The 57,182-nt window shown below is 69.3% G+C and carries 47 protein-coding genes (2 of these 47 only partly in view); 14 read left to right on the top strand and 33 right to left on the bottom strand.

What is annotated here, in order from left to right; genetic code table 11:
- Positions 1-275, bottom strand: partial view of a hypothetical protein gene (locus tag MKK50_RS05085; RefSeq protein ID WP_499020852.1) — the 5' portion only. It extends 124 nt beyond the left edge of the window; 275 of the gene's 399 nt are visible here — the first part of the coding sequence; it begins with the start codon at positions 273-275; its stop codon lies off the left edge, out of view.
- A gap of 236 nt (positions 276-511) precedes the next feature.
- On the opposite strand from MKK50_RS05085, the gene MKK50_RS05080 reads away from it, so the two are divergent.
- Positions 512-1,687, top strand: a complete 1,176-nt coding sequence (locus tag MKK50_RS05080) for a vWA domain-containing protein (protein WP_499020851.1) — start codon at positions 512-514, stop codon at positions 1,685-1,687.
- Positions 1,688-1,897: 210 nt separating this feature from the next.
- Here MKK50_RS05080 and MKK50_RS05075 read toward each other — a convergent pair whose 3' ends face one another.
- From MKK50_RS05075 to MKK50_RS05065, 3 genes are all read right to left on the bottom strand, one after another.
- Positions 1,898-2,347 carry a hypothetical protein gene (locus MKK50_RS05075; protein ID WP_499020849.1) on the bottom strand — a complete coding sequence of 150 codons (450 nt, stop codon included), beginning with the start codon at positions 2,345-2,347 and terminating at the stop codon, positions 1,898-1,900.
- An 18-nt stretch (positions 2,348-2,365) separates the two neighbouring features.
- A complete protein-coding gene (locus MKK50_RS05070; protein WP_253369051.1) occupies positions 2,366-2,686 on the bottom strand; it encodes a 2Fe-2S iron-sulfur cluster-binding protein in 321 nt (106 codons plus the stop codon).
- 212 nt (positions 2,687-2,898) lie between these two features.
- Complete coding sequence (locus MKK50_RS05065; protein ID WP_499020847.1) at positions 2,899-3,258, bottom strand: Hpt domain-containing protein; 360 nt, start codon at positions 3,256-3,258, stop codon at positions 2,899-2,901.
- A 360-nt stretch (positions 3,259-3,618) separates the two neighbouring features.
- On the opposite strand from MKK50_RS05065, the gene MKK50_RS05060 reads away from it, so the two are divergent.
- Positions 3,619-11,850, top strand: coding sequence for an apolipoprotein A-IV repeat region-like domain-containing protein (locus MKK50_RS05060; RefSeq protein ID WP_499020846.1), 8,232 nt, complete (start codon positions 3,619-3,621; stop codon positions 11,848-11,850).
- Between the two features lie 151 nt (positions 11,851-12,001).
- Here the strand turns inward: MKK50_RS05060 and MKK50_RS05055 are convergent, their stop codons facing one another.
- From MKK50_RS05055 to MKK50_RS05045, 3 genes are all read right to left on the bottom strand, one after another.
- The gene (locus MKK50_RS05055) at positions 12,002-12,631 is read right to left on the bottom strand and encodes a helix-turn-helix domain-containing protein (RefSeq protein WP_253369046.1); all 630 of its coding nucleotides are present in this window, start codon (positions 12,629-12,631) and stop codon (positions 12,002-12,004) included.
- A 222-nt stretch (positions 12,632-12,853) separates the two neighbouring features.
- A complete protein-coding gene (gene thiD / locus MKK50_RS05050; RefSeq protein ID WP_499020844.1) occupies positions 12,854-13,660 on the bottom strand; it encodes a bifunctional hydroxymethylpyrimidine kinase/phosphomethylpyrimidine kinase in 807 nt (268 codons plus the stop codon).
- Positions 13,661-13,708: 48 nt separating this feature from the next.
- Positions 13,709-14,434: a thiamine phosphate synthase gene (locus MKK50_RS05045; protein ID WP_499020843.1), complete on the bottom strand. Its 726-nt coding sequence runs from the start codon at positions 14,432-14,434 to the stop codon at positions 13,709-13,711.
- A 110-nt stretch (positions 14,435-14,544) separates the two neighbouring features.
- On the opposite strand from MKK50_RS05045, the gene MKK50_RS05040 reads away from it, so the two are divergent.
- On the top strand, positions 14,545-15,651 hold the full coding sequence (locus MKK50_RS05040; RefSeq protein ID WP_253369042.1) for an NUDIX hydrolase: 1,107 nt from the start codon (positions 14,545-14,547) through the stop codon (positions 15,649-15,651).
- Between the two features lie 53 nt (positions 15,652-15,704).
- Here MKK50_RS05040 and MKK50_RS05035 read toward each other — a convergent pair whose 3' ends face one another.
- The 3 genes from MKK50_RS05035 to argC all read right to left on the bottom strand — a co-directional run bounded on the left by MKK50_RS05035 (position 15,705) and on the right by argC (position 18,769).
- On the bottom strand, positions 15,705-15,980 hold the full coding sequence (locus MKK50_RS05035) for a hypothetical protein (RefSeq protein ID WP_499020841.1): 276 nt from the start codon (positions 15,978-15,980) through the stop codon (positions 15,705-15,707).
- Positions 15,981-16,282: 302 nt separating this feature from the next.
- On the bottom strand, positions 16,283-16,813 hold the full coding sequence (locus MKK50_RS05030; protein ID WP_253369038.1) for a Ros/MucR family transcriptional regulator: 531 nt from the start codon (positions 16,811-16,813) through the stop codon (positions 16,283-16,285).
- Positions 16,814-17,824: 1,011 nt separating this feature from the next.
- Positions 17,825-18,769, bottom strand: coding sequence for an N-acetyl-gamma-glutamyl-phosphate reductase (argC, locus tag MKK50_RS05025; protein WP_499020839.1), 945 nt, complete (start codon positions 18,767-18,769; stop codon positions 17,825-17,827).
- 253 nt (positions 18,770-19,022) lie between these two features.
- Between argC and MKK50_RS05020 the strand changes: the two genes are divergently transcribed.
- Positions 19,023-19,562, top strand: a complete 540-nt coding sequence (locus tag MKK50_RS05020; protein WP_499020837.1) for a hypothetical protein — start codon at positions 19,023-19,025, stop codon at positions 19,560-19,562.
- A gap of 53 nt (positions 19,563-19,615) precedes the next feature.
- On the opposite strand, the gene modA is transcribed toward MKK50_RS05020, so the two are convergent.
- From modA to MKK50_RS05005, 3 genes are all read right to left on the bottom strand, one after another.
- Positions 19,616-20,425, bottom strand: a complete 810-nt coding sequence (gene modA, locus MKK50_RS05015) for a molybdate ABC transporter substrate-binding protein (protein ID WP_499020835.1) — start codon at positions 20,423-20,425, stop codon at positions 19,616-19,618.
- Between the two features lie 155 nt (positions 20,426-20,580).
- Complete coding sequence (locus MKK50_RS05010; protein WP_253369032.1) at positions 20,581-20,751, bottom strand: hypothetical protein; 171 nt, start codon at positions 20,749-20,751, stop codon at positions 20,581-20,583.
- 91 nt (positions 20,752-20,842) lie between these two features.
- Positions 20,843-21,043, bottom strand: a complete 201-nt coding sequence (locus MKK50_RS05005) for a hypothetical protein (RefSeq protein WP_253369031.1) — start codon at positions 21,041-21,043, stop codon at positions 20,843-20,845.
- Positions 21,044-21,366: 323 nt separating this feature from the next.
- On the opposite strand from MKK50_RS05005, the gene MKK50_RS05000 reads away from it, so the two are divergent.
- The 4 genes from MKK50_RS05000 to MKK50_RS04985 all read left to right on the top strand — a co-directional run bounded on the left by MKK50_RS05000 (position 21,367) and on the right by MKK50_RS04985 (position 25,638).
- Positions 21,367-22,284 carry a 50S ribosomal protein L11 methyltransferase gene (locus MKK50_RS05000; RefSeq protein ID WP_499020832.1) on the top strand — a complete coding sequence of 306 codons (918 nt, stop codon included), beginning with the start codon at positions 21,367-21,369 and terminating at the stop codon, positions 22,282-22,284.
- 236 nt (positions 22,285-22,520) lie between these two features.
- Positions 22,521-24,359: an aminopeptidase P family protein gene (locus MKK50_RS04995; RefSeq protein WP_499020830.1), complete on the top strand. Its 1,839-nt coding sequence runs from the start codon at positions 22,521-22,523 to the stop codon at positions 24,357-24,359.
- Entirely contained in the window at positions 24,356-24,835 is a 480-nt protein-coding gene (locus tag MKK50_RS04990; RefSeq protein ID WP_499020828.1) for a low molecular weight protein-tyrosine-phosphatase, read from the top strand. Before MKK50_RS04995 ends, MKK50_RS04990 begins: the two co-directional genes overlap by 4 nt.
- Positions 24,832-25,638 (top strand): fructosamine kinase family protein, encoded by an 807-nt coding sequence (locus MKK50_RS04985; protein WP_499020827.1) that lies wholly within the window; start codon positions 24,832-24,834, stop codon positions 25,636-25,638. The genes MKK50_RS04990 and MKK50_RS04985 overlap by 4 nt, the downstream gene beginning before the upstream one ends.
- 87 nt (positions 25,639-25,725) lie before the next feature.
- On the opposite strand, the gene MKK50_RS04980 is transcribed toward MKK50_RS04985, so the two are convergent.
- The 4 genes from MKK50_RS04980 to MKK50_RS04965 all read right to left on the bottom strand — a co-directional run bounded on the left by MKK50_RS04980 (position 25,726) and on the right by MKK50_RS04965 (position 29,776).
- Complete coding sequence (locus MKK50_RS04980) at positions 25,726-26,109, bottom strand: nuclear transport factor 2 family protein (RefSeq protein ID WP_499020826.1); 384 nt, start codon at positions 26,107-26,109, stop codon at positions 25,726-25,728.
- An 87-nt stretch (positions 26,110-26,196) separates the two neighbouring features.
- The gene (locus MKK50_RS04975) at positions 26,197-26,871 is read right to left on the bottom strand and encodes a queuosine precursor transporter (RefSeq protein WP_499020825.1); all 675 of its coding nucleotides are present in this window, start codon (positions 26,869-26,871) and stop codon (positions 26,197-26,199) included.
- A 200-nt stretch (positions 26,872-27,071) separates the two neighbouring features.
- A complete protein-coding gene (locus tag MKK50_RS04970; protein WP_499020888.1) occupies positions 27,072-29,186 on the bottom strand; it encodes an ABC transporter ATP-binding protein/permease in 2,115 nt (704 codons plus the stop codon).
- Between the two features lie 260 nt (positions 29,187-29,446).
- Positions 29,447-29,776, bottom strand: a complete 330-nt coding sequence (locus MKK50_RS04965; RefSeq protein ID WP_499020823.1) for a hypothetical protein — start codon at positions 29,774-29,776, stop codon at positions 29,447-29,449.
- Positions 29,777-29,982: 206 nt separating this feature from the next.
- On the opposite strand from MKK50_RS04965, the gene MKK50_RS04960 reads away from it, so the two are divergent.
- Positions 29,983-30,696 carry a hypothetical protein gene (locus MKK50_RS04960; RefSeq protein ID WP_499020820.1) on the top strand — a complete coding sequence of 238 codons (714 nt, stop codon included), beginning with the start codon at positions 29,983-29,985 and terminating at the stop codon, positions 30,694-30,696.
- Here the strand turns inward: MKK50_RS04960 and MKK50_RS04955 are convergent.
- On the bottom strand, positions 30,666-31,625 hold the full coding sequence (locus MKK50_RS04955) for a pyridoxamine 5'-phosphate oxidase family protein (protein WP_499020818.1): 960 nt from the start codon (positions 31,623-31,625) through the stop codon (positions 30,666-30,668). The genes MKK50_RS04960 and MKK50_RS04955 overlap by 31 nt on opposite strands.
- Complete coding sequence (locus MKK50_RS04950) at positions 31,622-32,248, bottom strand: glutathione S-transferase family protein (protein WP_499020815.1); 627 nt, start codon at positions 32,246-32,248, stop codon at positions 31,622-31,624. The genes MKK50_RS04955 and MKK50_RS04950 overlap by 4 nt, the downstream gene beginning before the upstream one ends.
- A gap of 144 nt (positions 32,249-32,392) precedes the next feature.
- Between MKK50_RS04950 and MKK50_RS04945 the strand changes: the two genes are divergently transcribed.
- Positions 32,393-33,298, top strand: coding sequence for a LysR family transcriptional regulator (locus MKK50_RS04945; protein WP_499020813.1), 906 nt, complete (start codon positions 32,393-32,395; stop codon positions 33,296-33,298).
- Between the two features lie 26 nt (positions 33,299-33,324).
- Here the strand turns inward: MKK50_RS04945 and MKK50_RS04940 are convergent, their stop codons facing one another.
- From MKK50_RS04940 to MKK50_RS04905, 8 genes are all read right to left on the bottom strand, one after another.
- Positions 33,325-34,929: a sulfite reductase subunit alpha gene (locus MKK50_RS04940; protein WP_499020811.1), complete on the bottom strand. Its 1,605-nt coding sequence runs from the start codon at positions 34,927-34,929 to the stop codon at positions 33,325-33,327.
- Positions 34,926-36,716 carry a NirA family protein gene (locus MKK50_RS04935; RefSeq protein ID WP_499020809.1) on the bottom strand — a complete coding sequence of 597 codons (1,791 nt, stop codon included), beginning with the start codon at positions 36,714-36,716 and terminating at the stop codon, positions 34,926-34,928. Before MKK50_RS04935 ends, MKK50_RS04940 begins: the two co-directional genes overlap by 4 nt.
- Before the next feature lie 8 nt (positions 36,717-36,724).
- Positions 36,725-37,939, bottom strand: coding sequence for an NAD(P)/FAD-dependent oxidoreductase (locus MKK50_RS04930; RefSeq protein ID WP_499020807.1), 1,215 nt, complete (start codon positions 37,937-37,939; stop codon positions 36,725-36,727).
- A gap of 199 nt (positions 37,940-38,138) precedes the next feature.
- Positions 38,139-38,933 (bottom strand): ABC transporter ATP-binding protein, encoded by a 795-nt coding sequence (locus tag MKK50_RS04925; RefSeq protein ID WP_499020805.1) that lies wholly within the window; start codon positions 38,931-38,933, stop codon positions 38,139-38,141.
- Positions 38,934-38,945: 12 nt separating this feature from the next.
- Positions 38,946-39,806 (bottom strand): nitrate ABC transporter permease, encoded by an 861-nt coding sequence (gene ntrB / locus MKK50_RS04920; protein ID WP_499020803.1) that lies wholly within the window; start codon positions 39,804-39,806, stop codon positions 38,946-38,948.
- Positions 39,806-41,101 (bottom strand): CmpA/NrtA family ABC transporter substrate-binding protein, encoded by a 1,296-nt coding sequence (locus MKK50_RS04915; protein WP_499020801.1) that lies wholly within the window; start codon positions 41,099-41,101, stop codon positions 39,806-39,808. Before MKK50_RS04915 ends, ntrB begins: the two co-directional genes overlap by 1 nt.
- A 333-nt stretch (positions 41,102-41,434) precedes the next feature.
- On the bottom strand, positions 41,435-42,466 hold the full coding sequence (locus MKK50_RS04910; protein WP_499020800.1) for a CmpA/NrtA family ABC transporter substrate-binding protein: 1,032 nt from the start codon (positions 42,464-42,466) through the stop codon (positions 41,435-41,437).
- Positions 42,463-43,050 carry an ANTAR domain-containing response regulator gene (locus MKK50_RS04905; RefSeq protein WP_253368993.1) on the bottom strand — a complete coding sequence of 196 codons (588 nt, stop codon included), beginning with the start codon at positions 43,048-43,050 and terminating at the stop codon, positions 42,463-42,465. The genes MKK50_RS04910 and MKK50_RS04905 overlap by 4 nt, the downstream gene beginning before the upstream one ends.
- A 238-nt stretch (positions 43,051-43,288) precedes the next feature.
- Here MKK50_RS04905 and MKK50_RS04900 point away from each other — a divergent pair, with 238 nt between their 5' ends.
- The 4 genes from MKK50_RS04900 to MKK50_RS04885 all read left to right on the top strand — a co-directional run bounded on the left by MKK50_RS04900 (position 43,289) and on the right by MKK50_RS04885 (position 51,041).
- Positions 43,289-43,909 carry a hypothetical protein gene (locus tag MKK50_RS04900; protein WP_499020798.1) on the top strand — a complete coding sequence of 207 codons (621 nt, stop codon included), beginning with the start codon at positions 43,289-43,291 and terminating at the stop codon, positions 43,907-43,909.
- 214 nt (positions 43,910-44,123) lie between these two features.
- Positions 44,124-45,986 (top strand): glycoside hydrolase family 15 protein, encoded by a 1,863-nt coding sequence (locus MKK50_RS04895; RefSeq protein ID WP_499020796.1) that lies wholly within the window; start codon positions 44,124-44,126, stop codon positions 45,984-45,986.
- Between the two features lie 50 nt (positions 45,987-46,036).
- Positions 46,037-48,112, top strand: coding sequence for a transketolase (tkt, locus tag MKK50_RS04890; protein WP_499020795.1), 2,076 nt, complete (start codon positions 46,037-46,039; stop codon positions 48,110-48,112).
- Positions 48,113-48,218: 106 nt separating this feature from the next.
- Positions 48,219-51,041 (top strand): bifunctional transaldolase/phosoglucose isomerase, encoded by a 2,823-nt coding sequence (locus MKK50_RS04885; protein ID WP_499020793.1) that lies wholly within the window; start codon positions 48,219-48,221, stop codon positions 51,039-51,041.
- 76 nt (positions 51,042-51,117) lie between these two features.
- Here the strand turns inward: MKK50_RS04885 and MKK50_RS04880 are convergent, their stop codons facing one another.
- The 6 genes from MKK50_RS04880 to MKK50_RS04855 form a co-directional block, all read right to left on the bottom strand.
- A complete protein-coding gene (locus tag MKK50_RS04880; protein ID WP_499020791.1) occupies positions 51,118-51,762 on the bottom strand; it encodes a DedA family protein in 645 nt (214 codons plus the stop codon).
- Between the two features lie 83 nt (positions 51,763-51,845).
- Positions 51,846-52,052 carry a hypothetical protein gene (locus MKK50_RS04875; RefSeq protein WP_499020789.1) on the bottom strand — a complete coding sequence of 69 codons (207 nt, stop codon included), beginning with the start codon at positions 52,050-52,052 and terminating at the stop codon, positions 51,846-51,848.
- Positions 52,053-52,183: 131 nt separating this feature from the next.
- Positions 52,184-53,644 carry a methyl-accepting chemotaxis protein gene (locus MKK50_RS04870; RefSeq protein WP_499020787.1) on the bottom strand — a complete coding sequence of 487 codons (1,461 nt, stop codon included), beginning with the start codon at positions 53,642-53,644 and terminating at the stop codon, positions 52,184-52,186.
- Between the two features lie 354 nt (positions 53,645-53,998).
- The gene (locus tag MKK50_RS04865) at positions 53,999-54,871 is read right to left on the bottom strand and encodes an MBL fold metallo-hydrolase (protein ID WP_499020786.1); all 873 of its coding nucleotides are present in this window, start codon (positions 54,869-54,871) and stop codon (positions 53,999-54,001) included.
- A 183-nt stretch (positions 54,872-55,054) separates the two neighbouring features.
- Entirely contained in the window at positions 55,055-56,089 is a 1,035-nt protein-coding gene (locus tag MKK50_RS04860) for an SDR family oxidoreductase (protein ID WP_499020785.1), read from the bottom strand.
- Between the two features lie 159 nt (positions 56,090-56,248).
- Positions 56,249-57,182: the 3' portion of an efflux RND transporter permease subunit gene (locus tag MKK50_RS04855; RefSeq protein ID WP_499020784.1), read on the bottom strand. 2,291 nt of this gene lie beyond the right edge of the window; 934 of the gene's 3,225 nt are visible here — the last part of the coding sequence; its start codon lies off the right edge, out of view; its stop codon occupies positions 56,249-56,251.

Below are 57,182 nucleotides of genomic sequence, written 5' to 3'. Positions count from 1 at the left end.
GGAACCGTGACGGTGTCGCCCGAGAAGCGCCAGTGTCGGGTGCCGCGATCCCAGTACAGCCACACGGTGCTATCATGGCCCTTCACGTCGAACACGGCGGCCTTCTTCGACATCGCCCGAAGGGTTCGCGGCTCGTAGAGGCCCTTGCGGCGATAGGCGGCGCGGGACTCGGCGTCCTGACGATCGACGAAGGTGTTCTGGACGATCTGCAGGGTCGCTCCGGGTTTGCGGAGGAATTTCTTGAAATCGCTCAGGGATCGCAAGACCACGGGCATGGGGTCCTTCCCATCGTCAAGTCACGAACGCGTCGTGCATTGTGCGATGCATCTTACGTCCGTTGAGATGACGGCTCTTCCTTCCGCACAAAGGCGATCCCGGGTGATATCCACCGGAAAGCGCCGCTGTCCACAGGAGCGGCGACCGGCCCGGTTGTTCCGGGGACCGCGGCACGCCCGGCCCCGGTGTCCGGCATCGGCTTGACCCGCAGGCCGGGCTCGGGCGTTTAGGCCTCATGCTGCTCCAATTCTTTACGGGCCTGCGCGAGGCCCGCGTACCGGTGTCCCTGCGCGAATACCTCACCCTGCTCCAGGCGATGGAGCGCGACCTCGCGGACAAGCGCGTGGAGGAGTTCTACTTCCTCGCCCGCACCGTGCTGGTGAAGGACGAGTCCAACCTCGACCGGTTCGACCGGGTGTTCGCCTCGGTCTTCAAAGGGCTGGAAACGCTGGGCGAGGCGGTCGAACCCGCTGCCATCCCCGAGGAATGGCTGCGCAAGCTCGCGGAGAAGTATCTCTCGGAGGATGAGAAGGCCGAGTTGAAGGCGCTGGGCTGGGACAAGCTGTTCGAGACGTTGAAACAGCGCCTCGCCGAACAGAAGGAGCGCCATCAGGGCGGGTCGAAATGGATCGGAACCGGAGGCACCTCACCCTTCGGCGCCTACGGCTACAATCCGGAGGGAATCCGTATCGGCCAGGACGGCAACCGCAACTTCCGTGCAGTCAAGGTCTGGGACCGGCGCGAGTTCAAGGATCTCGACGATTCACGCGAACTCGGCACCCGCTCCATGCGGGTGGCGCTCCGCCGCCTGCGCCGCTTCGCCCGCATGGGGGCAGCGGACGAGCTCGACCTCGACGGCACCATCCGCGAGAGCGCCCGCAAGGGCTTCATCGACGTGCGGCTGCGCCCGGAGCGGCGCAACGCCGTGAAGGTGTTGCTCTTCCTCGATGTCGGGGGATCGATGGACTGGCATGTCGAGTTGGCCGAGGAGCTGTTCTCGGCCGCGCGCTCCGAGTTCAAGCACTTCGCGCATTTCTACTTCCACAACTGCCCCTACGAGGCGGTGTGGACCGAGAACCACCGCCGCCACGACGAGCGGATCCCGCTCCTCGACGTGATCCGTACCTATCCCTCCGACTACCGCGTGGTGTTCGTGGGCGACGCTTCCATGAGCCCCTACGAGATCGCCCATTCCGGCGGTTCGGTGGAGCATTGGAATGAGGAGGCGGGCGAGGTCTGGCTCGGCCGTGTGCTCGCTCACTTCCCGAAGGCGGTCTGGCTCAATCCCATTCCGGCCGAGCACTGGGCCCACACCCACTCCATCGGCATGGTCCGCCGGATCTTTTCGCAGCGGATGTTCCCGCTGACGCTTGAAGGGCTGGACGGAGCGATGCGGGCGCTGCTGCGGTAGAGCGCTTTCCGATGAAGTGTTCGCCGGTCCGTCGAAGAAAGCGCGGCAAAACAAGACGATAGAGCATCGTCCCGAAAGGTGGCTACCGGCTTTCGGAAAAGACGATGCCAAAACAAGAACCTAGAGCATCGTCCTGGATCCGATATCGAGGACGATGCTCTAGAGGCGTGATCCGACCCAATGTGGTTGGGCATGGCTCGAGAGGGCGTTTCAGCCGTGCCGCCGGCCGCCGTGCGAGGCGGCCCGGACGGCGGTCAGGGCCGCGACGAGGACGGCCAGTGGCGGGAGCCCGTAGAGGCTGCCGATCAGGACATGCTCCGGTTCGAACCGTGCCTCGGTGTGGTCGGCGCCGCAGGGCGAGAGGCCGAGCAGGAGTGTATTCTGCACCAGGGTGGCGTTCATCAGCATGGCGAGCGCCGCAAGGCCGGCCAGGACGAGGCTCGATAGTCCGATCACGGCAAGGCCGCCCGTTCTACGGCTGGCCCGCCCGCGCTGCGCCGCTTGCCATGTGAGCGCGAACGAGCCCGCCACGAAGGGCTGACTGAGGAACGTGCCGGTCAGGAACGGATCGGTGTCGTTCTGCGTGCAGGTCCCGGTATAGCCCAGCCCCTGCAGGAGCGGCACGGGCAGGAACAGCAGGAGAGCGAGAACGGCTGCCAAGAGAGCGAGGGGCGTGCCTCAGCCCTGGCGGGCCGGGGTCGTCACGACGAGGCCGTCGAGTTCGGGCGTCACGCGGATCTGGCAGCACAGGCGCGAGGTCGCGCGCACGTCGGAGGCGAAGTCGAGCATGTCCTGCTCCATCGGCTCCGCCGGCCCGACCTTTTCGGCCCAGGCCTCGTCGACGTAGACGTGGCAGGTCGCGCAGGCGCAGGCCCCGCCGCACTCGGCATCGATGCCCGGAACGTTGTTGCGGATCGCCGTCTCCATGACGGTCGAGCCGACCTGACCGTCGATCGTGCGGGCCGTGCCGGCGTGATCGACGTAGGTGATCTTGGGCATACCTTGCTCCGGGACGTGTCGGCGTCCGCCTTCGATCCTTCAGGGGGCGGCGTGGCGCCTGCTTGCGGGTGGCGGAGTGAGAAAGCAAGCGGGAAGCCGGCGCTTTTCCGTCGCGCCGCCGCTGCAGATGCCCCCCGTCCGTTGGCCGGGTGGCGGAGCCGGCGCGGCGGCGGTCTTTCCGCCGCAGGCATCGAGGGCCGAAACGCAGCTCCTCACATCGCCCGGTCGAGGGCGGCGAGCGCTTCCAGCGTCTCGGCGACGGCGCACCGGAGCGCCTGGAGGTCGGCCCCGTCTCCCGCGCGCGTGGTCGCTTCGCGCAACCCGGTCTCGACGGCGCCGCTCGCCTCGGCCACCCGCATCGCCCCGACCCCGAGAGCCGCACCCTTGAGGGTGTGGGCGAGGTCGGCCCGCTCCTCGGCCGGACGGCTCGCCGCCGCCAGCGCCGGCAGGAGCCGGCGGCACTGATCCTCGAACAGGCTCAACACCTCGCGCGCGAGGTCGGCATCGCCGAAGGTCTGCGCATCGAGGTGGGCACGGTCGAGCAGGGGCGCACGCTGTATCTCGAGGTCCACGTTCGTCCTCATCGTCTGCTTTGACATATGTGCTCGGGATGAAACGGCCGCTCCACCCGCCCGGCTCCCGCGAAAGAGGCGCGGCGCGGCGACCTGCCTGTGGGCCGCGCTGGCTATCCACAGCCCAGGCCGGTTTGGGCCGTACCCGTTTAAAGCTGCAAGCGTCAGAACTTGGGGCGAATGCCGGATCGCGGGACCCGGCTTGGTAACCATTCCGTTAAGGTTTCTTGGGTGCGCCGGGCCGATTGGGTATCGGGGGCATCATCCAAGGGACTAAGATCCCGTGAGACGTCGGGTAAATCCGTCTCCATTGCGGAGGGCGCGAGCTCTGCACTGGATGGCGATGCGTACGAGGGTTGCATGGCCACCGAGAAGAAGCTGAAGGATCCGGCGGAGGCGGCACTCTCCGCGATCGAGCAGGCTTTGAATCTGGACATTCCGGCGCCGGGCGACACTGCCCGCGTCGAGCCGCGGCTGCCCGATGTCGGAGACGGCGATCCGCTGGCCGATCCGTTCTCCGAGGCCGGGGGGCGCCGCACCCCGACCCTCGACATCGATCCCGCCGCGTCCGATCTGCCGCTGCCCGAGCGCGGGCGCTCGCGCCGCGAGGGCGGGCTCCTGCCGCCCGACCGCTCGCTGGTGGCGAACGACGACCGCCAGAACATCGGCATCCTGCAGCAGACGCTCCGGGTGCGGCCCTCGCGCAAGCCGTACCTCGTCGCGGCCATCGCGTCGTTCTTCTGGCTCAACGGCCTCGTGGCGCTGGCCTGGAACCAGTCCGGCGGCGACCTGAAGACGTTCGTCACCGGGCTCACCGCGCTCCAGGCGGCGGTGGTAGCCACCGCCATCGCCGGGCCGATCGTGCTGTTCCTCATCACGGCGATGCTGGCCGTGCGCGCCCACGAGATGCGCCTCGTCGCCCGCGCCGTCGGCGAGGTGGCGATCCGGTTGGCCGAGCCCGAGAGCTTCTCGACCGACGCGGTGCTGACCATGTCGCAGACCGTGCGTCGCGAGGTCGCCGCCGTCGGCGATGGCGTGGAGCGGGCGCTGGCCCGCGCGGGCGAACTCGAAACGCTGGTGCGCGGCGAGATCTCGACCCTGGAGCGGGCCTATTCCGACAACGAGATCCGCATCCGCAGCCTGGTCGATGAGCTGATCGCCCAGCGCGAGTCCATCGTCGGCAGCGCCGACCGGGTGCGCGGAGCGATCGCCGGCTCGCACGAGAACCTGTCGAGCGAGCTGGAGGGCGCGGCCGAGCGCATCGTCGCCGCCATCAACGGCGCGGGCGAGCGCGTGACCGGGGCGCTCGACGCCCGCGGCACCGCGATCACCGAGGCGCTCAGCGAGGTCGGCGAACGGGTGGTCGGCAACGTCTCGACCCGCGGCGACGATCTGGTCCGCCAGCTCACCGCTACCAGCGAAGGCGTGCGCGGCGGCCTCGAAGAGATCGGCAACAGCCTCACCAGCGCGCTGCAGCAGCGTGCCGACGCGGTGACGCAGGCCTTCGAGCGCACCAGCGGGGCGCTCACCCGCACGCTCGCCGACAACGCGGGCGCCGTCGCCCAAAGCCTGTCCGAGACCGGCACCGGCCTGATCGAGGCGCTCGATCGCCAGGGCGGCGCCGTGCGCGAGACCTTCGAGCGTTCGACGAAGGGCCTGGAAGAGGCCTTCCTGTCGCGCGGGACCGAGCTGACCGAGCGCTTCGCCCAGACCGGCGGCGCCATCACCGCGCGCTTTGCCGAGACCGGCGAGGGCCTAAGCCGCACCTTCGCCGCCACCGGCGCGGCGATCTCCGAGGACATCGCCGTCCGCGGTGCCTCGCTGCGCACCGAGATCGAGGCGGCCGGCACCGGCGTCTCCGAACTGATCGAAGGACGCGGGCGCGACGCGCAGGCCGCCCTGGCGCTCGCCGCCGGCAGCGTGGCCGATGACTTTTCCACCCGCATCGACCGGGTCCGCGACGCGTTCCTGGCTTCCGCCACCCACGCGGCCGAGACCATGGACGGCCGCGGCCTTGAACTCGCCGCCCGTATCGAGACGGCGGCGTCGCGCGTCGATGATGTCATCGCCGTCCAGGGCGGGGCGCTCGCCTCGAACCTCGACACGGCGGGCGAGCGTGTCGCCGGCCTGATGACCGAGCGGGCGGCGCAGGCCGCCGCCACCGTCGAGCAGGCTCTGGCCGGGCTCGGCGCCAGCTTTGCCGCCAACGCGAACGGCAGCGCCGAGAGCTTGCGCGAGGCCGTGGCCCGCCTGGGCGAGGATCTCGACGCCCGGACCGTTGCGGCCCATGACGGCATTCGCCGCAGCACGGAGACCGCGACCGCGTCCGTCGGCGCCAGCGTCGAGGCGCTGGAGCGCCGCCTGCGCGAGGCCGCCGAGGCCATGAGCGGCCTGCTCGCCGAGCGCGTCGTGGAATCGACCGCGCGGATGCTGCACGTCGCCGAGGAGACCTCGGGGGCCGCCCAGGCGCAGAGTGCTGCCGTCACCACCCGCTTCGCCGAGGCCGCCGAGGCGCTGCGCCGCGCCGCCGACGAGGCCGCCGCCGCCGTCGAGAACCGTTCGAACGATGTGGTGGGCCGGTTCCAGGCCGCCGCCGAGCGTGTCGGGGGCGAACTCGGCAGCCGCAGCGAGGGCGCGTCGCAGGCGCTTCACGCCGCGATTCAGCGGATGGCCGACGAGCTGTCGGCCCGCAGCGCCGAGGCGACCGGTGCCCTGGCGCTCGCCGCCGCCCATGCCGGTGGCGAGATCGGCAACCGCACCGACCAGTCGATGCACGCGCTCCAGGATCTCCTGCGGCAGGTGGCCGACGAGATTTCCGTGCGCGGCGCGGAGGCCAGCGTCGCGCTGTCGCTGGCAGCGGCCCAGGCCGGTGGCGAGATCGGCAGTCGTGCCGACCAGTCGGCGCAGGGTCTGCGCGACCTGCTGCGGCAGGTGCAGGACGAGATCGACGGCCGCACCGCTGAGGTGACGGATGCGCTGGCGCGGACCGCCGAGCGGGTCGGCGGCGAAGTCGGCACCCGCACCGAGGAATCGCTGCGTGCCTTGCGTGAGACGCTGGGCCGGATCGGCGACGAACTGTCCGCCCGCGGCGCCGAGACCACCGCGGCCCTGGCCCGCGCGGCGGAGCAGGCCGGCGGCGCGGTCAACAGCCGCACCGAGGCGTCGCTGCGCAGTCTGCGCGATGCCCTGGCCCAGATCGGCGAGGAGCTGTCGGCTCGCAGCGCCGAGGCCACCGCGGCCCTGGCGCGCGCCGCCGAACAGGCCGGCGGCGAGGTCGGTGGCCGCACCGAGGGCGCTCTGGAGGCCCTGCGCGAGACGCTGCGCCGTCTCGGCGACGAGGTCGCCGCCCGCGGCGAGGCCACGGCACAGGCGCTGTCGCGAACCGCGGAGGGGGTCGGCTCCGAGCTGGAGACCCGTCTGGGGACCCTGGAGGACAGTTTCGGCCGCCATGGCCGGGGCGCCGCCGCGCTCATCGCCAGCCAATCCGACGAGGCTCAGGCCCGCCTCGAAGGCACCAGCCGCGAGGTCGTGCTCGCCATTGCCGGCCACGTTTCGCAAGTCGGCGACACGCTGCACCGGAGCCACGCCGCCTTCGTCGAGACCGCTGACAACCGCACCCGCGCGGTGGAGGAGGCGCTGGGCAACCGGCTCGCCGCTCTGCAAGAGACCATCGCCCGCGGCGACATCCTCGCCGACCGGATCGCCGACAACGCGCAGGCGCTCGGCGACACCCTGGATTCGCGCCTCAGCGAGATCGACCGGATCATCGCTGTGCAGGGCAATGCGCTCGCCGACTCCCTGGCCGAGCGTGCCCGCCTTGCCGGCGAGACCGTCGAGGCGCGCATCGGCGAGATGGAATCCCTCTCCGCCCGCCGCGCCGCCGAGATCGGCGAGAGCTTCGCCACGCTCGTCGGCCATGTCGACACCCGTCTGGGCGCCCGCGCCAACGCCCTCAACGAGGTGCTGGTGACCCGTGCTTCCGAGATCGCCCGCACGCTGGATGAGGGCAACCGCATCCTCACCGACGCCCTCGACCGGCGTATCGAAGGCTCCGCGCAGGACATCGCCAACCGTGGCCGCTCCGTGGGCGACGTTCTCGCCACCCGCGCTGCCGAGATCGCCGAGCGGCTCGAGCGCACGACCCAGGACCTCGCCCGCCGCCTCGACGAGGGTGCCGAGCGCCTCGATACCGGCGTGGTCGCGCGCCTCGACGCCCTCAGCGGCACGCTGGAGGAGCGCACCCGCCACCTCGACGAATCCTTCGGCATCCAGGCCCTCGAAGCGGTTCGCCTGATCGAGAGCCGCACTCGCACCATCGACGGCGAATTGACCGGCCGCATCCGTGACCTCGTCGCCCTGCTCGAGCGCCGCAGCGGTCTCGCCGTCGAGGCTTTGGGCGGCCATGTCGAGGCCATCGCCCGCCTGTTCGACGAGCGGGCCGAAAGCCTCAACCACCTGTTCGACGAGCGCGGCGGCGCGCTCGCCGCCGACCTCGACCAGCGCGGACGCGTGGCCGTCGAGGGCCTTGAAGGCCGCCTCGCCGACATCACCCAGGCCCTGGAACAGGGAGGCGCATCGCTTGGCGCCCTGCTCGACCGCCGCGGCACCGCCTTGCTCGCGACCCTGCGCGACCTCATGGGGCAGGTCGATGGCCTGCTCGGCGAGGGCACCGGCCGCCTCGGCCACGTCTTCGAGACCCAGGCCGGCGAGATCCGCACCTTGCTCGACAGCCGCGCGGACGATCTGCGCGGCCTGATGGAGGGCAGCGCCGGCCGCGTACGCGGCGAGCTCGAAGCCGGCCTCGGCAGCTTCGAGACCGTGCTGGAAGAGCGCCTGCGCACGGTGCGTGATCTGCTCGACGCCCGCAGTGCCGAAATCCGCGACACCTTCGACCACCGCACCGACGACCTGCGCGGCCTGATGGAGGGGGGTGCCGGCCAGGTGCGCGGCGCGTTCGACACGAGCCTCGGTGCCCTGGAGACGGTGCTGGAGGAGCGCCTGCGCACGGTGCGTGACCTGCTCGACAGCCGCAGCAGCGAGATCCGCGACACCCTCGACAGCCGCACCGGCGAGCTGCGCGGCCTCGTGGACGGCAGCGCCGGCCATGTCCGCGGCGAGTTCGAGACCGGGCTCGGCGCCCTGCGCGCCGCCCTGGAGGAGCCGGCCCGCACGGTGCAGGACCTGCTCGACAGCCGCGCGGGCGAGATCCGCGCCATGCTCGACGCTCGCAACGACGACCTGCGGACCACCTTCGAGGAGCGGGCGCGGACGGTTCAGGACATCCTCGATCACCGCACGGGTGAGATCCGCGGGCTGCTCGACGGCCATGCCGGCCGCCTCGACGAGGGCTTCCAGGGCCGCATCCTGCCGCTTCAGGCGGCTTTGACCGAGGGCGCGCGCCTGTTCGTCGAGACGCTGGAGAGCGGCATCGGTCGCGCTGCCGGCGAGGTGGATGCCCGCACCCGCGGTCTCGCCCACCTGTTCGACGAACGCCTCGGCGTCCTCGGCGACATCGTGGACGGGCGCGGCCAGCAGGTCGCGCAGACCGTCGAGACGCGGGCGCAGGAGCTGCGCGCCCTGTTCGACGAGATCCACGCCACCCTCGGTGCCCTGGTCGATGAGCGCTCGACGACGCTGACCGGTCGCCTCGAGACCCAGACCCAGGCGCTGGCGGCGGTGTTCGACGAGCGGATGCGGAGTCTCGACGGGCTCGTCGAGAGCCGCGGCGGCGACTTCGCGCGGCTCGTGGAGAACCAAGCGGCCACCCTTTCGCAGACCGTCGAGACTCGCAGCGAGGACTTCACCGCCCGCATCGACGCCCGCCTGCGCGCCTTCGCCACCGTGGTGGCGAACCGGGCCAATGCGTTGGCCGACGCCTTCGACGAGCGCCAGGACGCGTACGGCGCGCAGATCGATGGCGGCACGGCCCGCATGGTCGCGGCGCTCGACGAGCGCGCACGCCAGCATGCGGCCCAGTTCGAGACGGTCGAGGAGCGCCAGAAGGCGGTCGCGGCGCTGATCGAAGAGGGGACGGCCCGGATCGCGGCGACGCTGGACGAGCGCGCCCGGCAGCAATCCGCCTTCGCCGAGGCCTTCGACGGCCAGCGGGACGCCTATGCCAGCGTGATCGAGCAGGGCACCGCCCGGATGGTCGCCGTACTCGAAGAGCGGGCGCGCCGCCACGCCGCGCAGGCGGAGACGGTGGAGGAGGGTCAGCGGGCCGTCGCGGCACTGATCGAGGAGGGTACCGCCCGTATGGTTGCGGCTCTCGACGAGCGGGCCGGGCGGCAGGCCGCCTTTGCCGAGACCCTCGACGGGCAGCGGGAGGCCTATGCGAGCGTGATCGAGGAGGGCACCGCCCGGATGGTCGCTGCTCTCGACGAGCGTGCCCAGCGGCAGGCTGCCCTCACCGAGGCTTTCGACGGGCAGCGCGAGGCGTATGCCAGCCTGATCGAGCAGGGCACCGCCCGCATGGTCTCCGCATTGGAAGAGCGGGCCCGCCGCCACGCGGTGTTGGCCGACGCGTTCGATCGCCAGAAGGAAGCCTACGCGGCGCTCATCGACGGCGGCACCGCCCGGATGGTTGCGGCCCTGGACGAGCGTGCCGAGCGGCAGGCTGCCCTGGCGGAGACCTTCGACGAGCGCCAGAACGCCTACGCGGCGCTCGTGGACGATGCCATCGCCGGGATGGGCCGGATGCTGGAGGAGCGCGCCCGCCGTCACGCCGCCGAGGTCCGGGCCCGCGCCGACGCGCTGGCCGAAACGATGGATCAGCGCAACGGCGCGCTCGCCCGCATGATCGACGGACCGGCTGCGGCGCTCGCCGACGCGTTGGCTGAGCGCGAGCAGGCCCTCGACCGGCTCATCGCCGACAAGGGTGCCCCGCTGGTCGAGGCCCTGCGCGAGCGCACCGATGCCATCGTCGTCCGCACTGTGGAGTCGGCCAAGGCCCTGCGCGCGGCGCTGGACGAGGGCGCGGCGGCCTCTGCCGACACCGTCGCCCAGGCGCATGAGCGCGTCCGCCGCGACGTCGCCGGCTTCCTCACCCGGATCGAGAACGCCAATGACGGGCTGAAGGACCTCGTCGGCGGCGCCTCGGAGAACTTCGGCGCCATCGAGCAGGGGCTCGCGGCCCGCGTCGAACAGATACAGTCGGCCCTCGACCGGATCGCCGCCGACACGGCGCAGGCCTCCGACCGGGTCTCGACCCAGGTCGTGGCGCTGCGCGAGGCCTCGCAGGGGGCGCTCGCCCAAGCCTCCGACCTCGCCGAGACGCTGGATGCCCGGGGCAAGGCGCTGGTGGAGCGCACCGGCACCCATGTCGGTGCCCTGTCCGAGGCCGCCGGCACCCTGGAAGCGGTGGAAGGCCGGCTCGCCGAGAGCCTGTCGAGCCGGCAGGCCATGGTCGAGGCGGTGCTGTCGCGCCTCGAGGAGCGCAGCCAGGCCATCGAGGCCCAGACCGGCCGCTTCGGCAGCGTGGTCGAGGAGACGCTGCGCGCAGCCGAGGCCCGCGCCCGCGAACTCAGCGAGAGCGTCGCCCGCGCGGCCCGCGAGGCCGGGACCGCGGTGGCGGGCGATTTCGAGCGCCTGCGCAGCGGCGCGGACACGGAGAGCGCCCGCACGGCGGAAGCGGTGCGCAGTGCCATCGAGGAGGCCTCTGCCAAGATGATGCAGAGCTTTGCCGCCGCCTCCGGCCAGTTCGGCGATTCGGTCACGCGGATGAACGCGATGGCTGCCGAGATCCGCCGCGAACTCGACGCCACCCGCGCCGACCTGCAGCGCGGCGTTCTCGACCTGCCCCGCGAGACGCAGGATGCGACGAGCGAGATGCGCCGCGTCGTGGCCGAACAGATCGACGCGCTGAACGAGCTGTCCGCCCTGGTGGCCCGCTCGAACCGCTCGGTCGATGTCGCCCAGCCGGCGGCGCAGGCCCGCGGGGCCGAGCAGCGCCGCACGGCCGAGGCCGGCCGCGGCGTGTCGATCGCCTCGCCCGCTCCGGCCGCTGCACCCCCACCGGCCCGTACTGCGGCTCCGACGGCGGGCCGGTCTCAGCCGGCGGCCTCCGCCCCCGTGCGTCCGGCGAGCCCGGCCGCGATCCCCGGTCCGGTCCAGGGACGGCCCGGCACCCGCGACAACCGCGGCTGGCTGTCCGATCTCCTGACTCGCGCCTCGCTCGACGACGACGGCGCCGAGGCGGTCCCCGCCCCGGCTCCGGCCGCCGCGCCCGAGGCGAAGGGACCGGTGGAGCGGATCTCGCTCGACGCGATCTCGACCGACATCGCCCGGATGGTGGATCATCAGGCTTCGGTGGAGTTCTGGCAGCGCTACCGCCAGGGCGACACCAACCTGTTCGATGGCCGCCTTTACACGACCCAGGGGCGCCAGACCTTCGAGCAGATCCAGCGCCGCTACCGGGCGGATGCCGAGTTCCGCCGCACGGTCGATCGCTATGTCGGCGAGTTCGAGCGGCTGCTCGGCGAGGTGACGAAGAACGACCGCGACACCAAGCGCGCGGACGCCTACCTCACCTCGGAGACGGGCAAGGTCTACACCATGCTGGCGCATGCCAGCGGCCGGTTCGACGAGGCCTGAGACTGATGGTTGGAGAAGGCGGGTTCGGTGTCACCGAGCTCGCCTCAAACTCGATCGACCGAAGTGACCAATGAAAAAGGCCCCCGTTGCGCTCAAGCACGGGGGCCTTTTTCGTACGATGGTGCTGCTCCGAGGGAGCGGCGGCGCCGGATCACTCCATCACGGCGGCCTTCATGATGACGACCATGGTCGCGCGGCCGGGCCCGTCGCCGAGGCAGCGGATGCTGTGGGGGCGGTCGCAACGGTAGCGCAGGGTCTCGCCGGCATTGGCCCGCTGCACCTCGCCGGCCACATCCACCTCGAAGCTGCCCTCCAGCACCGAGAGCGACTCGACCGAGCCGCGCTGGTGCGCGTCCGATTCGAGCACCCCGCCGGCATCGGCGGTGAGGTCGTACCATTGAAGCCACTCGACGGTCTTGATCCAGCCGATGATGGCAAGCCGAACCCGGCCGTCGTCCGAGACCAGCCGCGGGGTGTCGGCGCGCGAGAACCGCTCGATGAAGGGTTCCTCGTCGGAGGTCGCGAGCACCCGCTCGATCGACACGTCGAGCGCCTGGCTCAACCGCCAGATCGTCGCCAGCGTCGGATTGGTTTCGTTGCGCTCGATCTGGCTGATGATCGATTTCGCCACGCCCGATTGCTCGGCGAGTTCGGAAAGGGAGAGGTTGTAGGCCTTGCGCAGGCGCTGGATCGTCTTCCCGAGCTGGCCCGAAAGCACCTGGGCGCCGCTGACGAGATCCTTCGGCCGTCCACGCTCGAGGCTTGCCGCTATGTCCTGCATCACGTCGGTCCGCTGAAAGTGCCCGACAGAACGTGCGCGCGCCGGAAACACCCTCGCGGGCGGATCGGATCACGAAGTCTTGAGCGGGGCACCGAAAGGCGTTCCGTTATCCGAACGAGCGTTTGATCTGTCAAACGCAAAAGCCGGCGTGGGCTGATTTCGCGGGCGAGCATCGTCTTGTCCGAAAGCCGGCGGCTACCTTTCCGGACGATGCTCTGGCGCCTACTGCCAGAGCGCGAAGAAGTGGTGGAGCGGACCGTGGCCATGGCCGACCGGCACTGTGTCCGCCGCGCGGATCGCTGCCGTGACGTAGGTTTTCGCGCCTCCCACCGCCTCGGCGAGGCCCTGGCCGCGGGCGAGCCCGGCCGCCACCGCCGCGGAGAGGGTGCAGCCGGTGCCATGGTTGTTGCGGGTCTCGATGCGCGGGGCCGCGAACCGGCGCAGGGTCCCATCCGCGGCGATGAGGTGATCGACGCTTTCCCGGCCCTCGCCGTGGCCGCCCTTGATCAGCACCGCCCGCGCGCCGCGCGCCAGCAGCCGCCGTCCCTGCGCCACCGCCTCGTTCTCGTGCCCCGCTTCCCCCTCGTCGAGCAGGGTTGCGGCTTCGGGCAGGTTGGGGGTGATGACGGTGACCAGCGGCATCAGCTCGCTGCGTAAGGTTTCGACGGCTTCCTGCGAGATCAACCGGTCGCCGCTGGTAGCCACCATCACCGGGTCGAGCACCACCGGGATGCCGGGGGCGTGCCGCCGCAGACCCTCGGCCACCGCCCGGATGGTCTCGGGCCGCGAGAGCATGCCGATCTTCACCGCCCCCACCGCGAGGTCGGAGAACACCGAGTCGATCTGCGCGGCCACGAAATCGGCGGGCACGTCGTGGATCGCCTGCACCCCGCGGGTGTTCTGGGCCGTGAGTGCCGTAATGACGCTGGCGCCGTAGACGCGCAGGGCCGCGAAGGTCTTGAGGTCGGCCTGGATGCCGGCGCCCCCGCTCGAATCCGAGCCGGCAATGGTCAGGGCGATGGCAGTCATAGGCGTCTTCCCTCGTCTGTTTTTGTCGATGGTCCGCTTCTTCTGGTCTTAACGCGGGCCCGTGCTCCCGCGCTGGCCCAGCGCTTCATCGACCCGTGCAAGCAGATCCCGCGCCTTGGCTTCGGTCGCACCACCTTTGAACAGGGCTCCAATCAGGGCCACCCCGTCGGCCCCGGCCCGGATGACGGAGGCGGTGTTGCTGGCATCGATCCCGGCGATCGCGCCGAGCGGCAGGGTCTGGCCACGGGCGAGCCGGGCGCGGAACACGATCCGCTGCAACCCGTCGAGCCCGACCGGTGGGTCCGGGTTGTCCTTGCTAGTGGTGGCGAACACGCCACCGATGCAGGCGTAGTCGATGGGAAGCCGATAGAGCTCGTCGGCCTGGGCGCCGGTCTTCACGGTGAGCCCGATGATGGCGCGCGGGCCGAGCAGGCGGCGTGCATCCTCCGGGTGGAGATCCGACTGGCCGAGATGCACGCCCTCGACGCCGGCCGCCTGCGCGAGATCGACCCGGTCGTTGACGAGGAGCGGCGCGCGGCCGGCGAGGGCCTCACGGATCGCCCTGATCCGTGCGAGGGCCGCGCGGGCGTCGGTCAGATCCTTGTCGCGATATTGGAGCAGGGTGGCGCCACCGGCCACCGCCTCCGCCGCCAGGGTGGCCAGCGTGTCGGCATCGCCCCCCAGCACGCCGACATCGAGGATGCCGTAGAGGCGCAGGTCCACGGCGACGCCCGCCGACGGCCGGGACAAACCGAGCCCTGTTCCACTGCCCATGCCCGCTCCCTTCGATGAAACCGCCTTTCGATCTAGCAGGATCGTCCTGCCGCGGCGACCTTGCCGGTGACCGCCGCAGCACTCTCCTGCGGATGAGACCGGAGGTTCCGTTGACGGTGCCGGTGCCGATCCGGCAAGACCGGAATGCGGGCCGGAACCGCTTCCACCGCCGAGGGGATGCCCGAGGAGAGGGGCTGAAGGCCGACGAACGCATGAGCACGGCCGAACTGGGTGTGATAGCCGCCACGGCGGACAAGGCGACGCGCGCCGCCAGCGCTTCGTCCGTGGGGCTCGTCGCCGTGATCGTCGCGGCGACGGACGGCGAGCCGCGCGCGCTCACCGTGCAGGTCGGCGGACAGGCCGAGGGCCGCGAGAGCGCCCTGCCCGCCGGGCCGCTGGTGCCCGAGCACGCCACCCTGGAACGGGGTCTTCGCGCCTGGGTCGAGCAACAGACGCATCAGCGCCTCGGTTATGTCGAGCAGCTCTACACCTTCGGCGACCGTGATCGGGAGGGCGGGCAGCACGACGTGCATCTGCTCTCGGTGGCCTATCTCGCCCTGGTGCGCGAGCTGCGCCCGGCGGGACTTGCGGAAGCCGCATGGCGCAACTGGTACCGCTACCTGCCGTGGGAGGATTTCCGCGAGGGACGGCCCCCGGCGCTCGCCGAGATCGAGCCGCGCCTGATGGCCTGGGTCGCCGCCGCCTCCGATCCGAAGCTCCGGCGCATGCGCGAGGACCGCGTCGGGCTGAGTTTCGGGATCGGGGGCGCCTGGAACGAGGAGCGGGTTCTGGAGCGCTACGAATTGCTGTTCGAGGCCGGGTTGATCCCCGAGGCCAACGGCCAGAATGGCGCCGCCGTGCCCGACGACCTCGCGATCACCGGCCAGCCGATGGCCCACGACCATCGCCGGGTGCTCGCCACGGCGATCGGCCGCCTGCGCGGCAAGATCAAGTATCGCCCGGTGGTGTTCGAGTTGATGCCGCCGGCCTTCACGCTGCTTCAGCTCCAGCGCACGGTCGAGGCGCTCTCGGGCATTCGGCTGCACAAGCAGAACTTCCGCCGCCTCGTGGCGCAACAGGGACTCGTCGAGGAGACCGAGACGCTCACCAGCGGCAATGCCGGGCGACCGGCCCGACTCGTGCGCTTCCGCCGGGAAGTTCTCCTCGAGCGCCCCGCCCCCGGCGTTCGGCTCACACCGACGCGGCGAACGGTGTGACGCTCCGGCCTCCCACCTCCGCAAGGCTGGGATCGAGCGTCCGGGGGGATACGCTATCCCTCGAAGATGCGACCGAACTGTTCTGGGCAGCCGGCCACAAGCGTCGGCGCCAGGGGGAGGTCGGCCCGGGTGCACAGGCTGAATCCGTAATAGGGCGTCAGCATCTCGATCTCGGGCACGCAGACCCAGAGACGAACCGCCGACCCATGCTCGACCACGCTGACGAGAAGCATCCGACGCGTGCGATCGAAGGAGACCGCTTGTTCGCGAAACAGGAGTTCGACCGAACGGACGTCATCGGTCGCGACCCGCTTATGTGCCCAAAGCATCGGCAAATGCCCTCCAATTGGGCGTTTGCCGGCTCGGCATCGGTCGTTCAAGCGATCTGAACGCAGGGCAGCTGCCAGGACTGCCTGCGGATTAAGCTTTTATCGAGATCGTCTTGTGCCTTCTGGCTCGTCACGCCCGCCGCACAGCGTTGCAAAGCGCGCCGAAGCCACGCGGACGGAGCCGAGCGCCAGCGCACGGCTCCTCTGAGACCGGAGCTCCGTTGAGACGCTGGGTGCCATCGGACGCAGTCCGGGCCCGGCACCGCCGAGCCCGTGTCGACCAAGCGGATCTATACCTGGGCTCAAGCGTCCTTCTTGCGGCGCGGAGCGCGGCGCTTCTTTTCCGCAGCGGGTTCCGGCTCGGCAGCCACCGGCTCGGGTGCTGCCTCGGTTTCCGCCACCGGCTCTGCGATCCGGCGGCGCTGCTGACCCAGGCCGAGCGCACGCGCCAGCTCGGACCGCTGTTCCGAATAGCTCGCCGAGGTCATGGGGTAATCGTTGGGGAGGCCCCATTTCGCCCGATACTGTTCCGGCGAGAGACCGCGCAGGGTGAGATGGCGGCGCAGCGTCTTATAGGGCTTGCCGTCCTCGAAGCTGACCAGAAAGTCGTGGCTGATCGACTTGCGGATTTCCTGCGGCGTCGCCTTGGGCGGCCCGGTCTCCGCGGTGGGGCGGCCGCTCAGGCTGACCGAGCGAATCGCCTCGTGCACTTCCCCAAGCAGTTTCGGCAACTCGGCGCTCTGGACGTGATTGTTGCTGACATAAGCAGACACGACATCGGCCGTGAGGGTAACGAGACGGGCTGTCTCCGCATCCTGTTCACTGGTTTCCATGGTGCAATCTTCTATGAGGGGGCTTTAGCTGAATGACGGTAAGCTCAGGGCCGCGCTGGAGCAAGACATCGCGCCTGAATTCGAGCGCAGTCAGGTCGAACAGAACTGGGTGTGGCGTGTGTTTCTATGCAAATCGAATGGAAAAAACGCCGATCTCGGCCTGAGAAAAAAAAGGATTATGCCCACCTTATAGGTGATTGTGATCATCTGAATGATCTCAAGGAAATATTTCAAATGATAGAAAGTTCGTGATCGCCTTTTGGAAAATGTTGACGTTTCAAAGAGTTGAGATTTTAAAAGGTTGTCGGATTCCCTTGGCGGCATGACAGGCCTGCCGGCTAAGTGCCGATCGCGCACGCCGCGGTGCCGGAGATACGCTTCAGTTGCGACACCCTGCCGCGGGACTGCGTATTTTCTGTGGATTGCCGAAGGCTGCACCGGTTCGACTCGGAATATCCGGCGCGCGAAAGCGTCTTCCGTCAGTTCTCCACCGGTGCGGTGTGACCGTCACAGTCCTGATCCGTGAGGCTGATTGCCAAAAGACGGACGACAACCGGGCAGCCGTCCTGTCGATTGGCTGATGACGCGCGGACGATTCGGTGGAAGCGTGTTTCTACGCCAAGTTCGCGTTGTTTATGAGGTGACGCGGCCGGCTCGACGCGGACGACTTGAGCGATATCCGTCGCTCCATTTGGAGAGCGGATCGCTCCTCATGCTCCACGCGGACGCATCGCTTGTTCAAGCCATGCTCTAAATGCTGAACGACGCGAGCGATGGATTTCGTGTCGGCTCCAACGGGCAGCAACCAGCCTTGGGCGGGCGTCCCTCACGATGCATCCGACCTGTTGGCATCCGACCTGTTGGCATCAGGCCGGCGCCTCTCGGTCTGCGCTTTGGATCATCGGGCCAAGTCAAACTTCACGGGCGCCGTTCCGACAGGCGCGGACCGCGCGTGTCGGGTTTTCATCCAGCAATTGGCCGGAGCGTATTCGAGCCGAAGCGTCCCAGGGGTCAGGCGAGGCCGAGCATGAGACCGAGATTCTGCACCGCGGCGCCCGAGGCACCCTTACCCAGGTTGTCGAGGCGGCCGACCAGTACGGCTTGGCCGTAATCGTCGGAGCCGAACACCCGTAATTCGAGCCGGTCGGTGTCGTTGAGGGCCTCCGGTTCGAGACGTTCACGGTGGGCGCCCTCCTCCGCGCCGCGCACGACCGTCACCAGCGGTGAGCCTGCGTACCAATCGGCCAACGCCTCCTCCAGATCGCCGGGCTTGGGCTGGCCGGGCAGGGCGCCGAGATGCAGCGGAATACTGACCAGCATGCCCTGGCGGAAGTTGCCGACGGAGGGGATGAAGATCGGCCGCCGGGTGAGCCGGCTATAGGCTTCGATTTCCGGCAGGTGCTTGTGGTCGAAGCCGAGCCCGTAGAGCTGGAACGGGGCACCCTCCCCGCGCTCATAGCTCTCGATCATGCTGCGGCCGCCGCCGCTGTAGCCGCTCACCGCATTGATGCTGACGGAATGATCCGGCGGGATCAGGCCGCGCTCCACCAGCGGGCGCAGCAATGCGATCGCCCCGGTCGGGTAGCAGCCGGGATTGGCGACCCGGCGCGCGGCGCGGATCGTATCGGCCTGATCCGGCGTCATCTCGGCAAATCCGTAGGCCCAGCCCGGCGTGATACGGTGGGCGGTGCTGGCATCGAGCAGCTTCGGGCCGCCGCCGGGCAGGCTGTCGGCGAGTGCTGCGGTCTCGCGGGAGGCGTCGTCGGGCAGGCAGAGTACGGCGAGGTCAACCTCTTCGAGGATCGCCCGTTTCACCCCTGCATCCTTGCGGCTCTCCAGCGGAATGCTGACGAGGCGCACCCGGCCCTCGCGCTCCAGGCGCTCGCGGATGCCGAGACCGGTGGTGCCGACCTCTCCGTCGATGAACACCTTCGGGGCGCTGAGGCCGTCGGACATCGCAGATTCCTCGCTCGGCCCCGATCCGGGCCGGCATGTCACAGGGTTTGCCGAGCGTTCCCGGCCGCATCGGGCACGCTCGAAAAGATGCGTCTTCGGTGGCGCGGAGGTGGAAGCTTCGTCCGCCTCTGTCAACGCCCCTCCGTTGCCGCTCGCGGCCTTGCCCCATCCTCCCGTGGACGGGAGCGGCGCGGCCGGAACTCACGATGACGCCTCCTGTTGACAGCCGAATGTCGCTCAGGAGGCAAAATCGATGTCGGGCACGGCGAAGAAGACCGATCCGAAGCTGTGGGAGAAGGTGAAGGAGGAGATCACCGGATCCTCCAAGGGCGGCAAGCCCGGCCAGTGGTCCGCCCGCAAGGCGCAGATGGCCACCAGCGAGTACAAGAAGGAGGGTGGTGGCTACGTCGGCAAGAAGTCCGACGACAACGGTTTGAAGCAATGGACCGATGAGGAATGGGACACCAAGTCGGGCAAGGAGAGCGGCAAGACCGGCGAGCGCTACCTGCCCAAGAAGGCGCGGGAGAAGCTGTCCGACACGGAGTACAGCCGCTCGACCGCGAAGAAGCGCGCCGATTCCGCCAAGGGCAAGCAGCACTCGAAGCAGCCGGCAGACGTGGCGAAGAAAGCAGCCTCTGCCCGCAAGACCGGCGGTAAGGACAGCAAGACATCGGACAAGGGTGGAAGCGCCGGCGTGACGAAGTCCGAACTGATGCAGCGGGCGCGCAAGCAGGACATTCCCGGCCGATCGAAGATGACCAAGGGCGAGCTGGAGCGCGCCCTGACCACTTGATCGTATCGCCGGGGTGATGGGCCGGGGAGGTGCGCGATCCTCCCCGCCCTGTTTCAGGAACGCTTCTCGGCGCCGACCACGACGAAGCCCTGGCGCTCGAACAGCGGGCGCGCCGCAGGGCTGCGCAGGAAGCCGAGGAAGGAGGCGGCGCGCTCCTCCTGGCCCGCATCCTTGGTCAGCGCGGCCGGGTAGACGATCGGCGGGTGGCTGTCGGCAGGGAAGGTCGCCACGACCTCGACGCCGGGATCGCTCGCCGCATCCGTTGCGTAGACGATGCCCAGGGGGGCCTCACCGCGAGAGACGAGCAGCAGGGCCGCGCGCACGTTCTCGGCCTGCGCGACCTGTCCCTTCACACGGTCCCAGGCGCCGAGCTTTTCGAGGGCGGCCCGGCCGTACTTGCCCGCGGGCACCGCCTCGACATTGCCCATGGCGAGACGCCCACCGGCCAGGGCGGCGGAGAGATCGGTGCCGGGCTCGAGCGTGACTCGCAGGCCTGCCCCCTTTGCCGCCACGAGGACGATGGCGTTGCGCAGCAGGTTAACGCGGCTCTCGGGGCGGATCGTGCCGTTCTTCGCGGCATAATCCATCCAGGCGAGGTCGGCGGAGATGAAGAGGTCGGCCGGCGCACCGGCCTCGATCTGCTTGGCCAGCACATTGGAGCCGGCATAGGAGATCCGGCTCGTGCCGCCCGTCTCCTTCGCCCACGCGGCGGCGGCTTCGTCCAGGGCGTTCTTGAGGCTGGCGGCGGCAAAGACCACGACCGGTTCGTCCGCGGCGCGAGCGGCGAAGGACGGGGCCGCGAGGGCGAGCAGCAGGCCGGCCATCATGGCGCGGCGGGTCCGGACGAAGCGGGACGGCATCATGACGACTCCCATGGTCGTGCCGGGCTGCCGCCGCTGCGCCGGCTCTATCGAGCCATGGCCACGCCGGACGAACGCCCCGCACCTGACGCCGGTTTTATCTCGCCTGGGATACCCCTGTCATCGTCCGGAAATCGAGGAGGTGCCCCTCTTCGGGGTCAGTCGTCGGACGGACCGGCCGCCGAGACTTCGGGCTCGTCGGCGGTGAAGCCCTCCAGCCAATCAAGGCTCTCCTGCGAGCCCGCCTCGTAGGGATTGGCCGCATCGGGCCCGCCCACCGCCTTGGCGGCTTTGCCCTCTTCGAAGATCTTGCTCGATACCACGGCCATCGACCGATCCTTTCTCGATGCCGGTCCGGAGGATTCCGGGCCGGGATATGCGGACAGGAAGTGGCTCGGCGCGGCCGGAGTTCCCGCCGCCTCAGGCGGTGGGCTCGGCTCCCTGCGACGGCTTGGTCTCCGCCCGATGGAGCCGGCTCAGCAGCACGAGCAGCGAACCCGGCAGCGGAGCTTCGAGCGTATCCGACGCAAGGATGTCGGCGTTCGTAGCGCGGCGGCGGTCGGAGCGCGGCTCGCGCCTGACGACGACGGGTGAGCGAAGGCGGACGGATCTGGGTGTCATGACGCGATGGAACTCGAAAAGCGCCTGATGAACGAGACGGAAAAGCGCCGCGCGCAACGCCCGGCCACAAGGCACGGCCCCACGGGCCACCGGGGCCGGCGAGGTGCATGCGCGAGACGCTTTGGACGGTGAGAACGCGCCCTCTCCGCGCCGGTTCCGATACTTTCGACTACGAATTAAACATCATGCCTGTGGATTAAGCATCTTTCGCCTAGCCGGTGCCGTTCTGGGTACGTGACCTCGTTCCTGTCCCGGCGAGGGGAGGTCGAATAGGGTCGTGAAGCCCGTGGCCCTCGGCGCGAGCGAATGGTAGAGGGCGCCCCATGCTCGAAGGTCTGCCGCCGCACCGACCCACGCACGTCCTGCGCCTGATCACGGACGAGCCTTCCGCTCGTGCCATGACCGAACTGCTGGGCGAGATGTTCGACCCCATGGAGACGGCGGTGGCCGCCTTCGAGGTCGAAGAGACCGGCGATTGGCGGTTGGAGGCCTATTTCTCCGAGGAGCCCGACGCGGAGATGATCCGCGACCTGATCCGCCCGATGGTGGGTGAGCAGGCCGACGCGGCTGTCTTCGAGACCATCGACCAGCAGGATTGGGTGCGTGCCTCGCTCGAGGGCCTGAAGCCGGTGCGGGCGGGACGCTTCCTCGTCCATGGCGGCCATGACCGTCATCAGGTGCGGGGCAACGATCTCGCCATCGAGATCGAGGCGGCGCTCGCATTCGGCACCGGACATCACGGCACCACGCTGGGCTGCCTGCGCGCACTGGTGGACGAACTGAAGCAGCGGCGGCCGGCCCACGTCCTCGATGTCGGCACCGGCACCGGCATCCTCGGATTTGCCGCCGCCAAGGTGCTTCGCACGCCTGTGGTGGCCGGCGACCTCGACCCGGAAGCGGTGACGACCGCCCGCGGCAATGCCCGCCTCAACGGCCTCGGGCCGTATATGCGCTTCTACCATGCGCCGGGCGTACGCCACGCGCTCGCAAACCGCCCGCGCGGCTTCGACGTGGTGTTCGCCAACATCCTGGCCCGGCCCCTCAAGCGGCTCGCGCCCACGCTCACCGCCGTGGTCGCCGATGACGGCGTGCTGATCCTTTCCGGCCTGATCGAGCGCGACGTGCCGGGCGTGCTCTCGACCTACCGCCACCGCGGCTTCCATCTCGCCCGCTCCGGCGTGATCGAGGGTTGGGCGACGCTGGTGCTGCGCCGCGGCGGGGCGGCCGCGCGTCCACGCTGAAGAGGGGCAGGGCGATTGCTCGAAGCCGCTTTGGCGGCTTCCCGGCGCGAAGAGCGCCGCGCGGAGCGGGCTTTTCGAGGCTTGGGCCCCGGAAAGCATCGAGCGAAACGGAAGCATAAGCCCGCGGAGGCGGGCGCCGGCGACTGAGGCCAGCAAAAAAAGCCAGGGGGATCGCCTGTGAGCGATTGCCCTGGAGGAGGCTGTTGCGGGGGGCCCCGACGGGGTAGATTTCCGCCATGACGACTCCCCTGCCCCGCTTCCAGACCTTCGACGATCCGAGCCATGCCAAGGGGCCTGAGCGGATCGAAGCCCTGCGCGCGGCGCTCCGCGAGATCCGCGCCGACGGCTTCGTCGTGCCCCGGGCCGATGAGCATCAGTCGGAATACGTGCCGGCCAATGCCGAGCGGCTCGCGTGGCTCACCGGCTTCACCGGGTCGGCCGGCCTCGCGATCGTGCTCGCCGACGAGGCCGCCCTGTTCGTCGATGGCCGCTACACCCTCCAGGCGCCGGAGCAGGTCGAGACCGGGATCATCACCGTGGTGCCGCTCGCCGAGACGACACCCGAGGCTTGGCTCGGCACCCACCTGAAGCCCGGCCAGACCCTCGCCTACGATCCCTGGCTTCACACGCCCGACGGCGTCGCCCGCCTGGAGCGCGCCGCCATCAAGGCGGGAGCGTCGCTGCGCGCCGTGCCGGACAATCTCGTGGATGCGGTCTGGGCCGGGCGGCCCCGGGCACCCGCCGGCCGTGTCGCGGTCCATCCCGACGATCTCGCGGGCGAAACGCGGGCTGAAAAGCTCGACCGCATCCGCGCCGCACTGGACGAGGGCGGGCTCGACACCCTGGTGATCTCCGATCCCCACAACCTCGCCTGGACCTTCAACCTGCGGGGTGCCGACATCGCCCACACGCCGCTGGCGCTCGGCTACGCGCTGTTGCCCCGCGAGGGCCGGGCCGCCCTCTACCTCACCTCGCCGCAGATCGATGCCGACCTGCGCGCCGCCCTCGAAACGCTGGCCGACCTTCGCCCGCGCAGCGCCTTCGACGCGGATCTCGCCGGTCTGTGCACCGGCGCCAAGCGCGTGCGGATTGATGCGGCGACGGGGGCGGCGGCCCTCAAGGATCGCGTCGAGGCCGCCGGGGGCGTCGCCGATGTCGGCGCCGATCCGGTCACCGCCATGAAGGCGGTCAAGAACGCGGCCGAGATCGCCGGTACCCGCGCCGCCCACCACCGCGACGGCCTTGCCGTGACGCGCTTCCTCGCCTGGCTCGACCGGGCCGCGCCCGAGGGGGTGAGCGAGATCGCCGCCGTCGAGGCGCTGGAGGATTTCCGCCAGGAGGGCGGCGGGCTGCGCGACGTCTCCTTCCCGACGATTTCCGGCTCTGGGCCCAACGGCGCCATCGTCCATTACCGCGTCACCCGCGCCACCGACCGCACGGCGCAGCCCGGCGAACTCTTCCTGATCGATTCCGGCGCGCAATACGCCGACGGCACAACCGACATCACCCGCACCGTCGCCATCGGCACGCCGACGGACGAGATGCGCGACCGCTTCACCCGCGTATTGAAGGGCCATATCGCCATCGCCCGCGCCGTCTTTCCCGACGGGACGACGGGGGCACAGATCGATGCGTTGGCCCGGATGAGCCTGTGGCAGGCCGGGCTCGATTACGACCACGGCACCGGCCACGGCGTCGGCGCCTTCCTCTCGGTCCACGAGGGTCCGCAGCGCATCGCCAAGACCGGCACGGTGGCGTTGAAGCCCGGCATGATCCTCTCGAACGAGCCGGGCTACTATCGCAGCCGCGCCTACGGCATCCGCATCGAGAACCTGATCCTCGTCGAGGCGCGGACGATACCCGGCGGCGATCGGACGATGCTCGGCTTCGAGACCCTGACGCTGGCCCCGATCGACCGGCGGCTGATCGACCCGGCCGTGCTCGGTGCGGACGACGCGGCGTGGCTCGACGCCTACCACGCGCGGGTGCGTGAGGCCCTGTCGCAGGATCTCGACGGGCCGACGCGGGACTGGCTGGAGGCGGCGACGCGGCCGCTTGGAAAGGCTATGGCGTGACCGAGCCTTCCCGCTCCGCGATCCTGTTCGTGTGCCTGGGCAATATCTGCCGTTCGCCGCTGGCCGAGGCCGCCTTCCGTCAGGAGGCGGCGCGGATCGGGCTCGACGTCACGGTCGATTCCGCCGGCACCGGCGACTGGCACGTCGGCGAGCCGCCCGACCCCCGCGCGATCGCGGTGGCGCGGGCCAACGGCGTCGACATTGCGGGCTATCGCGGGCGTCAGGTCACGCCGGCCGATTTCGAGCGGTTCGATCACGTCGTCGCCCTGGATCTCTCCAATCTTGTGCGGCTGCGCGCCCTACGGCCCGAAGGGTCGTGGGCCGAACTGAGCCTGCTTCTCGACCACGTGCCGGGCCGGGCGGGCGAGCCGGTGGCCGACCCCTATTACGGTGCCGACGCCGGCTTCGACACCACCTGGGCCGATGTGACGGCGGGCGCCCGAGCCCTCGGCCGTCGGATCGCCGGAGTGGAATGAGCGACCTCGCCCGCCGCGCGGCGGATCTGCTCGGCACGTCCCTCGCCGAGTCACGGCCGATGGCGGGCGGCGACCTGTCCGAATGCGTCCGCCTGAGGCTGGGGGATGGGCGCGAGGCCGTGGCGAAGACCGGGTCGGCGCCGCGGGAAGAGGCCCGGATGCTCGTGGCCATCGCGGCGACCGGTGCCCCGGCGCCCGCCGTGCTCGCCGCGGACGAGACGGTGCTCGTGCTCGAATGCCTGCCCGATACCGGTTCCGGACCGGGCACCGACGCCGATCTCGGCCGGGTCGTCGCCTGCCTGCACGCGGCGGAGGGCGAGCGCTACGGCTGGCACGCCGATTACGCGTTCGGCCCCGTCGCCATCGAGAATGCCTGGGACGACGACTGGCCCGCCTTCTGGGGCCGGCGGCGCCTGCTCTGCCATGCCGGGCACCTCCCGCCCTCGCTGTTCCGGCGGGTCGAGCGGCTGGCGAACGATCTGAAGAACCGCCTGCCGGAGCGCCCCCGCGCAGCCCTGCTCCACGGCGACCTGTGGGGCGGCAACGTGCTCTACGCGGGCGAGCGGGTCTCGGGGCTGATCGATCCGGCCTGCTATCACGGCCATGCCGAGGTCGATCTGGCGATGCTGGGTCTGTTCGGACGGCCCGGCCCCGCCTTCCGCGCGGCTTACGGCGCGCCCGAGCCCGGCGCGGCGGAGCGCCTGCCGATCTACCAACTCTGGCCGGCCCTGGTGCATTGGCGCCTGTTCGGCGGCGGCTATCGCGGCATGGTCGAGGGGCTTCTGGACGCGGCCGGCGTCTGAGCGGGTGTTCGTTCGACCCTCTCGAGCCCGCGACCGGACACCGTTTGCCTCCCGTCGCAACGGCCAGCGGGCGGTCCGAAAAAAGTCTCAGAACATCCCGTTCGCATTGGCAGAGTGTTCGGGCAGGATCTGTAGGACATCCCAGTGCTCGACGATCCGGCCGCCGTCATCGAGCCGGAAGATGTCGATGGCCGCATAATCATGGTCGCCCGGCCAGTGCTGGAGACAGTGCAGCACGACCAGATCACCCTCGGCGACCGCCCGTTTCACCTCGACCCGCTTGCCGGGCCATTCGCGGGCCATGCGCTCGAAATAGGCGATGAAGCCGTCCTTGCCGCTCGCCACGTGGGGGTTGTGCTGGATGTAGTCGTCACCGGCGTAACGCTCGATCGCCTCGCGCGGCCGGCTCTCGTTGAACATCAGTTCGTAGAAGGCGACGACGTTCGCCTTGTTCATCGCGAGGTCGGTCATGCTGTCGCTCCGAGCGGGCGAACGGGCCCGATCCTGCCGCCCCGTACGGCCTTACGCCGTTCATCATGCCCGAGCGATGGATCGTCGTCAGCGCTGCAGCCGGAAGGGGTTGAAGTCAGTCGCGACGTCGAAATGGTCGATCCGTTCCTGCCGCTTCAGCCATCGGATGGCCGGCAGCGAGAACGGCAGCGCCACGATTTCCCAGGCGACCTTCAGGCCCCAGACGACGAGACCCATTTTCAGGAGTTCGAGGGCGGGAAACACGCCCGCGAAAGCGATGACGAGCACGACCGCGGTGTCGGTCGCCGACCCGACCACCGTTGATCCGATCAGCCGCAGGCTCAAGCCGCGGCCGCCGCTCGCGACTTTCATGCGGGCGAGCACGTAGGCGTTGACGAACTCGCCGCAGACATAGGCGACCATACCCGCGACCGCGATGCGGGGTGTCTGCCCCAGCAGTGACAGAAACGTTTCCTGGTGCGGCCAGAACGAGGCCGGAGGCAGCGCCGCCGCGGCGAGATAGGAGCCGATCCAGAGGAGTTCGGCGATGAGCCCCGCCCACACCGCCCGCCGCGCTGCGGAGTAGCCGTACACCTCGGTCAGGACGTCGCCGATCAGGAAAGCGAGGGGGAACAGGACAATCGAGGCTGGAAAGTTGTATCCGGCAACGCTCGCGATTTTGCCCGACAGGATGATGGTCGAGACGAGCGCACCGCAGAACACGCCCGTGATGATCCCCAGATAGCGCGGTCCCTCTATCATCCCCTCCCCCGCCCGGGATTGAGTCGCACGGCGCACGCCGCCGAAGCTGCAATCGCGGTCCGTCTAAAGCAACTGTTAATCGAACTTTTGATCGGGCGAGAGAAGGCTCCGGGCCGCGAAAGGAGGGGTCCTGGATCGGCCGCACAGGCGTCTTGGCGAAGGGGTGGCGCCGTCCGCCCCGTAACGGAAGGTGTCTGCCCCTACTCCGCCGGAGCCGGTATCGGCGACAGGCGCGGCTCGAAGCGACCGCCCTCGGCCGGCTTCATCTCGACGCGCCGGTCGTGGTGCTTGTGCAGGGTCGAGCGGTGGCCGATCGAGACGATGGTCGTGCGGGGCATCGTCGTGCGCAGCGTCCGGTAGATCTCGGCCTCGGTGTCCTCGTCGAGGGCGGCGGTCGATTCGTCGAGGAACAGCCAGTCGGGTTTCGCCAGGATCGCCCGCGCGATGGCGAGGCGCTGCTGCTCGCCGCCCGACAGGCGCCGGTCCCAGGTATCGACCTCGTCGAGCCGGTCCGCGAGTTGCGGGAGTTGCGCGGCGCGAAGCGCCTCGCGAATCGCCTCGTCGGAGAACCGGTCGACCGTGTTCGGATAGGCCACCGCGCCGCGCAGGGAGCCGAGCGGGATGTAGGGCCGCTGCGGCAGAACCAGCGCCGATTGTCCGGCCGGCACGTCGACCCGGCCCTTGCCGAACGGCCAGATCCCGGCGATCGCCCGGAACAGGGTCGACTTGCCCGAGCCCGAGGGACCGGTGACCAGAGTCGCCCCGCCTTTCGGTAGTTCGAGTGCGCCCGCCCGCACGATCTCGCGGCCGTCGGGCAGCGCCAGGGTTAGATCGCGAGCGGTCACGCCGCCGGCGGTGTCGTTGCCGTTGGCGAGGCCGTAGCTCGCCCCGGCCAGGGCCTCGGCCTTGGTCATCGCCCGCTTGAACGAGCCGAGACGCATGGTGTTCGCCTTGTAGGCGGCGAGGATGGTGTAGGAAGTGATGAAGAAGTTCAGCGAACCCTGGACGTTGCTGAACGCGTTCGCGGTCTGCTGCAGAGCGCCCAGGGTGATCTTCTTGGCGAAGAACGACGGCGCGGCGATGACGAGCGGAAAGATCGTGCTCGCCTGCCGGTAGCTGAAGGTAAAGGCGATCAGCTTGATGCGCCGGAAGATGATGCCGACGTAGTTGTCGACGATGGCGTGGAACAGGGTGGAGAGCCGCGAAGCCTCGGCCCGCTCGCCGCGCAGCAGGGCGATCTGCTCCGAGTAGATGCGGTTACGTGCCAGGGCGAAGCGGAAATCCGCCTCCACCTGCTCCTGCCGGTAGTCGAGGCCGATGAGCGGCTTGCCGATGAGGTGCGTGAGCCACGTGCCGACCACGGCGTAGGCGATCACCAGCCAGACGAGGAAGCCGGGGACCACGGCATCGGTGAACGGCAGCACGAAGTCGCGCGAGAGCGTCCACAGGATGACGATGAAGGAGACGAGCTGCGCCGCCTGCGACAGCAGCCGGGTCGAGAGCGTCGTGGTCTGGGCGATGAAGTTGTTGACGTCCGATTGGATGCGCTGGTCCGGGTTGTCGGCGTGCTCGTCGACGAAGGGGATGCGGTAATGCGTGCCATCCCCCAGCCACCGCTCGTAGAGATTGTGGGTGAGCCAGGTGCGCCAGCGGAGCTGCAAGCCGGAATCGACGTAAATGTCGAACATGCCGATCACGACGTTGAGGATCGCCAGCGGCACGAAGATGTAGCCAAGCTGATACCAGAAGGTGGGCGCGTCGAATTCCTGCAGCGCGTTGTACATGTCGCGGTAGAAGAAGTTGAACCGCAGCGTCAACGCGACGTCCGCGAAGCTGACGAAGATCGACAGCGCCACGAGGTTGCGGCCGACCTGTCCCTCCGTGCGCCCGAACCGGCGGAACATCCCGATTTCCCGGCTCGGCGCGTCGTGGCTGGCGAAGTAGGGGTCGGCAATCAGGGTGATCTCGCGGATCGGCTTCCAGTACGAGACTGCGAGAACGATTCCTCCGAACACCACGGAACCCGTTGCCGCGAAATCCGGCGGGAGCAGCGCCGCGACGACGCCCGGCAGGGCGCCCATCGTCGCCAGGGTCTTGGCGCCGGCCAGCAGCAGGTAGCCGATGCCGTAAACCGAGACGAAGATCTTGAGGTAGGCCGAGAGGTTGTTCGAGGCGATGAGGATGCCCGCCATCGCGAAGCCCGCGAGCGAGACGTAGAGCGGTGGGCTCGGAATTCCCGGCATGGCCAGCAGCAGGAGCGCGACGAGCGCCGTCAGCACGGCCTGGATGCCGAGCCTGCTCTTCAATGCGGCCACGCGGGTCATTCCTTCTCGCTGCACCGGCTCTGCCACCCTGATAGCGGATGGCGCGCCGATGGACGGGTTCAACCGCCGAATGCGGCGGCCCTGGCTATCGGTCGTGGCAAGAACGTGGCGCGCAGCCGCGCCTGTCACGTGAATTTTCGGTCATGTCGAGGGGTAGGGCTGCTGCCCGCCAGCGCCGCGGGCTGCCGGGTGCGACACCGTGGACGAACTCCGGGACGACGTCCGAGGCCGTTTCCGCGGTCTCTCGGCCGTCAATTCGCGTCCCAGTTCCAATCACCGTAATCCGGCTCGCGGCAGCGGTAGCCGATCGGGCATTGGGGGTTGTCGCGGGTCGGGACGAAGCGCAACTCGGCAATTTCACTGAGTTCGCAGAAACTGCGGTCGCGCACCAACCGCTCGGGCGGGCGCCCGCCGAAGCTGAGCGTCGCCTCGCCTTCCGCCTTCACCTGGGCCATCGCCTCCACGCAAGTCGGGCGCGCCGTCTGTGTGCGCGGCTGGGCCATGGCGGGAGCAAAGGCAAAGGGCGACGTCAGCAGGGGCGCCAGTGCCGAGCCGAGAACGGCGAGGGTGACAGGTTTCATCACACCGGTACGGTCGACGGCCGTCGCGGCCGCCAAGCTTGACCATGGCAGGTTCCGCTTGCGGCGGGAAGGGGTTGCCGTGCCGCTGCCGCATTCCCGGCGTCTATCCCCGTGTCTATCTTGGAACGCGGGCCACAAGGGCCGTGGGCCATTTCGGGGAATGCGCCGCACGGCGCAGGCTCTGGAACATCGTCTCGGATGCGAGAATGCTGATATCGGGAGCACAGGCCGAAGAGGCGGCGAGAGGGGCGGCGGCAGGGCCGATGACGGCAGACGGCGCGCAGGAGGCCGGCGGGACCGGTGATGGGGCACGGGAGGTGACCTCCGCGGCCCTGTCGCGACGCCTCGCGATCCCGGTGATCCTGGCCGCGGGCTGGGGCGCCCTGTTCGCCTACACACTGGTCGTACTCACCGATGACGGGCCCGTGGCGGCGCCCGCCGGCCAGACCCGATTCGCGGCGACCGACGGCATCGACGTCCCGGAGGTGCGGATTCCCGAGCCGGAGCGGCCGGCCATGCCCGTCGCCAACCCGCCGCGGGTGCTCACGGTCGCCGCGCCCGCACCCCCGCTGGAGACGGTCGTGCCCCCGGCCGAGCCGCGACCCGCCGCGCCGCTGGTGGAGCGCGCGGCCTTCGTCGGCATCTGGGGGCCGAATCCGGTGGCCTGCGGCCAGCGGCAGCGCCGCCGCGGCTTCCTGCCCGCCACGATCAACGAGGACGGCGCCAGGGCCGGGCGCACCATCTGCCGCTTCCGCAACAACCGCCGCGAGGGCAGCGCCTGGACCATGGCCGCCGATTGCAGCGAGCGCGGCCGCCGCTGGACCTCGCAGGTCCGCCTCCTCGTCGAGCACGACCGGCTCACCTGGTCCAGCGGCAAGGGCCAGGCGAACTACATCCGCTGCGGGCGCAAATCCGACTGAGCCGTTGACGACGCCGCCCTGGGCTCGATGAAGCGCAGCCCCAGCGCGCCAGCCCGGAACACGACCCGCTCCGGCACGAACCGCCACAGGCGCTCGGCGCCGTCGATCCGTTCGTCCTCCGCGGGATCGAGCACGATCTCGGTGCGTCCGCTCATCTGCAGCAGATCGCCGGTCGCGAAATCCGGAAAGACCAGCCCCGCCCGCGGGTTCGCCAGAAGGTTGCCCAGCGTGTTGAAGAAGCGGTTGCCGGAATAGTCGGGCACCGTGAGGCTGCCCTCCGCGCCGACCCGCACGAAGCCGGCCCGCCCTCCCCGGTGCGAGACATCGACCTCCCGCCGGCCTCCTGGGTGCTCGACGAAGCTCGCCACGAAGAATGTGTCGGCTGCCGCAACGAGCCGCTGCGCCGCCGGATCGAGCCTGTGCGACAGGACGGGGCGGGGCCGAGCTGCCCGCGCTCCGTCGCGGGGGCTTTCCTGCCGACTGTGGATGTACTGCGGGCAATTCCCGAAGCTCTGCTCGACGCGGATCGCGAAGCCCTCCGGCCCCGTGCGCTCGACGATACCGTTCAGGCGGTTGCGGCGGCGCGTGGCCAGTTCGATGCCGAGCACGGCTACGCCGTCGCCGTCCGCCAGCCCCGCCTCGGCGGGATCGTCCGGCTCGCGGCTTCCCTCCACCTGGAGCCGAAACGGGTCCGGCGCGTGAAGAAAGCCCGGCCTTCCCTCCCGCAACGTCGCCCAGGGGCGGCCCTCTCGATCCACGCTTCCGAGCACGATGAAGGGCAGGAGCGGAAAGAACGCCCGGTGCTGCTCGGTCAGGTGATCGCGGATCACCCGCGGGCCGAGTTCGGCCATCCGCTCGGCGATGCCGACGCGCTCCTGAATCGCCACCTCGCCCCGGTGCCAGGGAGAGGATGCTGCCTGCGTGTTCATGCTCGGTCTCCCGCAGCGTTCAGGCCGACCGGCGAGGCCGGAAGCGCGATGAAACGGGGCAGCGCCTCGATCCGGGCGAGCCAGGCGCGGACGTTCTCATAGGCCGCAAGATCGACGTTCCCCTCGGGCGCGGCGGCGATGTAGCTGTAGAGCGCCACGTCGGCGATGGTCGGACGGTCGGCGGCGAGCCAGTCGCGGGACGAGAGTTCCGCCTCGATCAGAGCCAAAATCTTATGGGCGCGGGCGATCACCTCCTCCGCATCGAAGCGGGCGCCGAACAGCGTGACGAGGCGGGCGGCGCAGGGGCCGAAGGCGATCGGCCCGGCCGCGACGGAGAGCCAACGCTGCACCCGTGCGGCCCCTGCCGCATCCTCGGGCAGCCAGTCGCTGCGTCCGAGCTTCTTTGCGAGGTAGACGAGGATGGCGTTCGAATCCGGCACGATGGTCCCGTCGTCGTCGAGGACGGGGACCTGCCCGAACGGGTTGATCGCGAGAAAAGCCGGGGCGCGGTTCTGCCCCCCGGCGAAATCGACCTCGACGGTGTCATAGGGCTGGCCGACCAGCGACAGGAACAGGCGGGCCCGGTGGGCATGGCCCGAGAGCGTCAGGCTGTAGAGCTTCACGGTGTCGTCTCCTCTCGGCCGCGGGATGGGCCGCGGGTTGGATCACACTCCTTCTCCGTGGCGGGGTGAACTGGCATTGTCGGCAAGCGACTGTTGCGTGCAGTGGAACAATCGCCACTCTGCCCGTTGCACGGAGGGGGCGTCATGGACCGGCTGCAAGGAATGCGGGTGTTCGTGCGGGTCGCCGAGAGCGGCGGCTTCGCCGGGGCGGGACGCGCGCTGGGCATGAGCCCGGCCGCCGTCACCCGGGCCGTGGCGGCGCTCGAAGCGGCGATCGGGGCGCGGCTGTTCATCCGCACCACGCGCTCGGTGAAGCTCACCGAGGCGGGCGGGCGTTATCTCGAGGATTGCCGCCGCATCCTCGCCGAGATCGCGGAAGCGGAGGCCACCGCCGCGGGCTCGGCCGCGACGCCGAGCGGTGTCCTGACGCTGACGGCGCCGGTGCAGTTCGGGCGGCTCTACGTGCTGCCGGTGGCGACCGACTATCTCGCGCGCCACCCGGCGGTGGCGGTCCGCGCGCTGTTCCTCGACCGGATCGTCAACCTGATCGAGGAGGGTATCGATGTCGGGGTGCGGATCGGCCATCTGGCCGATTCCGGGCTCACGGCGACCCGCGTCGGTAGCGTGCGCCGGGTCGTCTGCGCCGCACCGAGCTATCTGGAGCGGTACGGCGTGCCCCAGACGCCGCGCGACCTGCGCGATCACGCGGTGATCGGCTCGTCAAACTCCGGCGCCCTGCCGGAATGGCGGTTCGGGCCCGAGCGGCGCAGCACGGTGAACGTCCATCCCCGGCTCGTCTGCAACACGGTCGATGCGGCGCTGGCGGCTGCCGTCGATGGATGGGGGATCGCGCGGCTGCTGTCCTATCAGGTCGCGTCGGCGGTGACGGAAGGGCGCCTGCGCATCCTCCTCGACGAGGACGAGGAGGCCCCGGTTCCGATCCATGTCGTGAGCCCGGAGGGGCGACGGGCGCCGGCCAAGACCCGCGCCTTCGTCGATCTCGCCGCGGCGCGTCTGCGGGCCGACCCGCGGGTCAACCCGGCCGCCTGAGGTGGCGGGAGGGGGACCCCTTCCCCTCAGTATACGTCCGCCTGATAGCGCCCGGTCTTCTTCAAGGCGGCGAGGTAGGCCACGGCCTCGTCAGGGTTCTTGCCGCCGAACTGCGCGGCGACGTCGATGATCGCCCGCTCCACGTCCTTGGCCATGCGCTTTGCATCGCCGCAGACGTAGAAGTGGGCGCCGCCCTCCAGCCACTTCCACAGCTCGGCGCCGTTCTCGCGCATCCGGTCCTGCACGTAGGTCTTCTCCGTGCCGTCGCGCGACCAAGCGAGCGAGAGGCGAGTCAGCACCTTCTCGTCCTTCAGGCCGTTCAGCTCCTCCTTGTAGAAGAAGTCGGTCGCCTGCCGCTGATGGCCGTAGAACAGCCAGTTGCGGCCGGGCGCCTTCGTCGCCGCCCGCTCGCGCAGGAAGGAGCGGAACGGGGCGACACCGGTGCCGGGGCCGCACATGATCACGTCCTTGCCTGCATCCTCCGGCAGGCCGAAGCCGTGCGCCTTCTGCAGGTAGATCCGGACTTTGGTCTGCTCGGGCAGGCGCTCGCCGAGATGCGTGGAGGCGACGCCGAGGCGAAGCCGCGAGCGGTGGCTGTAGCGCACCGCATCGACGGTGAGCGAAACCCGGCCGGTATCCATCTTCGGCGAGGAGGAGATCGAGTAGAGCCGCGGCTGCAACTCATCGAGCGCCTCCAAGAAGACCTCGGCGTCGGGACGCGCACCGGGGAACTTGTGGAGTGCGCCGAGCACGTCGAGATGCTGTGCATCGCCGTCCGGGTCCTCGCCGGCCGCGAGCGCCTGCGCCTTCTTCCGGGCGGCGCCCGAGGTCAGGAGCGAGAGGAGTTGGTAGAGGTTGTCCGGCGCGGCCCCGAGCGAATATTCGGTCAGCAGCCGGTCGCGCAGGGTCTTGCCCGCGATCATCCGCTCGGGCCGCGTGCCGAGTTCGGCGATGACCGCATCGACCAGGGCCGGGGCGTTGGCCGGGAACAGGCCGAGGGAATCGCCCGCCTCGTAGGTGATCGGCGTGCCCGCCAAGTCGATCTCGATATGCCACGTCTCCTTCTCGCCGCCGGGCGCGTTGAGGCGCGTGCGGGAGAGGAAGGTCGCCTCGACCGGGTTCTCGCGGCAGAAGCCCAGCGGCCCGAGTTCCGGCTCCTTCTTCGGAGCATCGCCCGCCTCCGCCTTCGGAGCGGCCGTGCCACCTGCAGCGCCGAACTCCTCGTCGAGCTTCTTCAGCATCCGGAGCGTCTCTTTGCCGCCGGGTTGGCAAAGGTTCAGCCGCTCCTCGCTCTTGAGGAAGATCGCGTTGGCATAGTCGGCGCAGTTGTAGCCGCACTGTCCGCAATCCTGCTGGGCCATGGCGGCCATCAGCTTCTGCGGCTCGGAACGGTCCTTGGCGATCGCCATGCGATCGTTGATCGGCATCGACGGGTCGTGCCAGGGCGCGTCGTCGTTGTCGGCGAGCGTCGGGCCTGTCGAGGGCGCTTCGCCGGGGGCGAGCGCGGTGGCGCCTTCCACGGCGGGGCCGAGGAGCGCGGCGAAGTAGCCCGACAGCCAGGAACGCTGGTCGGCGTTGAACGGGGCGCTCTCGGGGATGAGAACGAGCGGGGGCGCGACGTGCTGGGTCATGCGGCGGCTCTGAGGGCGGGTTGTTCTTCGGCGGCGTCGCGCAGGGCTTCGGGGCCGGTGCGCGCGGTGAAGGCCTGGAAGCTCTCCTCCGGGCCCTGGCGGCGGGCGAGATAGGCGTTGAGCAGCGCCTCGACGCGGGTCGCCGCGTCCTCGGCCTTCACCGCCTTCCAGATCTCGGTGCCGATCTTCGGGTTCTCGGCGAAGCCGCCACCGACGACGATGTCGTAGCCCTCGACGGTATCGCCCTCCTCCGAGACGACGACCTTCGCGCCGATCAGGCCGATATCGCCGATGTAGTGCTGGGCGCAGCTATGGTGGCAGCCGGTGAGGTGGACGTTCACCGGCACGTCCAGCGCCGGCACGGTCCGCTCGACGTGATCCGCGATGATCATCGCGTGGCCCTTGGTGTCGGAGGCGGCGAATTTGCAGCCGCGGGCTCCGGTGCAGGCGACGAGCCCGGAGCGGATGCCGGCGGCCTTGATGGTGAGGCCGAGCGCTTCCACGCGGGCCTCGACCTCTGCCACCTTGGCGTCCGGCACGCCGGAGAAGATGAAGTTCTGCCAGACCGTCATGCGGATCTGGCCGTCGCCGCACTCGGCCGCGACCTTCGCCAGCCCGCGCATCTGGTCGGTGGTCATCTTGCCCACGGGCAGCACCACGCCGACCCAGTTCAAGCCGGGCTGGGCCTGGGCGTGCACGCCCACATGGCTGAAGCGGTCGGTCGGCCGGCGGGGCGCGACATGGGCGGCGTCGACCCGGTCGAGCGTGCGTCCGAGCTTCTCCTCGACGGCGGCGATGTACTTGTCGAAGCCCCAGGCGTCGAGGACGTACTTCATCCGGGCCTTGTTGCGATTGGTCCGGTCGCCGTTCTCGATGAAGACCCGGATGATCGCGTCGGCCACGCGATTGCAATCCTCGGGCTTGAGGACGATGCCGGTGTCGCGGGCCAGATCCTTGTGGCCGGAGATGCCGCCGAGCACGAGGCGCATCCAGACGCCCGGCGCGACCGCGGCCCCCTCCAGCACCTCGATCGCCTGGAAGCCGATGTCGTTCGTTTCTTCGAGCGCCGGCGTCACGCCGCCGCCGTCGAACGAAACGTTGAACTTGCGCGGCAGGCCGTAGAGCGAGCGGTCGTTCAGGATCCAGTTGTGCCAAGCCTTGGTGAGAGGCCGCGTGTCCAGCAGTTCCCGCGCGTCGATGCCGGCGGCCGGCGAGCCGGTGACGTTGCGGATGTTGTCGGCGCCCGCACCCTGCGCGGTCAGGCCGAGATCAATCAGCCCGTCGAGGAAGGGCTGGGCGTGTTCGGGCGCGATCTCGCGCACCTGCAGGCCCGCGCGAGTGGTGACGTGGCTGTAAGCGCCGCCATGGGCATCCGCGAGGTCGGCGAGGCCGGCGAATTGCCAGTGGTTCAGGATGCCGTTGGGAACCCGAATCCGGCACATGAAGGACGTCTGGGTCGGCGCAACCCAGAACATGCCGTGGTAGCGCCAGCGGAAATTGTCCTCGGGCTTCGGAGCCTTGCCGGTCGCGGCCTCCGCCTTCAGGCGGTTATGGCCGTCGAACGGGCTCTCGGCGCGCTTCCACTTCTCCTGATCGCAAAGCTTGCCGCCCTCCTGCACGGTGCGGATCTGCGCCTTGATATGGACCGCATCCGGGCCCGTGGGCTCGGCCGGCGTGCTCGCCGGGGCTTGGCCCGCCGCGAGGCCACCGGTCATGCGGGCGGCGGCGATGCCGGAGGCGAAGCCTTCGAGATACCGCTTCTGCTCGGCGTTGAATTCGTCTGCCATCGCCTCACTCACGCTGCGAGGGTTTTCGGGGCCGGGCCGAACATCAGGTCGTCCCGGTCGTCTGGGGAGAGAGGCGCGCCGGAGCGGATCAGCTCCTTGCAGCGCGCCTGCTCCGCGATATCGCCGACGAAGACCGCGCCTAAGAGGCGGCCATCGGCGATGATCAGCTTGCGGTAGAGGCCGGCGGCGGCATCGTGCATCACGACCGCCTCGGCGCCCTCGGGCGTATCGACCGATCCGGCCGAGAAGACGGCTACGCCCGACACCTTGAGGCTCGTGGCAAGGGACGTGCCGGGATAGGCCGCCGCCTCGCCGAGAAGGGCCCGCGACAGCACCTCGGCCTGCTCGTAGGCGGGCTCGACGAGGCCGTAAACGACGCCCCGGTGCTCGGCACATTCGCCGAGCGCATGGATCGCCGGGTCGGAGGTGGTCATCCGGTCGTCCACCGTGATGCCGCGCCCGCAGGCGAGCCCGCAGGACTGCGCCAGGGCCGTCGAGGCGCGGATGCCGACCGACATCACCACGAGGTCGGCCGGGATCACGCTGCCGTCCTTCATCCGCAGGCGTTCGACGCGCCCGTCGCCCTCGATCGCGGCGGTGTCGGCCGACACCATCACCTTGACGCCGCGGGCCTCCATCGCCGTGCGCACGAGGCGGGCGGCGGCGTGGTCGAGCTGGCGCTCCATCACCCGGTCCATGACGTGGACCAGGGTCGTGTCGACCCCGAGCCGGGCGAGCCCGACCGCGGCCTCGAGCCCAAGCAGGCCGCCGCCGATCACCACGGCCTTGGCATGCTCGACGGCCGCTTTGCGGATCGCCGCCACGTCGGCGAAATCGCGGAAGGTGAGGACGCCGGGCAGGTCGATGCCCGGCAGCGGCAGCCGGATCGGCAGCGAGCCCACCGCCAGCACCAGCTTGTCGTAGGGTAGCACATGGGCGGAGCCGACGAGGGCGATGCGGTTCGCCCGGTCGATCTCGGTGACCGGCGCGCCGGTGACGAGGCGGATGCCGTGCTCCTCGTACCAGGAGAGCGGGCGGAAGCCGCAGGCCGCCTCGTCCACCTCGCCGCCGAGCAGCGAGGAGAGCAGCACCCGGTTATAGGCCGCCACCGGCTCGGCGCCGACCACCGTCACGTCGTAGCGGCCCGGCGCGCGCTCGGTCAGCCGCTCGAGGAAGCGGAGCGAGGCCATGCCGTTGCCGACGACGACGAGTCTTTCCTTCATGGTCTGGGTATCTGACGGCATCGGGATACTTTGTTGGACTGTTCCATTCCGCCCCCTCATCCTGAGGTGCCGGAGCGCAGCGGAGGCCTCGAAGGAGGGCTCCAGATGTTTCGCGATCCCTGGAGCCCTCCTTCGAGGCCGCTACGCGGCACCTCGGGATGAGGGGGGAGTGGGATCGCAGGTTTCGAAGGGCGTCGGCTCAGGCCGCCAGAGCCGGCTTGGCGTGGCGGGCGTAGAGGAATTCCAGCACCGCGGCGCGGGCGTGGACGTAGGTGGCGTCCTCCACGAGGTCGAGCCGGCGACGGGGGCGCGCCAGCGGCACGGGCAGGATTTCGCCGATGGTGGCCGAGGGCCCGTTCGTCATCATCACGATGCGGTCCGAGAGCAGCACCGCCTCGTCCACGTCGTGGGTGATCATGATGACGGTGTTCTTGAGCCGCTGCTGGATCTCCATGGTCTGATCCTGAAGGTGGGCGCGGGTCAGCGCGTCGAGTGCACCGAACGGCTCGTCCATGAGCAGCACGGTCGGCTCCATGGCGAGCGCGCGGGCGATGCCGACGCGCTGCTTCATGCCGCCCGAGATCTCGTTCGGGCGCTTGTCGGCGGCGTGCATCATGTTCACGAGCGCGAGGTTGTGCTCGATCCACTGGTTGCGCTCGGCGCGCGTCTTCTTGCCCTTCAAAACCTTGTCCACGGCCAGCGCCACGTTCTCGCGCACGGTGAGCCACGGCAGGAGCGAGTGGTTCTGGAACACCACCGCGCGGTCGGGTCCGGGGGCGTTCACTTCACGTCCATCGAGCAGCACGCCGCCGGTCGAGGCCTTGAGCAGGCCGGCGACGATGTTGAGCACCGTCGACTTGCCGCAGCCCGAATGGCCGATGATCGAGACGAACTCGCCCTTGGCGATGTCGAGGTTCACGTCGCGCAGCACTTCCGATGCCTTGCCGCCGCGGCGGAAGGTGATGCCGACCTGGGAGAGGGAGAGATGAGCCATGTTCCTGATCCCTCAGCTTGCGGAGGTGCCGCGGGTCACGAGCACGCCGAGCCCGGCGACCAGCCGGTCGAGGACGAAGCCGATGAGCCCGACATAAACGAGGGCGACGATGATCTCGGAGATGTGCGACGAGTTCCACGCATCCCAGATGAAGAAGCCGATGCCGACGCCGCCGATCAGCATCTCGGCCGCGACGATGGCGAGCCAGGACAGGCCGACGCCGATGCGAAGACCGGTGAAGATGTAGGGTGCTGCCGAGGGCAGCATGATCTTCACGAAGAACTCGATCGGGTTCAGGCGGATGACCGCGGCGACGTTGCGGTAGTCCTGCGGAATGTTGCGGATGCCGACCGCCGTGTTGATGATGATCGGCCAGATCGAGGTGATGAAGATCACGAAGATCGCCGAGGGCTGGCCGTCGCGGAAGGCGGCGAGCGAGAGCGGCAGCCATGCCAGCGGCGGGATCGTGCGCAGGATCTGGAAGATCGGGTCGAGCCCGCGCATCGCCCAGTCGGATTGGCCGACCAGCGTGCCGAGCATCACGCCCGCCACGACGGCGAGGGAGAATCCGAGGGCCACGCGCTTCAGGCTCGCGGCGATATGCCAGAACAGGCCCTTGTCGGTGCCGCCGTTGTCGTAGAACGGATCGACGATGATGTCCCAAGCCTCCGTGACCACCCGCGAGGGCGGCGGCAGGCCGGCGGTGGGGGAGGAGCACAGCACCTCCCACAGCAGCAGGAAACCCGCCAGGACGACGAGCGGCGGCAGGACGCGGGCGGCGACGCCGCGCAGCCCGGCCAGGGTGATGAAGGGTCCGCGGGCCTTGGCGGCGGCGCGTTCGCGGGTTGCGGTGAGCGTTGCTCCGGTGGCCATCACGCGACCTTCTTGATGTCGAGGCTGCTGAGGTAGGCGGCGGGGTTTTCCGGATCGAAGACCTTGCCGTCGAAGAAGGTCTCCTTGCCGCGCGAGGTCGAGGCGGGGATGCCGATCCCCCCGAGCGCCTTGGCGGCGTCCTTCCAGAGATCCTCGCGGTTGACCTTGGCGATGAGCGCCTTGGTGTCGGTTGCCGCGTCGAACTTGCCCCAGCGGATGTCCTCGGTGAGGAACCACAGGTCGTGGCTGTGGAAGGGATAGCCGGCGGCGCCGTTGTCCCAGTATTTCATCATCACCGGGCTCTTCTCGACGACGCGGCCGTTGCCGTAGTCGAACTTGCCCTTCATCCGGTCGATCACGTCGGCGACCGGAACGTTGATCCACTGGCGCTTGGCGACGATGGCGGCGAGCTCATCCCAGTTCTCGGGCCGATCGCACCAAGCCTGCGCCTCCATCACCGCCATCAGCAGGGCTTTCGCGGCATTCGGATGCTTGTCGACCCAGGCCGCGCGCAGAGCGAGCGACTTCTCGGGGTGGTCCTTCCAGAGTTCTCCGGTCGTCAGCGCGGTGTAGCCGATGCCCTGATTGATGAGCTGCTTGTGCCAGGGCTCGCAGACGCAGAACACGTCCATCGTGCCGACCTTCATGTTCGCCACCATCTGCGGCGGCGGCACGACGATGGTCTCGATGTCCTTGTCGGGGTCGATGCCGCCGGCGGCGAGCCAGTAGCGGATCCAGAGGTCGTGGGTGCCGCCGGGGAAGGTCATGGCTGCCTTGACCGGCTTGCCGGATGCCTTCTTCCGGTCGATCGCGGCTTTGAACGCCTTCGGGTCGAGGCCGATCTTGTCGTCCGCGTATTCCTTGCCGACCGAGATGCACTGGCCGTTCAGGTTGAGCCGGCCGAGGATGTACATCGGCACCGGCACGTTGTTCTGCGTCACCTTGCCGGCCGAGATCAGGTACGGCATCGGCGTGAGGATGTGGGCGCCGTCGATGCCGTTGCCCTCGGAGCCGAGCACGAGGTTGTCGCGGGTGGTGCCCCAGGAGGCCTGCTTCAGCACCTCGGTCTCGGGCAGGCCGTACTTGGCGAAGATGCCCTTTTCCTTGGCCACGAAGAGCGGCGCGGCGTCGGTCAGCGCGATGAAGCCGAGCTTGACCCCCTTCACCTCCGGCCCCGCGCCCTGCGCGAAGGCACCGGCCGGCAAGGCGGCGCGGGCGGTACCCGCGAGGGCGAGGGCGGCCGCCGCCCCCTTGAGGACGCCGCGGCGGGTCGTGTTGCCGTGATCGATGCTCATCCGCTCTTCGCTCCGGTGCGGTGTCCGCACATGAAAAAAGCCGCTGTCCGGGGATCGCCTGCGCGATCGACATTCGTCGCGTGCGGGCATTCCGGATCAGCGGCCTTGCTGACGTTTGGGGCGCGTCGTCGTTGGCGGGCCCGTGCGAAGGGCTTTGCAGGAGCCGTGCCAAGTGCGGGACGGCATGTTTTGCGGTCCTCGGCTCGCCGCGTCGGAATGTCTGCCCCGCCGCACGCGTTGAAAAACGCGGCATTCGTGTGCGTTGCACAAAAAACAGGCTGATGGTGCTGTCTTGCGCAGTCTGAGCCGATCCCGCCGGAGCGAAACGGGCGCCTATCGCTTGGTGGCGGGTCCCTTCGTGGCTGCCTCGAACAGATCCGGCCTGTAGAGCGCTGCCGCCCTCTCGGCCGCATCGCTGCCCGGCGCGACCTGCCCGCAGGCGATCATCTGCGCCACCAGCCAGCGCCCATGGTCCGGGTCCGGCCGATGAGTCGCGGCGCCGAGGCGCAGATAGGCCGGGTTTACCCGCTCGGTTCCGGTCGCATCCACAGTGAGCGTGCCGCCGAGGCTACGGGCGATGAGCGCGGCGTCGGAATCGAGATCCGCGCGCTCGGCGAGCAGGCGGCTCAGGGCGTCGCGGTTGGCAGGATCGGCGCACCAAAGCCCGGCTTGGTGAACGGCCCGGACCAACGGCGCCGTGAACTCGGCCTCCTCCGCGGGCAGCGCCAGCACCTTCTCAGGGCAATCGGGGGCGATCTCGCAGCCGAGTGCCGCGATCCGGCCGAGACCGGCGGTGACGGCGACGCTGTTCCAGGGGGCGCCGACGCAGAAGCCGTCGATGCGCCCGCGCCGGAGCGCATCCACCGTCTCCGGCGGCGGCACCACGACCAGCCGCACCGTTGCGTCGAGGTCGAGCCCGCTCAAGCCGGCGAACAGGCGGAGCTGGTAGGAATGGCTGGAGAAGGGATGCACGGTGCCGATGACGAGCGGACGCCCCTCCCCGGCCCGCGCGCGGGCGACCCGGGCGAAGGCCGCGGCGACATCGCCGAGTTCGTCGCTCCCCGGCGCCATCGCCGCCCAGAGCGCGTTCGAGACGGTGACGGCGTTGCCGTTGAGGCCGAGCGCCATCGGCACGCTCAGTTGGGCCTGCGGGCCCGAGAGCCCGAGCGCGCTGGCGATGGCCAGCGGACCGAGCATGTGCGCGGCGTCGAGATGGCCGAGCGCCAGCCGGTCGCGCAGGGTCGCCCAGGAGGGCTCGCACGCGAGTTCGATCTCGAGCCCCTCGGCCCGCGCGAACCCGAGTTCCGCCGCCGCGATCACGGGGGCGGCGTCGGTGAGGGGAACGTATCCGAGCCTGATCCTCATCCGAGCAGATCCGCCGCGGTGACGATGGCGCGGGCGATGTCGACGATCTTGCGCTTCTCGTTCATCGCCTGCCGCCGCAGGAGCTTGTAGGCCTCGTCCTCGCTCATGCCCTTGCGCGTCATCAGGATGCCCTTGGCCCGCTCGATCAGCTTGCGGTCGGCGAGTTCCGAGCGGGCCTCGTCGAGTTCGCGCTGGAGCCGGGCGAAGGCGTTGAAGCGCAGGATCGCGATGTCGAGGATCGGCCGGATCCGTTCCGAGCGCAGCCCGTCCACCACATAGGCCGAGATGCCCGCATCGACCGCGGCCTGCATCATGGTCTGGTCCGAGCGGTCCACGAACATCGCCACCGGCCGCTCGGCGTGCCGGGACAGGCCCGACATCTGCTCCAGCATGTCCCGGCTCGGGCTCTCCAGATGGACCACGATCACGTCGGGCTTCAGGCTCGCCACCCGCGCCTGGAGGTCGGGCCCATCCGCAAGCACGACGACGTTGCCGACGCCGGAGGCGCGAAGGCCCTCCTCCAGGATCGCCGCGCGGGCGCGGCTCGGATCGATCACGGCGACGGTGAGGCTGGTCTCGGTCATCGAGGGCCGGAGCGGTTCGATCCGTTCGAGGAAGGCATGGGGTTAACGAGGGGCGGTCCGTCTCGAGTAAGGCAAGTGCGGAGGCGCCTGCCGTGTGAGGGGCGGACGCATCGCAGGCAAGCCGTATGCCCGCCCGATCCGCAACGACGGTTACAAACCGACATAGGCCGGCCCCGCTTCTGCCGCAAACCGGGGCGCACACTCAAGTCGTTCGCGAATCTATGGGGAGGGCCGGTTCATGCGCGTCGTCGATCCGCTGCGGAAGCCGGACGTGTCCGCGACCCCTCGCGCCGTGCTTCCCCCCTTGCTGCCGACCTTGGGCCTTGCCGTGGTCGCTGCCCTGCTGTCGCTCATCTGCCGCGAGCCGGCCAAGGAGCCGATGATGGCGCCGGTCGAATCGGCGCGGCCCGTTCCGGCCATGGCCGCGGCACCCGGCTTCACGGTGTTCGATCCGGGCAAGGCCCTGCTCGCCGATGTCGAGGCGGGGCCGGCGAGCGAAGCCTTCGCCCGCCTCGTGCCCCTCGTCGCTGCGAGCGAGGCCGCCGCACCGCCGGCCCGTCCCCCGCGCCTCGCCGCCCGCGCCGAGCGCCGCCGCCCCTCCGCCAGCCGGATGGCGACGACGCAGCCGGCGAGCCCGCCGAAAGCTGCCTCCGAGCCGGTCGTCTCGGCGCCGGCCGCCATGGCCCGCGTCGAGGAAGAGGGCGGTCGTTTCCTGCCGGCCGGCGCCCTCCCCTTCGCCGCCGTCGATGCGGTCTGGGATGCGGCCCGCAGCGCAGGCTCCGGCGCGGCGACCGGTGTCACGAACGGCGTCACGACCCTTGGCAGCTCGGTCGTCAGCCTCGTCGCGGATCTTCGCTGAAGCGGGGCGCGCCACCTCGAAGCGCGCCGTTTTCACAATCGTTGAGTCCCGAAACCTTGCGAAGCGCGGCCGCTGCGCCACTTCGCGCGGGGTAGAGCGACGATCACGTCCACCGCATCGCCGACGCTGCTGTGGTTTCGCGCGTGATGCTCTGCCAGTGCAGCCGAAGTCCGCGCTTCCCCGCGCCGTTCGGCGTGAGGCGACGGAGACCGGGATGGCGGGACGGATCGAGGATTACGCCCTGATCGGCGACGGGCGCACCGCGGCCCTGGTCGGGCGCGACGGCAGTATCGATTGGCTGTGCATGCCGCGCTTCGATGCCTCGGCGCTGTTCGCGAGCCTGCTCGGGACGGAGGAGCACGGCTTCTGGAAGCTCGCCCCGGCGGCGGAGGGCGCGCAGCATTCCTGGCGCTACCGCAGCGGCTCGCTGGTGCTGGAGACCACGCACAAGACCCATGAGGGCGAGGTCCGCGTCACTGATTTCATGCCCGTCGGCGACGGCAGCCACGTCATCCGCCTCGTCGAGGGCGTGCGCGGGCGGATGGCGATGCGCATGGATCTCGCCGTGCGCTTCGATTACGGCTCGGCGGTGCCTTGGGTGTCGCGCAGCGAACTCGGGGATCTCCGCGCCATCTCCGGCCCGCACAAGGTGGTGCTGCGCACCAACGCGCCGATGCGCGGCTCCACCCACCAGACCACGGTCTCGGAATTCACGGTCTACAAGGGCGACGCGATCCGCTTCGTGCTCAGCTACGGCGCCTCGCACGAGGACGACCCGCCGCCGATCGAACCGCGCCGCTGGCTCGACGACACCAACCGGTTCTGGCGCGAATGGTCGAGCCGCTGCACCGCCGCGCAGACGCCGTGGGACGACATCCTGCGCCGCTCGCTGCTGACGCTGAAGGCGCTGATCTACCGCCCGACCGGCGGGATCGTCGCTGCGCCCACCACCTCCCTGCCGGAGGAACTCGGCGGCGTGCGCAACTGGGACTACCGCTTCTGCTGGCTGCGCGACTCGACCTTCACGCTGCTGGCGCTGATGGATTCGGGCTACATCGAGGAGGCCCGCGCGTGGCGCGACTGGCTGACCCGGGCGGTGGCCGGCAACCCGGAGCAGGCGCACATCCTCTACGGCATCGGCGGCGAGCGGCTGCTGCCGGAGATCGAACTCGACTGGCTGCCCGGCTACGAGGGCTCAAAGCCCGTGCGCGTCGGCAACGCGGCGATCGCGCAGTTCCAGCTCGATGTCTACGGCGAGCTGTTCGATGCCCTGTTCCAAGCCCGCGCCCGCGGCATGGGGCAGAACAAGGAGGGTCTGCGCGTCGGCCAGGCGATCATCACACACCTTGAGACGGCGTGGCACGAGCCGGACGAGGGCATCTGGGAGGTGCGCGGCGGACGCCGCCACTTCGTCCATTCCAAGGTCATGGCCTGGGTCGCCTTCGACCGGGCGATCCGCAGCGTCGAGATGATCGGCGACGACGATCTGCACACCATCGACGCGCCGGTCGCGCACTGGAAGGCGATCCGCGACGAGATCCACGCCGAGGTCTGCGCGAAGGGGTTCGACCCCGAGCTGAACAGCTTCGTTCAATCCTACGGAAGCAAGGCGCTCGATGCGAGCCTCCTGCTGATCGCGCATATGGGCTTCCTGCCACAGGACGACCCCCGCGTGGTCGGCACGGTGGCGGCCGTCGAATCGCATCTGATGCGCGACGGCTTCATCCTGCGCTACGAGACGGAAGGCCAGACCACCGACGGCCTGCCCGGCAACGAGGGCGCGTTCCTGCCCTGCAGCTTCTGGTACGCCGACAATCTGATCGGCCTCGGCCGCTGCAACGAGGCCCGTGCGCTGATCGAGCGCCTGATCGGCGTCTGCACCGACCTCGGATTGGTCTCCGAGGAGTACGACGTGCGCGCGAAACGGCTGGTGGGGAACTTCCCTCAGGCGTTCACGCATGTTGCGCTCGTCAACACGATCCTCAATTACAGCCGCGCGACCGGTCCTGCGAAGGAACGGGGCAGCGGCGCGGAGGATTCCGAGTCGAGGGTAGGCGAATCCATTGCGGCGCAGTAGGCGCACTCCGTCAGACGGCGGGCGATGGAAGCGAGAAAGACGGTAACTCTATGAGCGGTGCAGACACGAGCCCGAAGGCGGCCCTGAGCCAGGGCGACAAGCTCGCGATCGACACGATCCGGACGCTCGCGATCGACGCGGTGCAGAAGGCCAATTCCGGACACGCCGGTGCGCCGATGGCGCTGGCGCCTGTCGCCTACACCCTGTGGAACCGGTATCTGCGCTACGATCCGGCCCACCCGCACTGGCCGAACCGCGACCGCTTCGTGCTCTCGGCGGGCCACGCCTCGATGCTGCTCTACGGGCTCTTGCATCTCGCCCGCGTGGCCGAGACCGACGGCGGCAATTCCCCCGCCATCTCGCTGGACGACATCAAGAAGTTCCGGCAGCTCGACAGCCGCACGCCGGGCCACCCGGAATACCACTTCACCACCGGCGTCGAGACCACCACCGGCCCGCTGGGCCAGGGTGTCGCGAATTCCGTCGGCATGGCGATGGGCGGCCGCTTCAAGGGCGAGCGCCTGAACCGGCCCGATCTGCCGCTGTTCGACTACAACGTCTACGCCATCTGCTCGGACGGCGACCTGATGGAGGGCGTCTCCCAGGAGGCCGCCTCGATCGCCGGGCACCTGCGCCTGTCGAATCTGTGCTGGATCTACGATAACAACACCATCACCATCGAGGGTCACACCGAGCTCGCCTTCTCGGAAGAGGTCGCCGCGCGCTTCCTCGCCTATGGCTGGCAGGTGCTGCGGGTGGCCGATGCCAACGACACCCACGCCATCGCCTCGGCGCTCGAGACCTTCCTGCAATCGAGCGACCGCCCGACGCTGATCATCGTCAACTCGATCATCGGTTACGGCGCGCCGACCAAGCAGAACACCGCCAAGGCCCATTCCGACGCGCTCGGCCCCGACGAGGTAAAGGGCGCCAAGCGCGCCTATGGCTGGCCGGAGGATTCCGAGTTCCTCGTGCCGGACGGCGTCTACGACACCTTTGCCGACGGCATCGGCAAGCGCGGCGCGGCACTCTACGCTCAGTGGCAGGGCTTCTTCGAGGCGGCCAAGGCGGCGGATGCGGAGCATGCCGAGGATCTCTCGGCCCTCCTGGAAGGCCGTCTGCCCGAGGGCTGGGACCGCGACATCCCGGTCTTCGAGGCCGACGCCAAGGGCCTCGCGACCCGCGAATCCTCCGGCAAGGTGCTCAACGCCATTGCCAAGCACGTGCCCTTCCTGCTTGGCGGCTCGGCCGATCTGGCGCCGTCGAACAAGTCGAACCTCACCTTCGAGGGCGCGGGCTCGCTGACCCCGTTCGAGCCGGGTGGGCGCAACATCCATTTCGGCGTGCGCGAGCATGCCATGGGCTCGATCGTGAACGGGCTTGGGCTCGTCGGCCTGCGGGCCTACGGCGCGACCTTCCTCGTCTTCGCCGATTACATGCGCCCGCCGATCCGGCTCGCCTCGCTGATGGAGCTGCCGGTCTTCCATATCTTCACCCACGACTCGATCGGCGTGGGCGAGGACGGGCCGACCCACCAGCCGGTGGAGCAGATCCTCTCGCTGCGCTGCATCCCCGGCCTCGTGACCCTGCGCCCGGCGGACGCCAACGAGGTGGCCGAGGCCTACCGGGTGATCTTCTCGCTGAAAGATCAGCCGGCGGTTCTGGCTCTGTCGCGCCAGCCGCTGCCGACCTTCGACCGTTCGAAGTATGCTCCGGCCTCGGGCACCGCGAAGGGCGCCTACGTGCTCGCCGACTGTGAAGGCACGCCGGACGTGATCCTGATCGGCACGGGCTCCGAGGTGCAGCTCTGCGTCGGCGCCTACGAGACCCTTAAGGGTGAGGGCGTGAAGGCCCGCGTCGTCTCGATGCCGTCCTGGGATCTGTTCGAGCGTCAGGACGAGAGCTACCGCAACAGTGTCCTGCCGCCGGAGGTTCTGGCGCGCGTGGCGGTGGAGCAGGGGAGCGTGATCGGTTGGGACCGCTACGCCGGCTCCTCCGGTTCGATCGTCGGCATGAGCACCTTCGGCGCCTCGGCCCCGATCAAGGATCTGCTCGGCAAGTTCGGCTTCACCGCTGAGAAAGTGATCGAAGCGGCCCGCGCGCAGCTGGCCAAGCACAAGAAGTAGGCTCGGAGATCAACCCTCCCCCGCACCGGGGGAGGGTAAGCTGCGTCGCGCCGCCCTATCTACCGGGCACGGGACGCACGAAAAAAGTCACGCGAGGACGCTAGAGATGAACGCGCTGAACGCCCTCTTCGCCGAGCACGAGCAGGCGGTCTGGCTCGATTTCGTGGCCCGCGGCTTCATCGCCAAGGGCGAACTCCAGGCACTGGTGGAAAAGGACGACCTGCGCGGCGTCACCTCCAACCCGGCGATCTTCGAGAAGGCGATCGGCCACTCGGCCGAGTACGACGACAGCCTGAAGGCCGCGCTCGCCGGGGGTGATGCCCGCGTCATCGATCTCTACGAAGGGCTTGCCATCGCCGACATCCAGGCGGCGGCCGATGTCCTGCGCCGCGTGTACGACACCAGCGATGGCGCCGACGGTTACGTGAGCCTCGAAGTCTCGCCCTACCTCGCGCTGGATACCGAGGAGACCCTGCACGAGGCCCGCCGCCTGCACGCGGCGGTCGGGCGCGACAACCTCATGGTCAAGGTGCCGGCCACCCCCGCCGGCCTGCCGGCAATCCGCCAGCTCACGGCGGAGGGCATCTCGGTCAACATCACGCTGCTGTTCTCGCAGGACGTCTACGAAGAGGTGGCCAACGCCTTCATCGACGGGTTGACCGAGTTCGGCGCCAAGGGCGGCGACGTCTCGAAGGTCGCGTCCGTGGCGAGCTTCTTCATCAGCCGCATCGACAGTCTCGTGGACAAGAAGCTGGACGAGGCCGGCGGCTACGAGGATCTGAAGGGCAAGGTGGCGATCGCCAACGCCAAGCTCGCCTACCAGCGCTACAAGCGCATCTTCTCCGGGCCGAAATGGGCGGCGCTGGAGGCCAAGGGCGCCAAGGCGCAGCGCCTGCTCTGGGCCTCCACCGGCACCAAGAACAAAGCCTATTCCGACGTGCTCTACGTCGAGGAACTGATCGGCAAGAACACCGTCAACACCATGCCGCCCGCCACCATGGATGCGTTCCGCGACCACGGCCGGGTGCGCGCGACGCTGGAGGAGAATGTCGGCGAGGCCGAGACCGTGATGGCCCGGCTCGCGCAAGCCGGCATCGATATCGAGGCTGTGGCGCGCCAACTCGTCGAGGAGGGCGTGGGCCTCTTCGTCGATGCCGCCGACGCCCTGCTCGGCGCAGTCGCGGGCAAGCGGGCGGCGCTGCTCGACCACCGGCTCGACGCGCAGACCTTCAAGTTCGACGAGCCGCTCCAGGCGGCCACCGACAAGGCGGTCGAGTCCTGGCGCGCGAGCGGCGCGATCCGCCGGCTCTGGGCGCACGATGCCACGGTCTGGACCGGCCGCGACGAGGACAAGTGGCTCGGCTGGCTGCGCATCGTCGAGGACGAGCTGGAGCGGGTCGATCTCTACGAGAGCTTCGCCGAAGAGGTGCGCGCCGAGGGCTTCACCGACGCGGTGGTGCTCGGCATGGGCGGCTCCAGCCTCGGCCCGGAGGTGATCTCCGCCACCTACGGCCACCGCGAGGGCTTCCCGAAGCTGCGCATCCTCGACTCGACCGACCCGGACGAGGTCCGCTCCGTCGAGGCGGCGGTCAACCTCGAGACGACGCTCTTCATCGTCGCTTCGAAGTCGGGCTCGACACTCGAACCCAACGTGTTCCGCGACTACTTCCTCGGCCGGATGAAGGATGTGGTGGGGGCCGAGAAGGCCGGTCGCCACTTCGTCGCCGTGACCGATCCGGGCTCGGCCATGGAGCGGGCCGCGAAGGACGACGGTTTCAAAAAAATCTTCCTGGGCGTGCCACAGATCGGCGGGCGCTACTCGGTCCTCTCGGCCTTCGGTCTCGTCCCTGCGGCGGCGGCCGGCGTCGAGATCCGCGAGTTTCTCGATAGCGCCCGGATGATGGTCCGCTCCTGCGGACCGGCGGTGCCGCCTGCTGCCAATCCCGGCGTGCGCCTCGGCGCGGCGATGGGCGTCGCGGCCAAGGAGTTCGGGCGTGACAAGATCACGATCATCGCCTCGCCCGGCATCGGCACCTTCGGCACCTGGGCGGAGCAGCTCATTGCCGAATCGACCGGCAAGGAAGGCGTCGGCATCATCCCCGTCGAGGGCGAGCCGGTCGGCGTGCCGGCTGTCTACGGCGAGGACCGCCTGTTCGTTTACCTGCGCCTGACGAGCCAGGCCGATGCGCGCCAGGACGAGGCCGTGAAGATCCTGGAGAGCGAGGCGCAGCCGGTGGTGCGCATCGATCTCGATAAGGTCGAACAGCTTCCGCAGGAATTCTTTCGCTTCGAGATCGCGACGGCGGTCGCGGGCGCGGTGCTCGGCATCAACCCGTTCGACCAGCCCGACGTCGAGGCGAGCAAGATCGAGACGAAGAAGCTCTTTTCCGCGGCCGAGGAGACCGGCGCGCTACCCCCCGAGACGCCGATCTTCGAGGACGAGACGGTGGCGCTCTACGCCGATGCGGCCAACGCCGAGTCCCTGCTTCAGGCTGAGGGCTTCGAGGCGATCGTGGCCGCGCATCTAGCGCGGGTGAAGCCGTGCGACTACGTCGCCGTGCTGGCCTATGTGGAGCGCAACGAGGCGCATCACGCGGCGCTGCAGGAGGCCCGTCTCACGGTGCGGGACGCGCGTCAGGTCGCGACCTGTCTCGAATTCGGCCCGCGCTTCCTCCACTCGACGGGACAGGCCTACAAGGGCGGTCCGGCCACCGGCGTGTTCCTTCAGATCACCGCCGACCCGTCGGCCGATCTGTCGATCCCCGGACGCAAGCTCGGGTTCAAGACGGTGATCGCAGCGCAGGCGCGGGGCGATTTCGCCGTGCTGTCCGAGCGCAAGCGCCGGGCGCTCCGGGTTCACCTCAAGGGCGGTGATGTCTCCGGCGGCGTGAAGCGCGTTGCCGCAGCCATCAAGGCAGCCGTTGCCTGATAAGGCTCCCCTCCTCTCCCCGCATGCGGGGAGAGGAGGCGTTATGGCCGCCGTCGCGATCTAAATTGAAAAGGAATCAGGGCGTCAGCGGGCCGGGGATCGCGGCTTCCGCCTTTTCCAGGAGCCGCTCCTCGTGGCGCTTCATGAAGAGCCACAGCGCCAATCCGCCGAAGACCACGAAGGCCAGCAGTGCCAGTCCCACGGGGCCGACGATGTGCTCGATCTGGCGACCGCAGGCATAGGCGCCAAAGCCCATGATCCCGGCCCAGGCGACACCGCCGAGGCCGTTGAACAGCATGAAGCGGCGGGCATCGAGGCGGTTCACACCGGCCAGCACCGCCGCGTAGGCGCGCAGCATCGCCGTGAAGCGGCCGAAGAACACGATCTTCCCGCCGTGCTCGCGGAACAGATACTGTCCGAGTTTCAGGCGGCCATGGTCGAGGGCGATCAGGTGGCCGTAGCGCAGCAGCAGCGGCATGCCCCAGCGGCGTCCGACCCAGTAGCCGACATTGTCGCCGAGGATCGCGGCCGTGGCCGCCGCGGCGACGATGAGGACGACGTTGAGGTTGCCCGTGCTGCCGGCATAGACGGCCGCGGAAATCAGGATGGTCTCGCCCGGCATCGGTACGCCCGCGCTTTCAAGCGCGACGACGACGAAGACGGCGAGGTAGCCGTAATGAGCGATGAGGTCGGCGATCGGAAGTCCCTGAAGGAAGGACATGAAAGAGGGCGTCTCCGCGGATCGTTGCGCGGCGCAGTCTGGCCAGGAACGTGGCCGCAGCAGGGCGGTCCTTCCCGGCCCCTTCAGCCCGTCGGGCTTGCCTCCGCCGAGAACTCGGCCGAGGCCGGAGCGAACACGGCGCCCTCCCCGGCCGTGACGGTCTGATAGAAGACGGCGAAGTCGTCGTCCGGCAACGGCAGCAGCCGTGCAAGACCGTCCGACACGCCGAACAGGACGGGATCCGCCGAAAGGCCGAAACCGGGCGGGAGAAGGCTTGTGCTGTCGATCATGACGGGCTCGGACCGCCGAAGGGCGGGAGTGGCTACAAGCCCTTCGGCGGCGACCGGTTGCATGGCACGACCGATTGTCGTGACATGCGGCACATCGGCTCTGCGCGGCTCTTCCCGTCCGCGTCCCGTTCTCAGCTCGCCTTAAGGAACTTCTCGACGCTGGCGCCCAGGCCGGCGGAATGCGTCGCAAGATCCGCGGCGATGGCGCGGACCGAGTCGACGTGGCTGCCGGTCGCGTCCGCCGCCGAGGACACACCGACGATGTTGCCGGACATCTCGTGCGTCGAGGCCGCCTGTTCCTCGACCGCGCTCGCCATGGCGAGGGTGAGCCCCGAGAGGTCCGTCACCGCCGCGGTGATCGTGCCGATGGCCTCGACCGCCGCGCCGGTGGCGCTCTGGATCGCGGCGATCTGTCCGGAGATCTCGCCGGTCGCCTTCGCCGTCTGCTCGGCCAGCGCCTTCACCTCGGCGGCGACCACGGCAAAGCCCCGGCCGGCCGCGCCCGCGCGGGCCGCCTCGATGGTGGCGTTGAGGGCGAGCAGGTTGGTCTGGTCGGCGATCGAGCGGATCATCGCCACCACCGCATCGACCTTGCGCGCGTTCTCAGCCAACTGGCGCACCGTGGTATCGGTCGTCTCGGCCTGGGCCGCGATCCGTTGGGCGCGCTCGGAGACGCTGCCGACCTGCCCCGAAATCTCCTGGATCGAGGCCGTCATCTGCTCAGAGCCCGCCGCCACAGAGGCCGCGCGCTGCCGGGCATCCTCGGCTGAGCGCGACAGCCCCTTGGCGGCGAACTGCATCTCCTCGACCGCGTTGCCGACCGCCGCAACGACCCGCGAGACGTCCGCTTCCATCTCCACCTGTGCGGTCGCGACGGTCCACGTCACCATCGGGCCGAGATAGCGTCCGTCCGGTCCGTTGATCGCGGAGGCCCGCAGATCGAGCGTCTCGGGTCCGACCTTGATCCGGGCCCGATGCGGCAGGCGGCTCGCATCCGCCAGCATCGTCCACTGATGGTGAGGGTCCTTGTGGAACACATCGAAGGATTGTCCCAGCATCTGTGAACCCCCGATCGGCAGATGTTGCTCGATCCCCTGGAGCGTCGTTTGCGAGGTCTTGTTCAGATAATTGATCTTGAAGTCGTCACGTGGATTCACGGTCATGACGGCGATCGGCATGCCGTCGATCATCGTCATCAGGCGGTTGGTCTCGTTCTTCTTGGCCGTGATGTCCGTGGCAAATTTCATCACTCGGACCGGTCGTCCTTCCGCGTCGAGAACCGCGTTGTAGGTCGCCTCCAGCCAGATCCGCTGACCGGCCTTGTCGAGCCGCGCGAACTCACCGGCCGCGTAGCGACCGGCGCGCAGATTGTCCCAGAAATCTGTGTATTCGCGACTACTGCCGTAATCGGGGTCGACGAAGATGCGGTGATGCTGGCCGATGATCTCGTCCAGGGAATAGCCGACCACGGCGAGGAAATTCCGGTTCGCGGTCAGAATCCGGCCGTCCATGGCGAATTCGATCGTGGCGAGCGAACGATCGAGTGCTTCGAGCTTGGCCTGCGCGTCGTTGGGCTTCGGCTTGCGAAACATGAAAGAGCCTCCGTGACGAGAACCCCCTCCCTTCGCGTGGTGGTGAGGAGCGATCCAGGTCTTGAAAGAATCGAGGGCCTCGGGTCGACCTACTCGTGCTGTCCGAAGGCTCTGCTCGGCCTGGATACTGGCTCGGATTGTTGAATTTATGATTAAATTATTCAAATCATCTGTAGAATCGGAGATATTACGCAAAGTTGTATGTATTTGTTGGTATATGTCTTGAGTTTCGAAGATTTTTATCAAATCATGTTAATATACTAATTTGGAAAAGTGCGTTCCCTTCTGTCTCATCGGCGCCTCGGTCGCTGCAGGTGCCGATGAGAAGGCCTTCGATGCTCGCGAGGGCGGATCTCAGCTTCGCCCTGCCAGATCGTCGAGGCGCACCGGCGCGGCATGGGGCCGGCTGCCCAGCATGGCGTCGATCAGCGCCAGAACCTCGGTCCGGCCGACATTGGCGGCAGGCTCGAACGGGGTCCATGTCTGGGTGAAATCGAGGCGCTCGAACACGTCGCGGTAACGGCGCAGCTCGCTCACGGTCAGCGGGACGCCGCGCACGAAGGCCTTGTGGGCCGAAATTGTCAGCGCCTTGCGGAAGTCGTTCGGGTCGAGTTCGAACTTGAGCGCGTCGCCGCAGAAACAGATCTTGCGCTTGCGGTCGAACAGCACGGCGTGGCCGTCGAAATGGCCGGCGGTGCGGTGCAGTTCCAATCCGGGAAGGGGTTCGAGGAAGTCGTCGTAGGGCCAGGAGACCTGAAGCGCCGCGCTCCAAATGAAGTCGGCCGCCGGCAGGCACAGTTCCGGGTCGAAGCGGTCCTGAAGCTGCACCAGTGCCCCGTAGGAATGCGGGTGCGAGGCCGAGAGCACCTGCATCCCGCCGAGCCGCTCGATCTGGTCGAGCGCCGCCTCGCTGAATACGGGGCAGGCTTCGAAGCCCATGTTCCCGTTCTCGGTCCGGATCAGGTAGGCGCTCGGGCCGATGCCGGAGACCGGATCGTTCCAGAAGCGCCAGACGCCCGGCTCCAGCTCCTCCCAGTGGCAGGGAAAGGCGTCCTGCGCCTCGCGCGTGGTGCGGAAGCGCCAGCCGTCCTGCGGCACGACGTGGCGGGCGTCGAGGCACATCGGGCAATGCGGCGGCGCCTCGAAGTGGCGCTGCCAGAACCCGCAATTGTCGCAGGTGTAGGCGGGCAGCTTCAGGGCGCCGGCGAAGGGCAGGTAACCGGGCAAGGGCCAATCCTCATGGGTGCCCGCGAGCGGGCCGGAGATCGGACGGTCCGATCCGTCCGCTGCGAGAGCATCGTCTTGGATATCAGATCCAGGACGATGCTCTCGCCGTTTGTTTTGGACCGTCTTTGTTCCGAAAGCCGGTGACCACCCTTCGGGACGAGGCTCGAGCGAAGAGAGGTCGGCTCAGAGCCGCCCCAGCAGACGCAGCGGCCGGCGCAGTGCTCGCGCCGCCAGGGCGGTTCCGAGCAGGGCGGCGCCCGCGACACCGAGCACGAGGGCGTCGCGCTCCCGGCTGGTCCAGAACTCGGAGCGGGTCGTCTTGGCCCGCTCGCCCATGGTGCCGTCGATCCGCGCCGGGCCCGGCGCCGGTGCGTCGAGGTTGCCGCGCCGATCCGGGACCGTCTCGTCCTCCACCATGTCGTCCCAGCTCTGCGCTGCCTTGCGGTCGGCGTAGGACGGCAGGAGCGTTTGGGCCACCGCCATCAGCACCGAGGTTCGCCCGACCCAGACCTCACGGGTCGGATGCTCGACGGCTTGGTGGATCGCCTCGGCGCACAGGCGCGGATCGAAGACGGGATCGGGTGCGCGCTGCCCGTGGCCAGTGCGGGTGCGGGTCCAGCCGAATTGCGGTGTGTTGACCGCCGGCAGGTAGACCACGCTGAGCGCGATCTTGCTGTTCTCGTGGATCAGTTCGGCGCGCAACGAGTCGGTAAAGCCATTGATTGCGAACTTCGCCGCGCAATAGGGCGCCTGGAGCGGAGCCGCGCGGATCGCCAGCCCGGAGGAGACCTGCACGATCACGCCGCGGTCGAGCGGCTTCATGTGGCGCAGGGCCGCCAGCGTGCCGTGGACGGTTCCGAGATAGGTCGCCCCGGTGACGCTGCGGTACTCCTCCGGCGTGACCCGGTCGGCCGGGCTGACGATCGTCGTCATGGCATTGTTGATCCAGGCCCGGATCGGCCCGAGTTCCCGCTCGATCCGGTCGGCTGCCGCCTCGACCGCCGCAGCGTCGGCCACGTCGGCCGGGATCGCCAGCACGCGCCCGCCCTCACGGGCGAGCAGCGCCTCGGCCCCGGCGAGGCGCTCGGCGCTGCGCGCCAGGATCGCCACCGACCAACCCTGTTGCGCGAAAAGCTGGGCCGTGGCGAGGCCGATCCCCGCGCTGCCGCCTGTCACCACGGCGACCCGCGCTGCACCTCGTCGTCCCTGCCCTGCCAAGCTACGTCCTCCTGCACTCATCCTGCCGTTCAATGCGCGCCGCACGGACGGGGTTGCGGCGCGAGTGACGCTGCGACGATGCGAGCGTTGGATACGAGAAGGCCCGCCGATCCGGAGATGGGCGGGCCTTCACGAGGGTCAGCGGGTGCGCGCGGAGGCTCAGCCGTGGGCCGGGGCTCCGTGCGGCGCGCCATGACCGTCGCCGCCATGCGTGTCCTTGCCATGCGTGTCCTTGCCGCGCTTGCGCCCGACCCAGATCACCGCCTTGCGGATCACCACATAGAAGACCGGTGTGAGGAACAGACCGAAGAAGGTCGCGCCGATCATCCCGAAGAACACCGCCGTGCCGAGCGCCTGACGCATCTCGGCGCCGGGGCCCGTGGCAATCACCAGCGGCAGCACACCGAGGATGAAGGCGAAGGCCGTCATCAGGATCGGGCGCAGGCGCAGGCGGCAGGCCTGGACCGCGGCATCCACCGGGCCCTTGCGCTCGCTGTTCTCGATGTCGTGGGCGAATTCCACGATCAGGATCGCGTTCTTGGCGGCCAGACCGATGAGCACGATCAGCCCGATCTGGGTCAGGATGTTGTTGTCCTGCCCTCGCAACTGCACCCCGAATAGGGCGGCGAGCACGCCGGTCGGCACCACCAGCAGGATCGCCAGCGGCAGCGCCCAGGATTCGTACTGGGCCGCGAGCACGAGGAAGACGAGCAGCACGCCGAGCGCGAAGACGTAGATCGCGGTGTTGCCCGCCGCCTTCTGCTGGTAGGCGATCTCGGTCCAGTCGTAGGAATAACCCTCGGGCAGGGCCCGCTTGGCGATCTCCTCCATGGTGTCGAGCGCCTGACCGGTCGAGACGCCGGGCTGCGCCACGCCTTGCAGCGGCACCGAGTAGAACAGGTTGAACCGCTGGACGATCTGCGGGCCGGTGATCTCCCGGATCGTGGCGAGCGTGCCCATCGGCACCAGGGCGCCGGTGGAGGAGCGGACCTTCAGTTGCTCGATGTCGCGCTGAGACATGCGGAAGGGCGCGTCGCCCTGCACGCGCACCTGATAGATGCGCCCCAGCGTGTTGAAGTCGTTGACGTAGGCG

Origin of the sequence: Methylobacterium sp. J-043, assembly GCF_022829505.1 — a bacterium.
In the GTDB taxonomy this organism is placed as follows: domain Bacteria; phylum Pseudomonadota; class Alphaproteobacteria; order Rhizobiales; family Beijerinckiaceae; genus Methylobacterium; species Methylobacterium extorquens_A.
This window is presented reverse-complemented; position numbering and strand designations above follow the sequence as displayed.

Excerpts from the sequence above, each read along its gene's own strand:
- MKK50_RS05080 (WP_499020851.1), top strand. The coding sequence starts at position 512 with ATGCTGCTCCAATTCTTTACGGGCCTGCGCGAGGCCCGCGTACCGGTG.
- MKK50_RS04975 (WP_499020825.1), bottom strand. The coding sequence starts at position 26,871 with ATGATAGAGGGACCGCGCTATCTGGGGATCATCACGGGCGTGTTCTGC.
- MKK50_RS04955 (WP_499020818.1), bottom strand. The coding sequence starts at position 31,625 with ATGAACACGCAGGCAGCATCCTCTCCCTGGCACCGGGGCGAGGTGGCG.
- MKK50_RS05020 (WP_499020837.1), top strand. The coding sequence starts at position 19,023 with ATGTCGGGCACGGCGAAGAAGACCGATCCGAAGCTGTGGGAGAAGGTG.
- MKK50_RS04870 (WP_499020787.1), bottom strand. The coding sequence starts at position 53,644 with ATGTTTCGCAAGCCGAAGCCCAACGACGCGCAGGCCAAGCTCGAAGCA.
- tkt (WP_499020795.1), top strand. The coding sequence starts at position 46,037 with ATGAGCGGTGCAGACACGAGCCCGAAGGCGGCCCTGAGCCAGGGCGAC.
- MKK50_RS05045 (WP_499020843.1), bottom strand. The coding sequence starts at position 14,434 with ATGGGCAGTGGAACAGGGCTCGGTTTGTCCCGGCCGTCGGCGGGCGTC.
- MKK50_RS04940 (WP_499020811.1), bottom strand. The coding sequence starts at position 34,929 with ATGACCCAGCACGTCGCGCCCCCGCTCGTTCTCATCCCCGAGAGCGCC.
- MKK50_RS04895 (WP_499020796.1), top strand. The coding sequence starts at position 44,124 with ATGGCGGGACGGATCGAGGATTACGCCCTGATCGGCGACGGGCGCACC.
- MKK50_RS04995 (WP_499020830.1), top strand. The coding sequence starts at position 22,521 with ATGACGACTCCCCTGCCCCGCTTCCAGACCTTCGACGATCCGAGCCAT.
- MKK50_RS04980 (WP_499020826.1), bottom strand. The coding sequence starts at position 26,109 with ATGACCGACCTCGCGATGAACAAGGCGAACGTCGTCGCCTTCTACGAA.
- thiD (WP_499020844.1), bottom strand. The coding sequence starts at position 13,660 with ATGACTGCCATCGCCCTGACCATTGCCGGCTCGGATTCGAGCGGGGGC.
- MKK50_RS05035 (WP_499020841.1), bottom strand. The coding sequence starts at position 15,980 with ATGCTTTGGGCACATAAGCGGGTCGCGACCGATGACGTCCGTTCGGTC.
- MKK50_RS04910 (WP_499020800.1), bottom strand. The coding sequence starts at position 42,466 with ATGAGGATCAGGCTCGGATACGTTCCCCTCACCGACGCCGCCCCCGTG.
- MKK50_RS04930 (WP_499020807.1), bottom strand. The coding sequence starts at position 37,939 with ATGAAGGAAAGACTCGTCGTCGTCGGCAACGGCATGGCCTCGCTCCGC.
- MKK50_RS05010 (WP_253369032.1), bottom strand. The coding sequence starts at position 20,751 with ATGGCCGTGGTATCGAGCAAGATCTTCGAAGAGGGCAAAGCCGCCAAG.
- MKK50_RS04885 (WP_499020793.1), top strand. The coding sequence starts at position 48,219 with ATGAACGCGCTGAACGCCCTCTTCGCCGAGCACGAGCAGGCGGTCTGG.
- MKK50_RS04945 (WP_499020813.1), top strand. The coding sequence starts at position 32,393 with ATGGACCGGCTGCAAGGAATGCGGGTGTTCGTGCGGGTCGCCGAGAGC.
- MKK50_RS05000 (WP_499020832.1), top strand. The coding sequence starts at position 21,367 with ATGCTCGAAGGTCTGCCGCCGCACCGACCCACGCACGTCCTGCGCCTG.
- MKK50_RS04880 (WP_499020791.1), bottom strand. The coding sequence starts at position 51,762 with ATGTCCTTCCTTCAGGGACTTCCGATCGCCGACCTCATCGCTCATTAC.
- ntrB (WP_499020803.1), bottom strand. The coding sequence starts at position 39,806 with ATGGCCACCGGAGCAACGCTCACCGCAACCCGCGAACGCGCCGCCGCC.
- argC (WP_499020839.1), bottom strand. The coding sequence starts at position 18,769 with ATGTCCGACGGCCTCAGCGCCCCGAAGGTGTTCATCGACGGAGAGGTC.
- MKK50_RS04925 (WP_499020805.1), bottom strand. The coding sequence starts at position 38,933 with ATGGCTCATCTCTCCCTCTCCCAGGTCGGCATCACCTTCCGCCGCGGC.
- MKK50_RS04985 (WP_499020827.1), top strand. The coding sequence starts at position 24,832 with ATGAGCGACCTCGCCCGCCGCGCGGCGGATCTGCTCGGCACGTCCCTC.
- MKK50_RS04875 (WP_499020789.1), bottom strand. The coding sequence starts at position 52,052 with ATGATCGACAGCACAAGCCTTCTCCCGCCCGGTTTCGGCCTTTCGGCG.
- modA (WP_499020835.1), bottom strand. The coding sequence starts at position 20,425 with ATGATGCCGTCCCGCTTCGTCCGGACCCGCCGCGCCATGATGGCCGGC.
- MKK50_RS04905 (WP_253368993.1), bottom strand. The coding sequence starts at position 43,050 with ATGACCGAGACCAGCCTCACCGTCGCCGTGATCGATCCGAGCCGCGCC.
- MKK50_RS05030 (WP_253369038.1), bottom strand. The coding sequence starts at position 16,813 with ATGGAAACCAGTGAACAGGATGCGGAGACAGCCCGTCTCGTTACCCTC.
- MKK50_RS04900 (WP_499020798.1), top strand. The coding sequence starts at position 43,289 with ATGCGCGTCGTCGATCCGCTGCGGAAGCCGGACGTGTCCGCGACCCCT.
- MKK50_RS04960 (WP_499020820.1), top strand. The coding sequence starts at position 29,983 with ATGCTGATATCGGGAGCACAGGCCGAAGAGGCGGCGAGAGGGGCGGCG.
- MKK50_RS04915 (WP_499020801.1), bottom strand. The coding sequence starts at position 41,101 with ATGAGCATCGATCACGGCAACACGACCCGCCGCGGCGTCCTCAAGGGG.
- MKK50_RS05055 (WP_253369046.1), bottom strand. The coding sequence starts at position 12,631 with ATGCAGGACATAGCGGCAAGCCTCGAGCGTGGACGGCCGAAGGATCTC.
- MKK50_RS05070 (WP_253369051.1), bottom strand. The coding sequence starts at position 2,686 with ATGCCCAAGATCACCTACGTCGATCACGCCGGCACGGCCCGCACGATC.
- MKK50_RS04965 (WP_499020823.1), bottom strand. The coding sequence starts at position 29,776 with ATGAAACCTGTCACCCTCGCCGTTCTCGGCTCGGCACTGGCGCCCCTG.
- MKK50_RS05005 (WP_253369031.1), bottom strand. The coding sequence starts at position 21,043 with ATGACACCCAGATCCGTCCGCCTTCGCTCACCCGTCGTCGTCAGGCGC.
- MKK50_RS04935 (WP_499020809.1), bottom strand. The coding sequence starts at position 36,716 with ATGGCAGACGAATTCAACGCCGAGCAGAAGCGGTATCTCGAAGGCTTC.
- MKK50_RS05060 (WP_499020846.1), top strand. The coding sequence starts at position 3,619 with ATGGCCACCGAGAAGAAGCTGAAGGATCCGGCGGAGGCGGCACTCTCC.